Raw genomic sequence first — 44,804 nt, 5'->3', positions numbered from 1 at the left:
GTGCTCTCGTACGCGCCGTTCGGCTACGACGCGGCGTGGGCCGCCATCAAGGCGATGCAGGCCGCCAATTCGACGAAGCCCTCCGACTATCGCGCAAAGCTGCAAGCCAGCAGCTTTGACGGCATCACCGGCGATATCGGGTTCAACACGAATGGCTCGCTGAAGAACGGTTCCTCCACGGTCTATCAGGTGAAGAACGGCCAGTGGGTGACGGTCAAGACGGTCAGCGGTCTTTGATCGCTCACGCGGGCCAGCATGCGCTTTGGCCGCCCTGACCTCTTCAGCTGCTGGCTCGCGGCTCCATGAACGTACGCCGGAAATACTCGCGCACGGCGTGCATCGCGGGGCTCGGCTCCTTGTTCTTGCGCCACGCGAGACCTACGCTCATCGCGGGAACGGCGTCCAGCAGCGTGATCGTTTCGATGCGCCGGCCTTCGAGCGACCACGGCCGGTAGACCATGTCGGACAGAATGGCGACGCCCGAGCCGTTCGCGACCATGCTGCGCACCGCTTCCACAGACGAGGTGCGCAGAATCACGTTCGGCCGCCAGGGCGTCTCGTTCCAGTAGCGCATTGCCGTTTGCGCGGCTTCGTCTACGGTCAGCATGACGAAGGGCTCATGTGCGACCTCGGCAAAGGTCACGCTCTCGCGCTTGAGCAACGGGTGATGCGCGCCCACCCACAGCCGCCGCACGGAATGGATCACGGGCTCCAGCGCGAGTTCCGGGTTCGAGACGTTCGACGTGAGCAGAACGGCCATGTCGTACTGACCGGTGATCAATCCTTCCTCGATCGCGTCGCGGTTCAACTCGTGCAGTTGAATGGTGAGGCGCGGATACAGCGCATTGAGCCGCTGGATGTGATGCGGCAGGAAATAGCCCAGCACCGTGTAGCTCGCCGCAATGGCGAGCGTGCCGGTAAGCGTGCTTTCCAGGTTGGGAATGCGCATGGCCTCGTCCACCGAGGCGAGAATGGTGTAGGCGTGATTGAGGAAGCGCCGCCCCGTGTCGGTCAGCGTCACGCCTGAAGCAGTGCGCACGAAAAGCTGCGTGCCGAGGCTGTCTTCCAGTTCCTTGATGGCACTCGTCACCGCCGACTGCGATATGGTCAGATGAATGGCCGCTTGCGAGAGTTGCCCGAGCTCGGCCGTCGCGACGAAGTACTTGAGCTGCCTGAGGGTAAGCGCCATCTTCAACGGGAAGTGAATGCGTCAGCCTGAAGACTAGCCCGCCTTATCGAAAAAATCGATACGCAAGCATATAAAAATAAAACTTTTTTGGCCACCACCCTCCGTATAACCTCAGTTCGACAGTCGGCTGTGCGTGTTTCGAAACACCCGGCCGAGCGAACGAGGAGGGGAACCGTATGAAGAAGCAGTCCGTCGACCTGAACTCCGACATGGGGGAAGGCTTCGGCCCTTGGCGTATTGGCGATGGCGTGGACGAAGCCATCATGCCGCTCATCAGCTCGGCGAATATCGCCACCGGCTTTCATGCCGGCGATCCGAACATCATGGCGCGCACCGTTCAACTGGCGAGGGAATCCGGCGTCGGGATCGGTGCGCATCCCGGTTTTCGGGATCTGGTCGGCTTCGGCCGCCGCAATATCGCCGAAGCGCCTCAGGCGCTCGTCAACGACATCCTCTATCAACTCGGCGCGCTGCGCGAGTTCGCGCGGCTGCACGGTCTCAGGCTCCAGCACGTGAAGCCGCATGGCGCGCTTTATATGCACGCCGCGCGCGACGAGGCATTCTCGCGGCTCCTCGTCGAAACGCTGCAACAGATCGATCCGAATCTGCTGCTCTTTTGCATGGAGTCGTCGGCGACTTATCGTATTGCGCGTGAAATCGGCCAGCCGGTCGTGCGCGAGTTTTACGCCGACCGCGATTACGACCGCAGCGGTTCGATCGTCTTCACGCGCCGCGTTGGCCGCCTCGACGCCGGCCAGGTCGCGGGGAAGGTCCTGCGTGCGTGCATCGAAGGCAAGGTGCGCACGCTCGACGGCGACGACATCGACATCGACTTCGATTCCATCTGCATCCACAGCGACACGCCCGGCGCGCTGGAACTCGTGCAAACCACTCGCGAACACCTCGTTCGCGAAGGGATTCGAATCACCGGGCCGCTCGCGCCGACGACCAGGTTCTAAATCCATTCAAGGAGAGACATGATGGCATTGCACGATATCGTGAGCCCCCTGCCGGGCACGTTCTACCGGCGTCCCTCGCCCGAGGCGGAGTTTTACGTCGCCATCGACACCGCCGTTCAGGCCGGCGCGGTCATCGGCCTCGTCGAAGTGATGAAGCAGTTCACCGAAGTCGAGACCGAGGTGTCGGGCCGCGTGGCGGAGCTTCTCGTCGAGGACGGCGAGCCCGTGGATGCGGGACAGGTGCTGATGCGCATCGAGGAGTGAAGCGATGAACGTGGACAATTCGACGGCGGTGTTCTACCGCCCCTCGCGCATTCGCACCGTGCTGGTTGCCAATCGCGGCGAGATCGCGGTGCGCGTGATACGCGCGGCGCAGGAGCTTGGCATGCGCGCGGCAGTCGTGGTGAGCGACGCGGACCGCGACAGCCTCGCCGCGCGCATGGCCGATGAAGCCGTGCATATCGGCTCTTCGCATGCGGCCAAAAGCTATCTGAATCCCGCTGCGGTACTCGCCGCGGCCCGGCAATGCGGCGCGGACGCCATTCATCCGGGCTATGGCTTTCTCTCCGAGAACGCGGATTTCGCGGCGCAGGTGGAGGCGGCAGGCCTCATCTTCGTCGGTCCAGCTTCGCAGGTCATCGCGACGATGGGCGACAAGGCCCGCGCCCGCGAAACCGCGCAGCGCGCCGACGTGCCCACGGTGCCCGGCAGCGCAGGCATCGTGAACTCGCTCGAAGAAGCGCGCGAGGTTGCCGCGCGCATCGGCTACCCGATCATGATCAAGGCGGCGGCGGGCGGCGGCGGACGCGGCATCCGCGTGGCGCACGACGCGGCGCAGCTCGACGCCGAACTGCCGCTTGCCCAGCGCGAAGCCCAGGCCGCGTTCGGCGACGGCGGCGTCTATCTGGAGCGCTTCATCGCACGCGCCCGGCATATCGAGGTCCAGGTGCTGGGCGACGGCAATGACGCAATCCATCTGTTCGAGCGCGAGTGTTCGCTGCAACGGCGGCGCCAAAAGATTCTCGAAGAAGCCCCTTCGCCTTCGCTCACGCCCAGGCTGCGCGCGGAGCTTTGCGCATCGGCGGTGCGCCTCGCCAGACAGGTGGGCTATCGCAGCGCAGGGACGCTGGAATATCTCTTCGACGAAACGCGCGGCGAATTCTATTTCATCGAAATGAATACGCGCATCCAGGTCGAGCATCCGGTGACGGAGGCCATTACGGGCGTCGATCTCGTGCGCGAAATGCTGCGCATTGCCGATGGCGAGCCATTGCGCTTCAGGCAGAGCGACATCGTGCTGCGCGGCGCGGCGCTCGAATGCCGCATCAACGCCGAAGATCCGCTCCACGATTTCCGCCCGAATCCGGGGCGTGTGGAAGAACTGGTCTGGCCGACGGGCCCAGGCGTGCGAGTCGATTCGCTGCTCTACCCCGGCTATGTCGTGCCGCCCTTCTACGACTCGCTGCTCGCCAAGCTGATCGTGCACGACGAAAGTCGCGCGGCGGCCATCGAACGCCTCGCACGCGCGCTGCGCGAGTTGCAGATCGGCGGCCTGAAAACCACCGCCGTGCTGCACCGCGCGCTCATGGCCGACGACGACGTGCGCGCGGCCCGTTATCACACCAACTATCTGGAAACCTGGATGGCGGCGTGGCGCGCAGGCAGCGAGGCCACCTCGAACGCGGCGTGCGAGCACGCCGTGGCGGGATCGACGAGCGCAAGGGAGACGTCATGACCATACGCTACACATTTGGCGGCGACGAATTCGTGTTCGCCGAGATCAGCGAAGCGATGTCTCTCGACGCGTTTTTCAAGGGCACGGCAATCACGCGCGAACTCCAGCGCCGCAACGTGGCGGGCGTGACCGAGATCTGCCCCGCGAATGCCTCCTACCAGGTGCGCTATGACCCGGATGTGATCGCCCCCGATGCGCTCGTTGCGCTGCTGCGCGACATCGAGGCCGAAGTGGGCGAAGCGGCGCTCGACATCGACACGCGCATTGTCGAAGTCCCGGTGCTCTACAACGATCCCTGGACGCACGAGACGCTCATGCGCTTTCGCGAGCGTCACCAGGACCCGTCTTCGACGGACCTCGAATACGCGGCACGCATCAACGGCAAACGCGACGTCGACGAGTTCATCGCGGCGCATGCGGGATCGCCGTGGTTCGTTTCGATGGTCGGATTCGTAGCGGGGCTGCCGTTCATGTACCAGATGGTGGAGCGCGAGCGCCAGCTACAGGTGCCCAAATACCTGCGGCCGCGCACCGACACGCCGAAACTGACGGTCGGCCATGGCGGCTGCTTCGGCTGCATCTATTCGGTGCGCGGCGCGGGCGGATACCAGATGTTCGGCGTGACGCCCGCGCCGATCTTCGACCCCGCACAGCGGCTCGACTACCTGCGCGAGTTCATGGTGTTTTTCCGGCCCGGCGACATCGTGAAGTTCAAACCCATCGACCGCGCGGCTTACGACGAGGCCGCCGCCGCCGTCGAAGCAGGCACGTTTGCGCTGCGCGTGAAGCCCGTGAAATTCTCGCTCGCCGATTTCCTTCGCGATCCTGACGAATACAACCGTTCCCTCGTGGAGGTTCTGTATGCCAACTGATACGCCCAATGTGATCGAGGTGCTCAAGCCCGGACTGGCCACTTCGGTGCAGGACACGGGACGCCAGGGCTACTACCACGTCGGCATTCCGCCCTCCGGCTCGCTCGACCAGTACTCGTCCCGCGCGGCGAACCTCCTCGTGGGCAATGCCGAAGACGCGGCGGTGCTCGAACTGACGCTGCTCGGCCCCGATCTCCTGTTCCACTCGGACACACTCGTCGCGCTAACGGGCGCGCAGATGACCCCGAAGATCGACGGCGTGGCCTATACCGGCAATACCGCGCTGCGCATTCGCGCGGGAAGCAAGCTCACGTTCGACTACGTGAAACGTGGCGCACGCGCGTATCTGGCAGTCTCCGGCGGCATCGACGTGCCGTCCGTGCTCGGCAGCCGCTCGACCTACACGCTGGGCGCAATCGGCGGACTCGCGGGCCGCCGCCTGCAAAAAGGCGACCGCCTCACGACAGGCGCGAGCCGCCCGAACGCGGGTGAGGGGGCGGAACTGCCGTCCGCCTTGCGTGCGAAGCTCGACACCACGGTCGAACTGCGCGTGCTCACGGGGCTTTATCACTACCGCCTCACCGCCGAATCGGCGCAAACGTTCTTCGAAGACGAATGGACCGTCGCGCCTGAAGCGGACCGCATTGGCTATCGCTACAAGAACGGACGCCCGCTCCACTTCATGGAACGCGAGCAGCCGTTCGGCGCGGGGGCCGACCCGTCGAATATCGTCGACGCCTGTTATCCCATTGGCTCGATCCAGGTGCCGGCCGGGCTGGAGCCGATCATCCTGCATCGCGATGCGGTGTCGGGCGGCGGATACGCCACCATCGGCACGGTCATCAGCGCGGATATGGATCTGATCGGCCAGATGCAGCCCAACTACCGCGCGCGCTTCGTGAGCGTCACCATGAATCAGGCGCTGGCGGCCCGGGGCGAATATCAACATCGCCTCGCCCTGCTGCGTGAAGCGCTAGTGCGCTAGCCCTGCCGAGGCCAGGGAGCGGTTGGCAGCAGCGCCGCTCCCCTGCTTTTTCCTTTCGCAATCCGCGCTCCGTGCGGCCCCGGGCCACACGGCGGGAACGCTCGCGCTTTTTTCGCAGCATCGGCTGCCCGCCCGGCGTCAAGGCAGCCCCGCGGCCATCTCGCACCGCGGTTCGGACGCCGTTCGCAAAACTCAGACTCGAGGAGCAGGATCATGGCCAATCTGGCGCAGGAAAGCACGGAGGCGGACGTCGATCTTTCGACAGTCGCCATCCCCGACAGCGCAAGAATGCCCCCCTTTGCGCTGACGATGGCGTGGTGGGCGGTATGCAGCGCGGTGTTCTATATCGTGGTGGGCGCGACGCTCGCGCTGAACTATGGCGCGCGTAACGCCTTGATCGGCATGGCGCTATCGGTCGTCTCTTATGGCGCCGTGAACACGATCATCAGCCGCTATGCCATTCGTACGGGTTTGTCGGTCGCGCTCTTTTCAAGGGTGCTGTTCGGCAGCGCGGGCGCCGCGCTCGCGACGCTGATCTTCTTCGCGACCGCCATTTACTACGCGGTATTCGAAGGCTCGGTCATCGCCGTCGCGGTCAACCATCTTTTTCCCGCGCTCGCCTACAAATGGGCCGCGCTGATCGTGGTCTGCTACAGCGTGCCGCTCGTATTCGGCAGCGTGCAACACTGGCTCGACAAATTCAACGGCGTGCTGCTGCCGTTCTATCTGCTCGGACTGCTCGCGGCCGTGGGACTCGCGACCTGGGAATTCGGTTACAGCCCTGCGTGGCTGGACTTCGGCCCCAAAGGCGCGGCGCCGGCCGACGGCTGGTGGCACTGTTTCGTCTATTACATGGGCGTGTGGGTGCTCATGATGTTCACGTTCGACTACGCCCGCTTCGGGCGCAAGGAAGATGCGCAATATCACGGTCGCTGGAATTTCGGCATGCCGTTCTATCTTGTCACCTTTCTCGTCAACGGCGCGGCAGGCATTTATCTGGTCAGCACGATTCCGGGCCTTGGCACGCTTTCCGAAGTGTCGGTCGTGCTGGCCTTGCTCAAGCTGATGGGCATCTGGGGACTGTTGTTCGTGTGGGTCACCCAGTCGCGCATCAACACCGCGAACTACTATCTCGCCACCATCAACATGCAGGCGTTCTTCCAGAAAGTCGCGGGCCTGCGGGCGCCGAAGTTCCTCTGGGCGCTCGTGGTCGGCGTGGTGGTCTATGTGCTGATGATGGCCGATATTTTCTCGAAGATCCTTCTGGCGCTCGCCTGGCAGGGCATTTTCGTTGTCGCGTGGGTAGGTGTCGCGCTCGCGCATATTACGTCCGCGCGCTATGCCCGGCTCATCGGCGAGGACATCGAATGCAGGGATTCCCACGTACCGCAGTTCAATCCTGGGGGTTTGATTGCGTGGTTCGCGGGGGCGTTCGTGGGGTTCGCATTGAACACCTCGTCGGGTTTTCTCGCGTCGTTTTCCGCGCCGGCCACCCTCGCCGTTTCGTGGGTCGTGTATAGCGGGCTGCTGGCAACCGCGAAGCGCACGTGGTTCGTGCGCAATACCTGAGGCTTCCGGCTCAATCGAAGCGAAGGCAACGATCTCGGGGCCGCACCTGGAGCAGGTCGCCTCGCTCGTCTTGCCCGGTGAGGTTTCTCAGCTCCGTCAATCAGCTTGCCTTCACGCCGAGCGCGGCGATCTCGTGTGCCATCGTGTCCTCGACCAGTTGAAGAAACGTCTCGACAACGGGATTGGCTTGCCGGGACTGGGGATACAGAATAAAGCCACGGAAAAAAATCGCCGGCTCGAATGGCCGGAACACAATGCGCCGCGCGTCCGCTTCCAGCGCGGCCAACGGATTGACGATGCCTATGCCTAATCCGCGCGAGACCAGCGCGCAGATCGTTGCGCCGTACGGCGTTTCAATGGTCGGCACCTGGTCCACGCCGGCAGGCCGCAACGCACGGTCCAACGGCGTACGCGTATCGTCCGCGTAAGAGGGCAAGATCAGCCGCTCACCGCACAAATCGGCAGCCTGGATGCGCTTGCGCGCCGAGAGCGGATGGCGTGCCGGTAGCGCGCACAAACCCGGCAGCCTGTACAGCTCGGCGCTCGTCACGCCGAACGCATCGGGCGTTGTCGTCCCGAAGCCCACGTCGCAGTGACCCGACGACACCCAACGCTGGATCGTGCTCTCGCTGCGCATTTCGAGCGACACCGGCACGCGCGGATAAACATCGACGAAGCGTTCGATCACAGCGGGCAGAAATGACAGCGCGAGGACAGGCGCCGCGACAATCCGCAAACGCCCGCTACCAAGCTGTCGAATCTCGTTCGCTGAGTGCTCGAGCTTTTCGAGTCCGACGAAACTGCGGTCCACCTCGCGATAGAACGCACTGCCCGCATCCGTAGCGTGTATCCGGCCGCCATTGCGCACGAATAGCGTCAACCCCGTTGACGCTTCCAGTTCCGCGATCAGCCGGCTGACGCTGGGCTGCGAAGAGCTGAGCTCCTCCGCGGCGGCCGTCATCGATCCGCGCAGCATCACGAGCCGAAACGCTTCAATTTGCCTGAGATTCATGCGCTCTCCGATGCAATGCAACATGACCGATACGATAGCTTGCCATATCAGAAATGAATGGAAGACTTTTTTGGCGCTATTTGACCGCATGATTTCCCGCGGCCTAGACTGGCCTCACGTCGAGCTTACAGGTCCTGATTCATGCGCCCTGATGCCCTGCTGTTTCATCAAGCCTTCCGCTGCGTGCCGTACTGGTGGGACGCCGCACCGCCCGAGGCGTCGCATGCGCCATTGCCCGCGAGCGTAGATGTCGCGATTGTCGGCAGCGGTTATTGCGGGCTGTCGGCAGCGGCCGAAGCCGCGTGTCGTGGCGCAAGCGTCGCCGTCCTGGATGCGGCGGAGATTGGCGCGGGAGGCAGCACGCGCAGTGGCGGCATGGTGTCGAGCGGACAGAAGCTGGCGTTGACCAACGCCATTCGCGGCGTGCCCGCCGACCGCCTGAAGCGGCTGATGTGCGAGTCGGCGGCCAGCTTCGACTATCTCAAACGGCTCATCGCGGAAGAAGCGCTCGACGCCGATCTGACGATCACCGGTCGCTTTTTCGGCGCCTATACGCCTGCCCATTTCGACGTGCTACGTGATCAGGGACAGGTGCTGCGCGACAAGACGGGTGTGACGGTTCATGTGATTGAGCGGGACGCGCAACGCGCGATCATTGGCTCCGATTACTACTACGGCGGCATTCTCGTCGACGAATATGGTGGCTTGCACACCGCGAAATATCATCGTGCGCTGCGCGAGCTCGCACGCAGGCGCGGCGCAACCATGCACTCGCATGCGGCGGTGCAGCGCATCGAACGCGAGGGTCCGCAGTTTCGCCTGCACACGGCGCGCGGGACGCTCAATGCGCGTCGCGTGCTCGTCGCGACCAATGGCTATACCGGGCCGCTGCTGCCGTTCTTCTCGCGGCGGGTATTGCCGATCGCAAGCTACCAGATAGCCACCGAAGCCTTGCCTGATGGCCTGATGGACGCGCTCAATCCAGGCCGCCGCATGATTAGCGATTCGAAGCGCAACCTGTTCTATACACGCCCATCGCCAGACGGCACGCGGATGATCTTTGGCTCACGGCCTGCGATACGCGAACTGAGCGAACGCGAAGCCGCGCGAAGGCTTTACTCGAAGCTGGTTCAGCTCTGGCCGGCATTGCGCGACGTTCGCATCACGCATGCCTGGAAAGGCTATGTCGCGATGACAAGAGACAAGCTCGCACACATCGGCACTCACGAGGGTGTCCACTACGCGCTCGGCTGCAATGGTAACGGCGTCGCACTGATGAGCTACCTTGGACATCGAATCGCAAAGCACATGCTCGGCGTCGAATGCGATATGGGTGCTTTCGGCGAAGGCACGTTTGCGCTGAGCCGCGCAGGCATGGTGCGCCGAATCGCCGTGCCGCTCGGCACCGCACTCTACAAGGCCGACGACCTCGTGCGTGGGCGTACGCGCAGCGCGCTGTCTTAGGCGCTCGCGGTATATCGTTGCGTTAGCAACTTTGCATCGAGAGGGATGCCAATGATCGAAATGCACAAGGTTTCGAAGTGGTACGGCAAAAGCCGTGTGTTGTCCGACTGCTCGATGAGCATCGCGAGCGGCGAGGTCGTGGTGATCTGCGGACCATCGGGTTCCGGCAAGTCCACACTGGTTAAATCCGTCAACGGGCTCGAACCCGTGCAAAGCGGACAGATCGTCGTGAACGGCGTGGACGTCACCGCCGGATCCGCCAGCCTCACCCGGCTGCGCGCGAAAGTCGGCATGGTGTTCCAGCACTTCGAGCTGTTTCCGCATCTCACTGTGCGGCGCAACCTGATGCTCGCGCAAATGAACGTGCTCGGCCGCGGCCGCGACGAAGCCGCCGACAGATCCCGCGCACTGCTGCGGCGAGTCGGGCTCGGCGAGCACGAGGACAAGTATCCGGCGCAGCTCTCGGGTGGACAGCAACAGCGCGTTGCGATTGCGCGCGCCCTCTCGATGGATCCGGTAGCGATGCTGTTCGACGAACCGACATCGGCGCTCGACCCCGAAATGGTCAGCGAGGTGCTCGATGTAATGAGCACGCTCGCGCGGGAGGGCATGACAATGATGTGTGTCACCCACGAAATGGGCTTTGCCAGGCGTGTGGCCGACCGCATCGTGTTCATGGACCGCGGCGAGATCGTCGAGGACGGCGCCCGCGACGCATTTTTTGAAAGACCGCGCTCGGAGCGCGCCAGGGAATTCCTGTCGCGCATTCTCCACTAACCCGCGCTATCTCTGCAAGTTTCGTTGACCGCCGTTTCCACATGGGGAGTTTCAGATGCGATTCCTTCAGTTTGCACGCAACCTCGCCATTGCAACGTCGCTCTGCGTCGTCGCGGCAACGGCCGCCCGCGCCGAAGACGTCGGCACGCTAACGCAGGGCAAGATCGTCGCGGGCGTCGACGCTAACAATAAACCGTATTCATACATCGACAACGGCAAGATGACGGGCTTCGACGTCGAACTGATCCGCGCGATCGCTGCGAAGCTCGGGCTGTCCGCCGACTTTCGTGCACAGGATTTCGCGGGCCTGCTGCCGAGCGTCGCAAACCGGCAGATCGATCTCGCGGCAGGCTCCATCTCGATCACAAACGAGCGTCTCAAGATGGTCGACTTCTCCGAGGGCTATTTGACGGGCCTGCTCAGTGTCGCCACGCTGCCCGGCGGCACGATCACCAGCGACGTCACGTCCGTGAAGGACAAGCGCATTGGCGTTGTCCAGGGCACGATCGAAGACACCTACTCGGCCAGCTATCTCCCCGGCGCGCAAATTGTGCGCTTTCCCAATCTGAACGCGGGCTTTCTCGCGCTACGCAACAAATATATCGACGGCTACTTTGTCGACAAGACGCTCGTCGAAGGTCTGCAAGGCAAATATCCACAAGCCAATATTGCCGACAAGCTCGACATTTCGGCCGTCAATCTGCCCGCGGGATTTCCCGTGCGCAAGGGCAACACGAAACTGGAGGCCGCGCTCAACAAGACGCTCGGCGAACTCGTCGCGGACGGTACGTGGATGAAGCTGTACCTGGAGTTCCATCCGGGTTACCCGAAGCCGACCCAATTGCCCCCGTACGCGATGAAGTCCGGCACATAAGGCTCGATTTGCACAACGGGCGCACGTTTGCGCCGAGTGCGGCCGCCTTTCCTCCCCGGACACTGTTGAGGCAGACTCAAATGGATGCGTTCTTGCAGAACTTCTTCGACTGGCCGCTTCTTCTGGACTCGCTGCCCGCACTGCTGGGCACGGGCCTCGTGAATACGCTGATACTGTCGTTGTTCTCAACGGCGCTCGGCATTGTCGCGGGCATGGCGCTTGCGCTGCTGGCCGTATCCAGCACGCGTTGGCTGACGTGGCCCGCACAGGTCTTTATCGACGTGTTTCGCGGCCTGCCCGCCGCACTCGTGATTCTCGTGGTGGGCCAGGGGCTCGCGCCGGTTGGTCTTTCGCTGTTCGGGCCGAATCCGTATCCGCTCGCGATCGTCGCGCTCGCGCTGATCTCGTCGGCCTATATTGCGGAGATTTTCCGCTCCGGCATCCAGAGCGTCGGACGCGGGCAGATGAACGCGTGCCAGGCGTTAGGCATGACGTACTGGAGCGGCATGCGCCACGTGATCGTACCGCAAGGCGTACGGCGCATTCTGCCTGCGCTCGCGAACCAGTTCATCGCCATCGTCAAGGACTCCAGCCTGGTTTATTTCCTTGGATTACTAACGTCGCAGCGCGATCTGTTCACGATCGGCCAGAACGCCGCTGTCAACACCGCCAACCTCTCGCCGCTGGTCGCGGCCGGCATCGTGTATCTGCTGATCACCGTGCCGCTCACGCACGCAATCAATCATATCGACCGCTGGACCAATCGCTTCAGCAATCCCGGCGCCCGCCGCGACAAGGCGTCGACACGCACGCTGCGCGCCACTCGCCGTGAGGAGGCCTTGCAGCCGCAAACGCACGCGTCAGCCGCCGAGCAGCGCTCCTGAAACCTCACACAGACCAATCAAAACATGGGACCGAAAGTCGACATCGTAGCCGACGACATCAAGCTGCCGGAGCGCGCCGACGTCGTCGTGGTAGGCGGCGGCATCATTGGCGTGTCCACCGCGCTTGCGTTGAGTGAAAAAGGGCTCAGCGTGGCGCTGTGCGAGAAAGGCCATATCGCCGGCGAGCAGTCCAGCCGCAACTGGGGCTGGGTGCGCGTGACGCGGCGCGATCCCCGCGAACTCCTGCTGAGCATTGAAAGCCTCAAGGTATGGCGTACGCTCGACAAGAAGCTCGGCATCGAAACGGGATTCAACCAGTGCGGCATTCTTTACGTATCGAACGACGACGCGACACTCGAACGTCATCGCGACTGGCTACGACGCGCGCGAGACATTGCCGGTGATGCATTCGATACACGCGAAATGGATTCACGCGAGATCTCCGCGTTGTTGCCTGGTGCGACGCGCACCTATAAAGGCGGCATTTTCACGCCAGGCGACGCGCGCGCGGAACCGCAAAAGGCCGCGCCCGCAATCGCGAACGCGCTGCGCGAGCGCGGCGTCAGCATACTGACGCCGTGCGCGGTACGCGGCGTCGAAACGAGCGGTGGCCGCGTGAGCGCTGTCGTCACGGAGCACGGTACGATTCGCTGCGATGCAGCCGTGATCGCGGGCGGCGCGTGGACGCGCTATTTCTGCGGCAATCTCGGCGTCGATCTGCCCCAACTGCTGACGCGCGCATCGGTGTTGCGTACCGAACCGATTGAAGGCGGCCCGACGTGCAGTGCCAACAACGAGGAGTTCGCCTTTCGCAAACGTCTGGACGGCGGCTATACCGTCGCCTACGGGCTGCGCACGCATGCCGACCTCACGCCCGATTCGTTCCGCTTGTTCTTTAAATACATCGAAGCACTGAAGAGCCAGCTGGGTGCGTTGCAGATCAGCGTTGGCAGGCGGTTTTTCGACGAGCTGAAACGGCCGCGCCGCTGGCCGCTGGATCGGCCGACCGTGTTCGAATCCGTGCGTACGCTTGACCCCGACCCCATCGTTCCTTATGTCGACAAGGGCCTGCAGGAATTCGTCGCAGCCTTTCCGCGGTTGTCGGCCGCGCGCATCGCGCAGCGCTGGGCTGGCTATATCGACGTTACGCCGGATGCCATCCCGATCATCTCGAACGTTGCGCGGGTGCCGGGACTGTTTATCGGCACGGGCTTCTCCGGCCATGGCTTCGGCATCGGACCTGGCGCGGGCAAGCTGATGGCCGATATCGTCCATAACGACGAGCCGCTGGTCGATACCCATGTGTTTCGCCTGAGCCGCTTTAGCGACGGCTCGAAGATCACGATCGATGCAGGGTTTTGACGCGTTCATGGTCCGATGCCGCGCTTGCGCCGCGCGCTACACTGGAGTTTTTCGCTCCGGGATCAAGCAGTGCCCAAAGTCTCCACGATCCGCGACGTCGCCGAATACGCAAAGGTGTCGAAAGCCACCGTGTCCCGCTATCTGAACGGCAGCCTCGCGCTTCCGCCCGAAACCTCCGAACGGATCGACGCGGCAATCGCCGCCCTCAACTACCGGCAGAACAGCCTCGCACGGCGCTTGAGCCTCGGCAGCAGCGAAACCATCGGACTCGCTATGCCCGACGTCGCCAACCCGTTTTTTGCCGAAATCGCGGACGAAGTCGAGCTGGCCGCTTCCGAGCACGGTTACGGGCTGTCGCTTTGCATTACGCGAAACCAGTTCGATCGCGAGTCGCTGTATATCGGCTGGCTCGACACCCAGCATCTCGATGGCTTGATCCTCGTCTCCAACCGTCCCGACGACGGTTCGCTGCGCAACCTGATCGGCACGCGCGGCAACATCGTGCTCATCGACGAGGACATCCCCGGCGCCGATGTGCCCAAGGTCTTCGTCGACAACGTGCAGGGCGGCTATCTCGCGACCCGGCATCTGCTCGCCGCCGGTCACCGGCGCATCGCCCACGTCAGCGGGCCGCGCGGGCTCTTCACCGTGCAGGAGCGCTGCGAGGGCTACCGTCGCGCGCTGGCGGAGGCCGGCATTGCGTTCGACGAATCGCTCGTGCGCTTCGGCTCCTACGAACGGCACTTCGGCGCGACGGCGCTTACCGGATTGCTCGAGCTGCCCTCGCCGCCCACTGCGGTCTTCGCAGCAAGCGACTACCTGGCCGTCGGCATGCTCGAACTCCTGCGCGATCGCGCAATCAACGTCCCCGCCGACATGTCCATCGTCGGCTTCGACGACATGGAGTTCGCGAGTCTGCTGATGCCCCCCATCTCGACGCTGCGCCAGTCCGCACGCGAACTCGGGCGCAAGGGCGTCGACCTGCTGCTCGCACGCCTCACTGGCGACGTGCCCGCTGTCGTCGAGCGCCTGCCGGTGCGCTTGATCGAACGCGCGTCCGTGGCGCCGCCCCCCAGGTAAACCCTTATCGCGAATTTATTTTGATGCCGTTGACAGTGCTCATCCAATGGCGGTACTTTTATGTAAACCGGTTTACAAGCGAGTGGATTCGCAGGCATTTGCAATGCGTCAGGCGCGACGGTCCGTTGCGTCTCCTGAAGTGTCACCAACAGAAGCCGGGATAGCCGCGTGGGCGGCCGCCCCGTGCCTTCGTCCTTTCTTGAAGGGGAAGTTGATGAACGCAGCCAAGCTGTTCCGCCGGACCCTCCCTGCCGTCGCGCTCGCCGCTGCCGTCTCGCTGCTGGGCATGACGCTCGCGCACGCGGCCGGGAAGAAAAAGATCGCTCTCGTCCAGATCAATCAGGAAGCCCTGTTCTTCACACAGATGGACGACGGCGCACAAAAAGCGGCGAAGGCAGCCGGCGTCGATCTCGCGATCTTCAATTCGAACAACGACCCGAACGCGCAGAACAACGCGATCGAAACCTATATCCAGCAGAAGGTGGACGCGATTCTCGTCGCCGCGATCGACGTGAACGGCATCAAGCCCGCGATCACCGAGGCGAAGAAGGCAGGCATACCGGTGGTTGCGATCGACGCCGTCGTCAATGGCGACAACGACGTGCAGGTGGGCGTCGACAACCACAAGGTCGGCGTCGACATCGGCACCTATACCGGCAACTACATCGCGAAGTCGATGGGCGGCAAGGCACAGGTAGGTGTGGTGGGCGCGCTCAATTCGTACATCCAGAACGTGCGTCTCGACGGCTTCAAGTCCGGCCTCGCCGCCACCCCGGGCGCGAAGATCGGCTCGACGGTCGATGGCCAGAACGTACAGGACCAGGCGCAGACGGCTGCCGAGAACCTGATCTCCGGCAACCCGGACATGTCGGTCGTCTACGCCACGGGCGAGCCCGCGCTGATCGGGCTCGTTGCAGCAGCGTCGGCGCAAGGCGTGACCAATCGCGTGAAAATCGTCGGCTGGGACCTGAGCGCGCAGGCCATCAAGGGCATCGACCAGGGTTATGTTCTCGCCGTCGTGCAGCAGGACCCCGAAGGCGAAGGCAAGGCAGCGGTGGCCGCGGCGTTGAAGCTCATCGCGAAGCAGCCGGTGGAGAAGAACATCTCCGTGCCGGTGACGATCGTCACGAAGGCCAACGTCGACAAGTACCGCAGCGTGTTCAAGTAACCGCAGCCCGCCCCGCGCGGGGCGCGGAAATGGAGGAATCCAGATGAACAGTGCAGCCACGGCGGCGCCGCTGCGCGTACGCATGCGCGACATCGCCAAGCAGTACGGAGCGATCCAGTCGCTGCGCGGCGTCAATCTCGAAGTCGCTCCCGGCGAGGTGCTGGGCCTGGTGGGCGACAACGGCGCGGGCAAGTCCACGCTCTCGAAGGTGCTCTCGGGCGCCGTGGTTCCCGACAGCGGAACGATCGAGATCGACGGCGCGGCCGTCCATTTCGAGGATCCGGGCGACGCGCGCGCCCATCGCATCGAGATGGTCTATCAGGACCTCTCGCTGTGCGACACCGTCGACGTCGCCGGCAACCTGTTTCTCGGCCGCGAGCCCATGCGCCGTATCTGCGGCGTCCCCATGCTCGATCACGCGAAGATGCATCACGATGCGCGCGAGATGCTCGACGGCCTCGGCATCCGCATTCCCGACACGCGGCTCGACGTGGAGAATCTCTCGGGCGGTCAGCGCCAGGCCATTGCGATCTCGCGCGCCGTCTCGTTCGACCCGAAAGTGCTCATCATGGACGAGCCGACGGCTGCGCTCGCCGTGGCCGAAGTGGAGGCCGTGCTCGAACTCGTGCGCACGGTCAGCGCGCGCGGCGTCAGCGTGATCCTGATCAGCCACCGGCTGCAGGACCTGTTTCTCGTATGCGACCGCATCACGGTCATGTACGAGGGCCGCACCGTCGCGGACCGGCCGATCGCCGAGACGAACCTGCAGGAAATCGTCGACCTGATCGTCGGCCACAAGTTCAACGCGCGCTCCGCGCGCCCACTCGCGGGGAACTGATCATGGGTATCACCGTGTCCCAAACCACTCCCGCACCGGGCGCACCGCGCCTGTCGCACCGGCTCGGCCGTCATGCGGGCGTTGCCAGCATCGCGGGCTTCTTCCTCATCTGCGTGATCGCGTTCGCCTTCGCCACCGACACGTTCCTTACGTCCGGCAACCTGCTGAACGTGTTGCGTCAGAGCGCGCCGCTCCTGATCGTCGCGACCACGATGACGCTCGTCATCACGACGGCCGGCATCGACCTTTCGGTCGGCTCGACGCTCGCATTCGTCGGCGCGCTCGCGGCGGTCGCGCTGCATGCGGGCGTGCCCGACACCCTCGTGGTGATCGGCGGCCTCGCGCTTGGCGGCCTGATCGGCCTCGTCAACGGCTACTTCATCGCCATTGCCGGCATGCCCGCGTTCATCGTGACGCTCGGCACGCTGTCGATCGTGCGCGGCGCGGCGCTCCTTATCACGCAGGGCTACTCGGTGCCCGTGGACAGCAACGGCTGGTTCGTCGATCTCGGCCGCGAGTGGTTCCTCGGCCTGCCGCTGCCAGCCGTCATCGCCGTCGCGGTCATGGCGGCCGGCTGGGTCGTGCTGCGCCATACGCGCTTCGGACGCTATATCGTCGGGATCGGCACCAATGCGGAAGGGGTGCGACGCGCGGGCGTAGACGTGCGGCGCGTGATCGTCAAGGTGTACATACTGAGCGGCGCCGCCGCGGGGCTCGCGGGCCTCATCACGACGGCGCGCCTTGGCAGCGGCTCGTCGAACCAGGGCGTCGGCTTCGAACTGGCGGTGATCGCCGCCGTCGTCCTCGGCAGCACCAACCTGTTCGGCGGCCGCGGCACGATCCTCGGCACCCTGCTCGGCGCGCTGACCATCGCCGTGCTCGGCAACGGGCTGATTCTCATCCACGTCTCGCCGTTCTACACGCAGATCATCCAGGGGGCGATCATGCTGTTCGCAATCTGGATGAACACGCGGATCTTCTCGCCGCAACGCCGGCGCAAGGGCTGAGGGCCGAGCGATGACGCGATCGAAACCTGCGTTCGGCCACGCCTTGCCCCTGCCCGTCGGAGTCGACAGCGGCCATGTGATGACGGTGCTCGGGCCGCTTCCCGTCGAGGCGATGGGGATCACCCTGATGCACGAGCACATCCTGATCGACGCCTCCGGCAAATGGGTCGCACCGGCCTGCTGCAGCCAGCGGCACGTCGGCGAGCAGAAAGTGCACATCGGCATTCTCGGCGCGTTGCGCATGAACCCGCTGATGAACCGCGACAACTGCCAGCTCTTCGATGCCGATCTCGCGGTCGAGGAACTGATGAAGTTTCGAGAACTGGGCGGCCAGACGGTGGTCGATCCGACCAATCTCGGCATTGGCCGCGACCCGCTCGCGCTGCAGCGCATTGCGCGGCGCACGGGCCTGAACATCGTGATGTCGACTGGCTTCTATCTGGAGCCTTCGCACCCCGCTTACGTGCGCGAGCGCTCCGTCGGCGAACTGGCGGAGCAGCTGGTCTACGAGGTCGGCGGAGCCGACCGCAAGCCCGAGGTGGTTGCGGGACTGATCGGCGAGATCGGCGTTTCGGCCGCATTCACGCCCGAGGAGGAGAAGTCGCTGCGCGCGGCGGCACGCGCCAGCGCGGCAACGCGGGTGCCGCTGTCGGTGCATCTGCCGGGCTGGGTGCGGCACGGTCATCGCGTGCTCGACATCGTCGAGCAGGAAGGCGCCGACCTCGCGCACACGGTGCTGTGCCACATGAACCCGAGCCATGCCGACGTCGAATATCAGCACGCGCTCGCGCGCCGCGGCGCATGGCTCGAGTACGACATGATCGGCATGGACTACTACTACGCGGACGAGGACGCGCAGTCGCCTTCCGACGAAGAGAACGCCCGGGCGATCCGCGCGCTCATCGACGCCGGCTTCATCGGACGCCTGCTGCTTTCCCAGGACGTGTTTCTCAAGATGATGCTCACGCGCTACGGGGGCCACGGCTATGGCTACATCCTCGAGCACTTCGTTCCGCGCTTGCGGCGCCACGGCGTGACGGACGCGCAGATCGAGACGCTGCTCGTGACGAATCCCGTCCGGGTGTTCTCGCGCGCTCACACAGGCTGACGCGGCGCGTGCCCGGCACGCGCCATCCATCGAGATGCAAACACGCAGGTGCCCGGCGGCAACCGCGCTGCGGGCCTGCGCCCCAAGGAGATGCGAATGAAGAAGTCCGTTCTGCTCGCCGGCGAGTCCTGGACCAGCACGGCCACCCACGTCAAGGGTTTCGACCTGTTCGCTTCGGTGACCTATCACACCGGCTCGCAGCAGTTCATGGCGCTGTTCGAGGATTCCGCCTATGCGCTCACGCACATGCCGAGCCACGACGCGCAGACCCGGTTCCCGTCCACGCTCGAAGGCTTGCAGGCCTACGATGCGATCATTCTGTCCGACATCGGTGCGAACACGCTGCTGCTGCATCCCGACACCTGGGCGCAAAGCCGGCGCACGCCCAACCGCCTGAAGCTGCTGCGCGACTATGTCGAAGCCGGCGGCGGATTGATGATGATCGGCGGCTATCTGAGCTTCCAGGGCATCAACGGCAGCGCGCGCTTTCGCAATACGCCAGTCGAGGCGGTGCTGCCCGTGCGGTGCCTGCCTTGGGACGACCGCGTCGAAGTGCCCGAGGGCTTTACGCCGGAAATTGTCGCGCACCACCCGGTCGTCGCCGGGCTCGGCGCCAGTTGGCCCCATCTGCTCGGCTACAACGAAGTCGAACTCAAATCCGATGCGACGATCATCGCATCTGTGCCGGAAACCGGTCATCCGCTGCTCGCCGCGGGCCAGTACGGCGCGGGACGCACACTTGCATGGACGAGCGACATGTCCGTGCACTGGCTGCCGCCCGAGTTTTCCGCCTGGGAGGGCTATGGCCGCCTGTGGCGCAACTGTCTCGACTGGCTCACGCACGACACAGCGGCGCGGTGAGCCGTACGAGGCAAGCGAGATCCGCTCATGACCCACGTTGATCCCATTGCGCTCGCGCGCAAGCTCGTTGCGTTTGCAACCGTCAACCCGCCGGGCGACGAGCAATCCTGCGCACGCTACGTCGCCGGCGTGCTCGATGAACTCGGCTTCGACACGACACTGCACGCATTTGGCGAGCGCCGCTTCAATCTGGTGGCGACGCTCGCGGGCGCGGGCGGCGGCGCGCCGCTCGGCTTCACCGGGCACCTCGACGTCGTGCCGCTCGGCACGGCGGCATGGGAACACGATCCGTTCGCGGGCGAGATCCACGACGGGCGCCTATACGGGCGCGGCACGTCCGACATGAAGGCGGGCATCGCGGCGTTCATTGCCGCGTGCGCGGCAGCGCCCGACGCGCTCAGGCGCGGCAGCGGCGTGCATCTGATCCTGACTGGCGGCGAGGAAACCGGCTGTGACGGCGCAAAAGCGCTCCTTGCCGCGCAGCCCAAACTCCTGCAGCCGCTTGGCGCATTGATCGTCGGCGAGCCGACCGCCAACCGCGTCCTGCTCGGTCACAAGGGCGCGCTGTGGCTGAGGGGCATGGCACATGGCGTTACCGCCCACGGCGCGATGCCGGACAAGGGTGTCAACGCGATCCGCGTCGCCACCCATGCGCTCGCGAAGCTCTGGGATTTCAGCGCCGGCTCCGCGCACGAGGTGATGGGAGCGCCCACGCTCAATGTAGGCACGATACACGGCGGGCTCAACGTGAATTCCGTTCCCGACCGCACCGAGTTCACGATCGACATGCGGACCGTGCCCGGTATCGAGCACGCCTGCGTGACGCAACGGCTGCACCAGTGCCTCGCGCCGGTCGAACTCTCCCCGATCGTCGACCTGCCGCCGGTCTACTCGGAGCCGTTCGACAACTGGATCGCCCACGTGCTCGAACTCGCGCGCCCGTTCGACGAGCTACCGGCTGGTCCGCGTACGGCCCGGTATTTCACCGACGCGGCCGTGCTGAAACCCGCCACCGGCTGGCCGCCGACGATCCTGCTCGGCCCCGGCGAGCCCGAACTTGCGCACAAGACCGACGAGTACTGCCGCGTGGATCGCATTCACGCCGCAGTCGAACTGTACCGGGCCATTCTCCACGACTGGGTAACGCGCTCATGACTGACGACGCCTCGGCGCGCGGCGGCGCGCAGGTCTGCGTGGTCGGCAACGCTGCGATCGACATGACGTTGCGCGTCGCCGCGCTTCCGCAGCCCGGCGAGACGTCACGCGCGCTCGAAACCGCCTGCGATTTCGGCGGCAAGGGGGCGAACCAGGCCGTAATCGCGGCGCGCGCCGGTGCGGCCGTCACGCTGCTTGCCGCGCTCGGGCGCGACGCGGACGGCGAGCGGATCGTCGCCATGCTCCAGCGCGAGGGCGTGGACACGCGACACGTCGTGCAGCTTGACTGTGCAACCGATCTCTCGATCGTCACGATCGATGCGGCTGGCGAAAACACCATCGTGACCCGCAGCGAAGCCGCCGACCGTTACGCACCCGACGCCGCCGCGCTCGATGCCGCGAGCCGCGCGGGCGACTGGGTCGCACTGCAGGGCAATCTCTCGCAAACCGTCACGGCTGCACTGCTGCGCCATGCCCGGCAGACTGGCCGCAAGACTTTCCTGAACCCCGGCCCAGTGCACTTTGACTGCCGCGCGTTGCTGCCTGATGTCGATGTGCTCGTCGTCAATCGCGTGGAGGCCGCCGCGCTTTCGGGACAGGAAGACCCGCATCGCGCGGCGCACGCGCTGCGACACGCCGGAGCGGCCGACGTTCTCGTCACGCTCGGCGCTGGCGGCGTCGTCTGGTGCGGTGGCGAGCGCGCCAGCGTCGATCTGCCTGCCGTTGCGGTGACGGCGGTCGACACGGTTGGCGCCGGCGACGCGCTTTGCGGCACGCTCGTCGCGGCACTGGCTCACGGCCTCACCATCGGCGACGCCTTGCCCGACGCGATGGCGGTCGCCGCCTGGGTGGTAAGCCGTCGCGGCACGCAGGCCAGCTTTCCCGAACATGCACGCATGCGCGAGCTGGCCGCCTTTCTCCGAACAGATCACAAGGTATCCGAATGAATACACAGAACGTGGTTGGACGCGGGAGCACCGATTGCCTCGAACAAATCTTTGGGCGGGCGCGCGGCGTGGTCATCGGCGTCATTCATTGCCCCGCGTTTCCAGGCGCACCGCGCTATGACGGCCGCACGAGCGATGCGCTCTACGAAACCGCGCTCGCGGACGCGCGCGCCTACGCGCAAGGCGGCGTCGACGGGCTGATCGTCGAGAACCACGGCGACGTGCCGTTCTCGAAACCCGGCGACATCGGCCACGAAACGTCCGCGTTCATGGCCGTGACGGCCGACCGCATCGCCCGCGAGACCGGGCTGCCGATCGGCATCAACGTGCTCGCGAATGCGTCGATACCGGCGCTGGCCATTGCCGCGGCGAGCAACGCCGCGTTCGTGCGCGTCAATCAGTGGGCCAACGCGTACATTGCCAACGAAGGTTTCATTGAAGGCGAAGCGGCGCGCGCGCTGCGCTACCGCGCGCAGCTCCGCGTGGACGGCATACGCGTGTTTGCCGATGCGCACGTCAAGCACGGCGCCCACGCGATCGTGGCGGACCGCGCGCTGGAAGAACTCGTGCGCGACGTCGAGTTCTTCGACGCCGACGCGATCATCGCCACTGGCCAGCGGACCGGCGACGCCGCCAGCGTCGACTACCTGCGGCAGATCCGCGCGGCGACGCATCTGCCGCTGCTGGTCGGCAGCGGGTGCACGCAACACAACGTCGCGGAAATCCTGTCTGTGGTCGATGCGGTGATCGTCGCGAGCTCGTTGAAAGTGGGCGGCGTATGGTGGAACCCCGTCGACGAAGCCAAAGTGCGCGAGTTCATGCGGGCGGCGCGCGGCGGCACGCCATGAGTCGCAGGCGGAGGATGCGGCGGCGTCCATGGCGCGACAGCGGGGTGACAGCGCAGTGACGGCGCTCAGTCGAGCGACATGCCCAGTTCGGCGGCCATGCGCGCGACGAGCGTTTGCAGACGCGCGACTTCTTCGGTGAGCCGTTGCTGCCCGGCGCGCACCGCCTCGAAGTCCGCGAGCGAAACGCTTTCGCCGGCATCCTCGCGAGCCCCGGGCGCGATGGTCCCCGCGGCGACGAAACTCGCCGTATTCACTTCGCCGCACAGCAGATGCATCCAGCGGCTTTCGCGCTCGCCCGGCGCACGCGGCAGCTTCACGACGAGCGGCGGCTCGCGTTCGGCCAGCTCTTCGAGGAAGCCTTCGACCGACGACACATCGGCGAACCCGTGCAGGCGCGACGAGTTCAGGCGCAATTCTGCCGCCGTCTGCGCGCCGCGCAGCAGCAGCACGGTCAGCAGCGCCACGGCCTGGCTCGGCACGCCGAGCACGCGGTTCAGGTTGTGCTCGAAGCGCGGCACGCGGCTGCTGCTGCCTTCGAACACGAGGCTCAGCAGCTTGAGGTCTTCGATGGCGGCCAGGACTTCCGCTTCGCTCACGTTCATGACCGGGGTGCGCGCGGTCTTCTGGTTGCAGCCGAGCGTAAGCGCGTTGAGCGAGAGCGGATAGGTGTCGGGCACCGTGTGCTGCTTTTCGACCAGCACGCCGACGATACGCGCCTCGATCGGCGAAAGCGCGCGCAAGGCACGCGGCGAGGAAGCATCGGCAGGAGAATTCATGGGCAGATCAGTCCGCTGTGGTTCGGTTGGAATCAGGCGTTCGATCATACGCGCGCCGGGCTTCCTGCAGAAGCCGGGTGCGGGTCGGACGGGAATCAGCCCGCGATCAGCTTCAACCCCGCAGGCAGCGCCTCGCCGAATACCCGGCCCGTGTCCGCCGTATCGAGCGCAACGACTTCGCGCACCATCGTCACCCACGCAGGCGGCGCGTTGGCCGACTCCATGCGGCGCACCACGGTCTCGCGCAACTCGGAGGGCAGGTCGCGCGAACGGTCTCCCGTCATGCGCGCGATTTGCGCGGCTGCGAACATCGCCGGTTCGATCTTCTTCCAGTCGAGTGCGAGAATCGCGTCGAGCCAAAGCGCGGCGGTTTGCGGCGGCACCACGCCGTGCGCGCTGCCGTAGAACGGCTGGCGCGCGCCGATGCGGCCCACGGCCCACCACGTCTGATGATTCTCGGAAGGCTTCTGGAGCCGTTGCAACAGCCGCTCGCCGATCTCGATCTTGCGCTCGGCAGCAATCTGTTCGAGCGACGCATAGAGCCGGATCATGTCCGGCACGCCCAGCTTCGCGGGGTCGAAGGGCAGCTTGTGGCGCTTCGAGCCGGCCGCCTCTTCGAGGTACGTCATCGCCTCGAGCACCTCGTGCTGCTGCGCCTCGTTCAGGCCGCCCGCCGCGCGGCGCCAGAGCGTCCACCACTCCGACCACACCTGGCCTTCGCCCACGAACTGGATACCGTCGTCGAAGAGCGTCCAGAGCTGCTCGACGCGCCATTCGTCCAGCGGATAGCCGAAGCCCGGACGCAGGCAGAAGCCGGCGAGGTTCAGCCACAGGCGTTCGTGATCGGCGGAGCGCCGGCGCTTGCCCGCGCGCTCCCAGAGCGCGCCGAACAACTCGCGCAGGAGCGGGCCGTCCCAGCTCTGGCGCGGCCCGAGCCGCTCTTCGAGATGCGCGCGCAAGCGCTTCACTGCCTTCGCGTCGACCTTGGCGGAGCGCGCGCCGAACACACGCCCGATCGCCTCGATGGCTTCGTCGAGGCCCGCGTGGCGCGACCCGCCGTTCGCCACACCTGCCCCAACCTCGTGCTCCGCGCGGCGCAGCGCGAATTCGAGCAGCCAGCGCTGCGAGGCGTCGTCGGTGGCGATGCAGTGCATCTCCAGCGTGCCGACTTCCGTGAGTGCGGTCGTGAGCTTGACGGGGCGCTCGCGCGCTGTCTTTGCATCGCCCCCTGCGGGCACCACGGTCGCGAGCGGCGGCAGGCGCACGAAGTCACCCGCCGCGAGGTCGGCCAGTTCGCCCGGTTGCCACGCGGTGTCGGCCACCGTCGATGCAAGATGGAACTGCACCGGCTGGCCCAGCTGCAATGCGAACGTGCGGTCGTCCAGATGCAGTTCGTGGCCTTCCTCCGTGCCGCGCGGCAGGACGCACACGCCACGCGGTGCGGCATCGGCTCCCGCGCCTTCATCGAGCACGAGAAAGTAGCTGCGCGGCGAGCCGCCGCCAATACGCGGCGCGTTGCCCGAGCGCGCAAGCGCGTAGGCGACCGCGCCGCGCGCGACGGCCACGTCGGGCTGATCGTTCTGCAGCACGTTGAGCGGCTCGCCGCTCCACGTGCCGAGCGTATCGGCCAGACGCTGCGCGAGCGAGCGAGCGCGGAACACGCCGCCGTTGAGCAGCAGCGCGTCGGGCATGGGCAGCGCGGTTTGCGCTTCGCCGGCAGCGCCGGAAGCACCCAGCGCCTCGCGCGACTGCGCGGCGAAGCGCTGCAGGAACGCCGCGATATGGCGCGTGATGGCCGGATCGGCGGCATAGGGCAAGCCGAATTCGACGATCGCCGCGCGCGAGCGGCGCGGCAGATCGCTGGCAGTGCCCATGGGGAAGAAGCCGTCCACCACGATCTGCGCGACTTCCTCGCGGCCGAGCTGCGTGGTGCGCGCGCCGCCCACGAGACGCGCGCCCGCGCCGAGCAGCGTGATCGGCACGGACTCGGGCGCGCTCGCGTCGAGCAGTTGCTCCTTCGCGACGCGGCAGCGCTCGACAAGCTGCGAAAGGCTCGCCGCGCTCAAGCGCGTTTGCGCGTTCGCGAGCCGGCTTTCGGCCAGATGGGCGAGCGCGAGATCCATGTTGTCGCCGCCGAGCATCAGATGATTGCCCACGCCAATGCGCGTGAGCCGCGGCTCGCCGCCCTCGAACTGCACCTTGATGAGCGTGAGATCGGTCGTGCCGCCGCCCACGTCGCACACGAGCACGAGGCGCGACGCGCCTAGCTGCGCATCGAGTGTCGCGCGATGGTGATACAGCCAGTCATAGAACGCGGCCTGCGGTTCTTCGAGCAGGCGCAGCGCGGGCAGCGACGCCTGCCGCGCCGCTTCGAGCGTGAGTGCGCGCGCGCCGTCGTCGAACGAGGCGGGCACGGTGAGCACCACGTCCTGATCTTCGAGCGGCGCGTGCGGGAAACGATGGTTCCATGCGGCGCGCACGTGCGCGAGATAACTCGCGCTCGCGGTCACCGGCGAAACCTTGGCGACGTCGTCGGGCGCGCCCCACGGCAGGATCGGCGCGAGGCGGTCCACCGCGGCGTGCGAGAGCCAGCTTTTCGCGCTCGCGACGAGGCGACCAGGCACCTGCGCGCCGAGCGTGCGCGCGAGACGGCCGATGACGGCGTCGTCGCCCGGTGCAGGCGCGCGCCACGGCAAGCGCAGATCGCCCGCCGCAAGCTCGCCTGCCGCCGGGTGATAACGCGCGGAAGGCAGCATCTTCTCCGCGCCCACTTCCCCGAGGCCGGTGAGCTGCTCGACGTCGAACACGCGAATGGCATCACCGCCTGCCTCCACGTACGCCACGACGGTATTGCTCGTCCCGAGGTCGATGCCGACGACGTATGGCTTCATCGGGCTCAGTCGCCTGCTCCGCCGCGCACGTCGAACTCGACCTTCCAGCGCTCGTTCGTGCCGCTCGGCATGGCTTCGAGTTCCAGCGTGCCCGCCTCCGTCACGCGCGCATGCAGCTTCACGGGCACCACTTCGCCGGGCGTGCGGCCTTCGGTCGGCAGCGTGGCCTGGATTGCCTCCAGCTCCTGCAACTCTTCGGGCGACCAGTAGTCGAGCATCGTGCCGACCTGATCCTGGCGCCGCACCGAAGAACCGAAGAAGCGGAAGTGCACCGGCTCGCCCACCACGAGGCCGAATTCCTGCGGCGGCAGCGCCGCCTGAGTGCCCTCTTCCATGCCGAACGGCGCGACGCACAGCGCCGACACGGGCGGCTCGAGCCCCGGCACCGCCGGCATGGCCGATTCGACGGCCACGTAATACGCACGCGCCGTGCCGCCGCGGATGCGCACGCCCTTGCCGCGCTTCACGTAGCCGTAATAGGCCGCGCCGCGCGCCACCGCGAGGTCGAGATCCGCGCCGCCGAGCAGACGCGCGCTCGCAGCACCCTCGGCCGCGAGCCAGCCGTTGAGGATGTCGAGCACGCGTTGCGAGAGCAGCGCCGACTTGAACACGCCGCCGTTGAAGAGGACCGCGGTGGGATGCAGGAACCTCGCGCCTGCCGCGCCAGGATGCTGCGCGCCAAAGCCTTCGAGCTGTGCGAGCGCCTGCACCTGGCGGCCGAGGAAGGCCGCGAGATGGCGCGTGACGCCTGCGTCCTGTGCATACGGCAGGCCAAGCTGCGTGAGACCCACGCGCGTGCGCACGGCGGGGCGCGCGGCGGCGTCCACCTGCGGGAAAAAGCCTTCGAGAATGATCTGCGTGAGTTCGGCGCGCGTGAGTTCGGTGCGGATCGAACCGCCGATCAGCTTCGAGCCGCGGCTCGGCACGACGAGCGGCACCGTATCGACCGTGGCGTCGCTCAGCAGCGTTTCCTTGGCCGACCGGCACGCATAGGTCAGCGCGCGCAGCTGCCACGGATCGGCCTGCGTGCCCTGGGCCGCGAGCTTGCGCGCCACCACGTGCGCCAGCGCGAGGTCCATGTTGTCGCCGCCGAGCAGAATGTGCTCGCCCACGGCCACGCGATGCAGTTCGAGATTGCCTTCGCGCTCGACCACGGCGATCAGCGAAAGGTCGGTCGTGCCGCCGCCCACGTCCACAACGAGGATGATGTCGCCGACCTTCACTTCCTTGCGCCACGCGCCGCCGCTTTTCTGGATCCAGCTGTAGAGCGCCGCTTGCGGCTCTTCCAGCAGCGTCATGTTGGCGTAGCCCGCCGCCTGCGCGGCCTCGGCCGTCAGCTCGCGCGCGGCAGGGTCGAACGAGGCTGGAATCGTGACGGTGATCTCCTGCTCGCCGAACGGCGCCTCGGGGTGCGCGTGGTCCCAGGCCTCGCGCAGGTGCGTGAGATAGCGCACCGAGCTTTCGAGTGGCGACACGCGCGTGACTTCGGGCGGCGCGTCGTTGGGCAAAATGGCCGCGCGGCGATCCACGCCGGGGTGGCACAGCCAGCTCTTCGCGCTCGACACGAGACGGATCGGCGTGCCCGCGCCGCGGCTGCGCGCAAGCTCGCCCACGGCGTACTCGCGCGTGGTGGTCCACGGCAGCGTGAGGTCGCCCGGCGTCAGCTCGCCCGCATGCGGCAAGTACAGGAACGAAGGCAGCAGATCGGGCGATTCCAGCGTGCCCGGCGCCGTCAGCTGGGTCACGCTCAGCACGCCCTGCTGGGTCTTTTCGCCATCGCTGGCGCTGAGGTCGACGTAGGACAGCGCACAGTGCGTCGTGCCGAGGTCGACGCCAATCGAATATCGCGGATCGCTCACAGCTCCACCTCCGCCGGCGCGATGATGCGCGCGTCGTGCGTCTTGACGAGTTGCGGCAGCTTGACTTCCTCGACGCGCCAGCCGCGATGCGTGAGGCTGCCGCTGAACGGCGCTTCGCCTACCACGTTGCCGGTCACGCGCACGGCGGCGGCGTCGAAACCGGCCGGCAGCGTCACGCGCGAACCTTCGGACTCGCTGCGCACCGGGCGGATCGCGAAGTGGTCGCGCAGTGTGGCGCGGCAGCCTTCGTGAACGATGCGGGCGGCGGCGCCGATGTCCGCATCGGCATAGCCCGCAATGTCTTCCTCGACGAAATCGACGAAGCGCGCGTTGCGCTGGAGCAGGCCGAGCAACTGGAGCGCGGCGTCGGGCGTGGCTTCCTTGATGACGGCGGGCGCGGGTGCCGGCTGCGCGGCCGGAGCCGCGGCGGGCGCAGGCGCGGCGGCGGCGGGTGCAAGCCCGCCTTCACGCAGACGGCGCACGTTGGCGGCCAGCTCACCGTCGCCGAGGATCGCGAAGAACGATCCCAGCGCGACCGAAAGACGGCCGAAGAAAGACAGATTCGATTCGGGCATGTAGACGACTCCAATAGCGCTTGAGGGCTCGCAGGCAAGGCGAGCCGACCTGCCGGGCTCGCAACGAGGCCCGATCGATGCCTGGAAAGAGGCGGCCGGCAGGGGAAACTCGAGCCCGGTACGGGCTCAAAACCCGTATTTTGCCTTGTCGCGGGCGCAAGCCGGTCAAAATGCGGATCTGGCGGGGGGAATGGCGTGCCCGGCAGGGGCGCGAAGCTTCGATGGCGGGCGGGGCGCCGGGCAATACGCGTGGGGCAGCGCGCTGACCTTCGGCTGTTACCGGTTGAGCGCTGCGGCCCTGAAAAGGGGCGGCACGGCAGATGAAATGGGGGGCGCGACTGGCAGCACGCGCAAACGCTCACGCCCGCGCCGCAGCCGCGATTCGCCTTGCGGCCTCGGCGCTTTCAGGGAAAGATGGGGGTCGTCGCTTCTGCGCCTTCCACGTCGGCGCGCGGAACATGCTGCGCGATGTTCGCCTCGATTTCCGCTTCGCGCGAACCGGGCACATCGGCCATGACCAGCAACTGGCCGTCCCCGATCGGCCCGTTAAAGCGCGAGAGCCGCGTGTTCGGTTCGTCCACGCCGATCATGCCGGCCACCCACGCGCCGAATATCGCGCCCGCAAGGGTCAGCGCCACGACCACGCCGCCTGTGATATCGAAGTTCTCGGGCGGAAACATCAGCGCCACGAGACCGGCGATTGCGCCGGTCGCGGCGCCGAACATCACGCCGCGCTCCAGCGCGTGCACGACGTCGCTGCGCTGCAGCAGCGACGCCTCGGGCAAGCGTTCGAGCCCCACGCTGTGATTCGCGAGCACGTGAATATGACGCCACGTGATGCGCGCGCGCAGCAGATCGTCGACGATCGCCTGCGCCGTGGTGGTGTCGGGAGCGAGGAAATAGAGGCGTCTCATGATGGCCCTCCTTCGGTCATGCAGCGAGCCGCCTGCAACCGGCTCGCTGCCACATGACCACGATGCGATTCCGTTCATCCTACGCCTGAGTTCCGGGCAGCGCGACATCCCGGGCGTATGCCACAACCCACGCGCGCCGAGCCGCCTAGATCTCGACGCGCGCCCCGACCTCGATCACGCGATTGGCCGGCAGCTTGAAGAATGCGGCGATATTCCCGACGTTGTGCAGCATCACTGCGAAAAGACGCTCGCGCCAGAGCGACATGCCGTGGCCGCGCGTCGGCACCACCACGGCGCGGCTGAGGAACCACGACGTCTCGTCGAGATCGAACGTCAAGTCCGCGGACTTGTAGGCGGCGAGCGTGCGTGGCAAGTCCACCTCGTCCTTGAATCCGTAGTTGACCGCGACGCAGTAGCAGCCCGGGCATAGCAGTTCGACCATCACGCGCTCGCTTTCGGCCACCCATGGCACGTCCTTCGTCTTCACGCTCAGGAATACTACGCGTTCGTGCAACACCCGGTTGTGCCGCAAGTTGTTCACGAGCGCGTGCGGTACGGCGTCGGCGTTCGGCGTGAGGAAGATCGCCGTGCCGCCCACGCGCACCGGCGAACTCTCGAGCAGCGTCGCGAGATAGGGTCTCAGGGGCTTCTTGCCGGCGCGCACGCGTGCCTCGGCCGCCATCATTTCCCAGCCCTTGCCCCAGGTCGCCATGACCGTGAACATCAGTGCGCCAATCACGAGCGGGAACCAGCCGCCGTCCACGATCTTGAGCAGGTTGGCCGAGAAGAACATGGCGTCGATCACGAAGAAAAACGCCGTCGCGAACACGCACAGCAGCCAGTTGTAGTGCCACGCGTAACGCACGACGAAGAACGTGAGGAACGTCGTGATGAGCATCGTGCCGGTCACGGCGATGCCATAAGCGGAGCCGAGCGCCGTCGACGAACGGAAGCCCACCACCGCTGCGACCACGGCGACAAGCAGTATCCAGTTGATGCCGGGCACGTAGATCTGCCCGATTTCACGCTCCGAGGTGTGCACGATATTCATGCGCGGCAAGAAGGAGAGTTGCATGGCCTGCATCGCCATGGAGTAGGTGCCCGAAATCACGGCCTGCGATGCGATGACGGTGGCGACGGTCGCAAGCACGATCATCGGCACGATGGTCCATTGCGGAAAGAGCCGATAGAACGGGTTTTGCACGGCGCCGGGGTTGGCCAGCAGCAGTGCGCCCTGCCCGAGATAATTGAGCGCGAGCGCGGGAAATACCATGCCGAACCACGTCAGCCGAATAGGCTGCTTGCCGAAATGGCCCATGTCGGCATAGAGCGCTTCGGCGCCCGTGAGCGAGAGCACGACCGCGCCCAGCGCGACGAAGGCGAGCCAGCGATGATGCAGGCAAAACGCGATGCCCTCGCGCGGATCGAGCGCGAACAGCACGGCCGGCGCAGAGGCGATGTTGGCCACCCCCGCCGCGGCGATCACGACGAACCACAGCACCATCACCGGACCAAACACTGCGCCGATGCCACCGGTGCCGTGCTTTTGCGTCACGAACAGCACGATGAGCGCCGTCAGCGTCACCGGAATCACATAGGTCTTGAGGGCTGGCTCGGCCACTTCGAGACCTTCCACGGCGCTCAGCACCGAGATGGCCGGCGTGATCACGCTGTCGCCGAAGAAGAGCGCCGCGCCCATCACGCCGATCACGAGCAGTGCGGTACGCAGGTGCGGCCGCGACGCAACCGAAGAAGCCGCGAGCGCGAGCAGCGCCATGATGCCGCCCTCGCCGTGATTGTTCGCGCGCAGGATGAGCGCGACATACTTGAGCGAGACGACGATCATGAGCGACCAGAAGATCAGCGAGACGATACCTACGATATTGAAAGCATTGACCGCAAGGCCGTTGCCGGGATCGAACACGGTGGCGAGCGTGTAGAGCGGGCTCGTGCCGATGTCACCGTAGACCACGCCGAGTGCGGCCAGCGAGAGCGCTGGAAGCGCCGGGCGATGCGGGCCGGAGTCGCCAAGGCGCCCATGCGCGGGCGCCGCGGATGCGGATGCGGATGCGGATGCGGATGCGGATTGTCCCATGTCTCCCTCCTGGTGCTGCCGCGTGCGGACCGGGGGCCGCGCGGCCTTGTCGTTTCGTATTGGCGAGGCTGCCTCGTCGGGCGCACTACGAAGTATAGGAACTTGGCGCGAAAATGCGCTTCGCGTGGCACCCGACGGCGGCATCAACAGTGCGGTACGAGCTGCCGTGCGTTCGCAAAACTGTCATAGTCGAGCGTATTTTCCTCAATATTCTCCCGATCAATCGGGCCGCGTGTCAGGCGTATAAAGAAAAGGAGTTGCACAATGCGAACCCGCCTCACGTCTCTCAGCGCCGCGCTGGCGCTTGCTGCCTGCGCGACGCAGCCCCCTTCAGCGCAACAGGACATCGCAACGCTTTCTGCACAACCCGCGGCCTTTGCGCAAGCGGGCGCCGCCGCTCACGAACGTCCGGTGAAAGTCATGATCGTGACGATGTTCGCGCCCGAAGCGAGGACATGGCTCGATCGCCTCGGTCCCTGGGAGTCCGTGACAATCGCGGGCCTCTCTCCAGACTATCCCGATGTGCACTGCAATGCCGACGACGTCTGCGTGATGACGACCGGCATGGGCCATGCGAATGCCGCCGCTTCGACGATGGCCCTTGCCTTCGCGCCGCAGTTAGACCTGCGCAAGACCTACTTTCTCATCGCGGGCATTGCGGGTGTGAACCCCGAGCAGGGCACGACCGGCTCGGCGGCCTGGTCGGACTGGCTCGTCGATTTCGGCCTGCAGTGGGAGATCGACGGCGATGGCCGACCGCACGGCTGGCACACCGGCTACCTCGGCATCAATACGAAAGGCCCCAGCGACAAGCCTGCGCTCGACTACCGCACCGAAGTGTTCCGCCTGAATCCGGGGCTCACCTCGGCGGCCTGGGCGATCTCGCGCGGCGTGACGCTCGCGGATAACGCGCAGGCGCAGGCCGCGCGCGCGAAATATGCTTACGCTCCTGCCAACCGGCCGCCCACGGTGATCCGTTGCGACTCGGTCACCGACGATACGTGGTGGTCGGGCACGGCGCTCGGCGCGAGGGCGAGCGAGTTCACGCGCCAGCTGACCGGCGGACAAGGCGTGTACTGCATGACGCAGCAGGAGGACAACGCCACGTTCGAAGCACTCAGCCGCGCGGCGCGCGCGCGACGCGTAGACCTCGATCGCGTGGCCGTCCTGCGCGCGGGCTCGGACTTCGATCGTCCGTATGCGGGAGAATCGAACGCGGCGAATCTGCTGAACTATGCGAGCCAGGGCGGCTTCGCAACTGCGTTGGAAAACCTTTTTCGCGCGGGCCACCCGCTCGTGCAGACCATCGTCACGCACTGGAGCGAATGGCAGGATGGCATTCCTGCAAATGCCTCTGCGGCGTCGCCTCGCTAGCCCAATCACGCCCTGTCCCCGCTTTGCCTCGTTGCATCGAAGCATCCTTGTGAGGAATACAGACGAACGATGCGTGCCGTTACCCGCCATGCATCGCCAATTCGCAAAGCAACTACAGCGCACGATCGTTCATACGCATTGCGCATCGAAATACGGGATTTCCGCTACTGAAATTCTCCTTTGACCGGATAGCTTTATCGCGGCATCTATGCCAGATTAGGTTTCACCCATTCAAGCGCAGCGCAGGGGTCGCGAAGCGATGCGCCATGATTTCACGGGGACAGCATGCACGGTTACTTCCCTCCCCTTCATGCCGTCACGCTCATCATGTTCGCGAGCGTGCACGCGTGTGCGCATTCGCGAGCGCACGCGTCATGAATGCCGCCAGCATCGTCGTGCTCGGCGCGGGGCCAGCGGGCGCAGCCGTTGCGCGCGCGCTCGCGGAACTCGAATATCGCGTGCAGGTGGTGAGCGACTGGCGCCGCTTCGACGCCGCCGAAGCCTTATCGGCACGCGCGATTGAAGCGCTGCGCCGTGCGGGCCTGCATCGTGCAGCCAGTTGCGGCGAAGGGCCATGCGTGCGCACCACGCTCTGGAACGGCGCGCTGCAAACGCTCAACGCGGAATTCCTCGTGGACCGGCGCGTATTCGATGCGGCCCTGCGCGAGGATCTGTGCAGTGCGGACGTGAACGTGATCGAGGCGAACTTGCGCTCGCTGCATTCCTCTTGCGCGGGTCACGATCTCATGATCGAAACCGCCGACGGACCGCTCACGCTGCGCGCGGACTTTCTGGTCGAAGCGCGCGGGCGCCTCGCGCCGCTGTTGCGCGATGCCACGCGCGGCCCGCAAACTGTGAGCCTGCTGAACGTATGGAAGGGCCGCGCGGGCGCAGCCGCCACCGCGGTGGAAAGCCTGCCTGCCGGATGGGCATGGATGGCGCGTCTGGGCGACGGCCGCTGCTACTGGCAATTGACGCTGGACGTCACAAATCCCGAACTGCCGCAGCGCGATGAACTGCTGGCGTTTTGCGAGCGCATGCGCCACTCGCCGCTTGCCAGCGACTTCTTCGCGGGCGACGGCGCGAACGATGCACGCCTCTATGCGCGCAGCAGCACCGCGACGCTGTGCGGCCGTACCGGCGGCCACAACTGGCTGCGCGTGGGCGATGCCGCCATGGCCGTCGATCCGCTCGCGGGCAATGGCGTGTTCCAGTCGCTCACCTCCGCGTTGCAGGCGCCCGCGGTGATCCACACGCTGCTCGCGAGGCCCGAGCGTGCGCCGCTCGCGCTGCGCTTTCACCAGCAGCGCATCGAGCAGTTGTTCATGCGCTTCGCGCGCACTGGACGCGATGTCTATGCGCTCGAGCAGCGCTGGACGACGCAGCCATTCTGGCAAACACGTGGTGCATGGCCCGACGACCGCCCCGCTCACGTGAGCGCCGATTTCAACGAACTGAACGTGGGACGCGCGCCCGTGATCGATGGCGGCATGATTGCCGAAGCGGACGTGGTCGCGAGCCCGGACCAGCCGCTTGGCATCTGGCATCTTTGCGATGCTGCTGTGGTCGAGGCGCTGCGCAGGGAGCCTGCTGAGCAGGTGCTCAAGTCGCTCGATGCGGATCAGGCGCGGATGGTAAGGCACTGGCTTGCCATGCAGGATTATCCTTAGGCGGGCGCTTTTGCCATTTCTTGAAATCAGGGAAGAGCGAACGCGCCCCGAACACCAAACTGCGGGAATTCCATCGCACTACTGATCGCCCACCCGCACCGGCGCAGCCATCTTGCCCAGCGCATCGAACATTCGGAGCCGCGCGCCCGACCCGTCCGGGCTCGATACAAAACGCGTAGAGGCGTGGCGCGACGCATGACGCCGCTGCGGCACGCTGCAGGCACGCGGCGGACAATCAGGGAACGTGCCTCGCGGCATCAAGTTTCGGCGTAAAATGCGCGTTCGCCGCGATGTACCGGCGTAGAAGCCTCACGCCAGCGATGCACGTCGATCTACTTACCATCTACCTCCTCCTGATCGGGACCCTGCTCGCCAGTTCCCTGATAACGCTCTGGGAGCATCGTACGCATCCCGCGCGCAGCAAGGCATTGCGGATACTGGCCGGGGGCTACGCCACCCTCGCAACCGGCTGCGCCGCGGTGCTCGTACGCGCCGATCTGCCCGGCGTTTGGGGCTACGCCCTGAGCAACCTCGTCATGATGGCCGGCTATCTGCTGGTTCTGCATGGCGTCGCGACGCTGAACGGGCGGCAATACCGGGCGGCGTCGATCGCCCTGCTCGCGTTGATCGCGCTGACCTGGGCCACATGGGGCGCACGGCATCCGCAGGCCATGTGGTATTACGCGAGCGCGTTTCCCATTGCGCTGGTGAGCGCCATGACGTCGCGCGAACTGCTGCGCGGCGACGGCATGAAAGGGATGCAATCGCGCCACGTCGCGACGTTCGTCACGGGATTTCACGCACTCTTCTACGTGTTCAGGACATTTGTCCTTCCGTTGCTGGGCAGCCGCTATGGGGACGGCTTCGTCGCGCTCGTCAGCAAGATCACGATGTATGAAGGCGTGCTGTATTCGATCATTCTGCCCATGGCCCTGCTCAAGCTGGTACGCGAGGAAACGCATGGGCAGCTGTTGCGCGAGTCCCAGACGGACTACCTGACCCGCCTTGGCAACCGCCGCTGGTTCTTCGAAGAAGGCGAGCGCGTGATGCGCGAGATCGGCACGCGGCAGCCGGTTTCGCTGCTTGCCTTCGATCTCGATCACTTCAAGACCATCAACGATCGCTACGGCCACAAGACCGGCGACGAGGTCCTCGAGACGTTCGCGGACATTGCCCGCAGCGCCATGGGGCCCGAGGCGATCCTCGCGCGCATAGGCGGTGAAGAATTTGCCGCCCTGCTGCCGGGCCATGACCGCGTGCACGCCAAAGCGGTGGGCGAGGCGATCGCAAGGCGCTTCGCTCAAACAGCCATGATCAAGGTCGATGGCGTCGCCATATGCGCCACGGTGAGCGTCGGCCTCGCGCAGCATGGCCACGAAGCGTCCACGCTCTCCGACCTGCTGGCCGCCGCCGACGCCGCGCTCTACAGTGCGAAAGCGCTGGGCGGCAACCGGCTCGAAATGCTGGTTCTCTAACGCTTCACGCCACGTCCGTCATTCTTGTCAGCTATTTGTAGGCGGTGCGCATTCTTTTTGCTAGCCCTCTTGAGCCCGCCCTATCCGGTCGCGGGTGCAATCGCGTCAAGCGGTAAGGGGGCACAATGGCAACGATCGATTCCCGGATTCGGGTGGCAATTTCCGCTGGACTGCTTTTCCTGCTTGCGGCTTGCGGCGGCGGCGGAAGCGGCAGCGGCGGCGGCGGCGGCTCGGGCAGCGGCACAAGCACGCCGGCGGGCGGCGTCAAGCTGCAAGTCGTCTCGTTCGGCGACAGCCTTTCCGACGTCGGGACCTATGCGCCGCTTGCGAGCGCCGTGGACGGCGGCCGGTTCACGACCAACCCCGGTCAGGTCTGGTCCCAGGATGTCGCGCAGTATTATGGGGACACCCTGAACGCCGCGTACACGGTCGGTCTCGATCACAAGCTGAGCGCGCGAGGCGGCTTCGGCTACGCAGAGGGCGGCGCCACGGTCGCCACGCCGGCCAACCAGTACGACTTCCTCTCGGACGTGATCGGCAACATCGAAATGCCGGTCAATCAGCAGGTTTCGAGCTATCTCTCCGCGCACGGCAGCTTCAACTCCGGCCAGCTCGTGCTGGTCTGGGCCGGCGCGAACGACGTGCTGCGCGCCGGCAACCCGCCTGGTGCCAACACGGTCGTGCAAACCGCCGCCACGACGCTCGCACAAATCGTCGGGCAGATCGTGCAGGCGGGTGCCACACACGTCGTGGTGATCAACGTGCCGAACGTCGGTCTCTCGCCCAAGGGCATCACCTCGCCCGACGGCGGCGCGAACCTGACCCAGCTCTCGCAGCTCTTCAATTCGGCATTGAACGGCGCGTTGCAGGCGAACGGCCTGCAAGGCAAGGTAACCGAAGTCGATTCCTACACCTGGATCACGCAACTCGTTGCGAACTTCCAGGCGAGCGGATTTACCGTGTCCAACACGGCCCAGGCGTGCGACCCGTCGAAAACGCCGGATAACACCTCGCTGCTCTGCTCGCCAGCCACCTACGTCTCGGCCAATGCCGACCAGACCTATATGTTCGCCGACGACCTCCACCCGACCACGCACACGCATACGCTGTTCGCGCAGTATGTCGAGCAGCAGATCGCGGCGAGCGGTCTGGGTCATTGAGTGCTGGATTCAAGCGGCCGCGCCTGGCATGGGTGCGTCCGCTTGCGTAGTCATCAAGACTCCTGATGATTCCCGCCACTCCGGGGCGGCTCCAGTGCCAACAGGTCCGATATCGTTGGCCCGCGGCCGCAGCGGCCGCCTGAGGTGGCGTGATCCTCGCTGGGCCTGGCACAAATTGATCTCCCTCGACGTGCTCGCAACGGCGATGACGGGTCCGCGGGAGAAGTACGGAGCGGGACTTGACCATGCGCCCTCCCATGTGTATGTTTTCGTTAACGAATTTTGTACAGGAGAGGTTTATGTCTATTCGCGCCCAAGACGTCGTCCCGATTAGCGAAGCACGCGCGCGGCTCACCGAACTGGCGGACGACGTAGTCGCCGGTGCCGAAAAGGTGCTGACGAAGAATGGCGCAGCCTTTGTTGCACTCGTCGATGCGAGAAAGCTCGACTTCTATCACGCCCTCGAAGCCGAGTACGGCCGGCTGATCATGATCGAAGACGCTGAGAAGGGGCTAAAAGACGCGCTCGCCGGACGTACAAAGTCCCTGGAGGACATTCGGGAGTCGATGCGACGTCGTTCTGAGTCGCACAAATGATCCCGGTCGATTTTGCAGAAACGTTCGAAGAGCGCCTCGAAACGATCAGCGAATTCATGTTGGAGCAGGACTCGTCGTCAGCACCGCAGCGAATGGATGACCTTTGGGAGCAAATTTTTCGCTTCCGCGATCTCGTGATGATTCATCCGCAACTCGGCCGCCCCGCCGGGTTCCTTGCGGCGCAGACCATTGAGGGACAGATGCGGCTCGACAAGCTAAAGCGTCTGGCGATCGAAGCTGATGTTCCCGATTTCCGCGAATATGTGCTGGGATCGCACGTGATCCTGTATGCCCATTCAGAAACGCGCGCAATCGTGCTCTCGATTCGACACCAGCGCGAGCTCGGCTACGCACCGCTGACCGATTGATGGCTGCGGCCTCTCTGCGGGGCAAGTACAACCCGATTGTCGTCCCCAGTTGAACGCAGCATCGCGTTCCAGCCACTTTATCCACGCCCTCGCCGACCGCATACTTCGTGACGTAGCCCTACCGCCCGTCAACGCCATGCTAAACAGAGACGCCATTCGCTCCGGTGCGTTTCTCGAGAGTTTCAGCCATCTCCCCCCTGAAATTCTCTGGACGCAAGCCCAGATCGCCCAGTCGCTCGCCGAAACGATGGCGAAGCGCCCCGCCGGCGAGGAAGTCTGGGTGTTCGGCTACGGTTCGCTCATGTGGAATCCGCTCTCACACTTCGACCGGCGCGCGAGCGCCACGCTGCATGGCTGGCGCCGGAGCTTTTGCATTCGCCTGTTCGGCGGGCGCGGCACGCCGCAGCGCCCCGGGCGCATGCTCGCGCTGGAGCGCGGCGGCCATACGCAAGGCGTGGTGCTGCGGCTCGATGCCGCCACGCTCGACGAAGAGCTTCACATTCTCTGGACCCGCGAGATGCTGACGGGCGCTTATACGCCGGCCTGGACCGCCGTCACGCTCACTACGGGAGAGACGCGGCACGCGCTCGCGTTCGTGGCGAGCACCTGCCCGCGACAATACGAGGCTGATTCGAGCCCAGCGACTGTCGCGCGCGCAATTGCCCAGGCGCATGGGCCGCTCGGCAGCAACGCGGAATATGTGTTCCAGCTCAGACAGGCGCTTGCGGACTGCGCGATGACCGACGCCTACATCGAGGAAGTGGCGCAAGCCCTCGAACGTTTCGAAACGACGTATTAAGCGAGTCGCGCAAGACCGGTCACCATCTGAACGACGCCAAATGCGGCAATCGCTACGGCGGAAAAAATGGAGATGCCGCGCGTGAGCGCGAGTGGCAGCCTGGTACGCAACGCGGAGGTCACGCCGCTCAGGAACAACCACCACACGGCCGAACCCGCGAACACGCCCGTCACCATGGTCACCATCGGCGCCACCGAAAGCCATCCCGGCGCGCCCTGTTCGCCCGGCATGGCCGGCAGGGGCCCGAGCGCCGCAAAAGCGGCGATGAACGAAAAAATGGTCAGTGGGTTCGAGAGCGTCAGTGCAAAGGTCGTGAGGAAGTCACGCGTGACAGTGGTGCGCAAGTTCTCCTGCACGGCGGCCGGCGCGCGCGGCGACTCGCGCGCGATGGTCCACGCCATCCACATCAGAAATGCCCCGCCCGCTGCCTTCAACACCACCGTCAGCATTGGCAGCGCCGTCACGATGCCCGCCACGCCGAGCACGCCGAGCAAGCCATAAAACGCGTCCGCGCAGGCAGCGCCAATGCCCGTCGCAAGGCCCGCGCAAAAACCTCGGCTCATGCTGCGCTGGATGCACAGCATGCCGATGGCCCCGACCGGTGCGGCGATGCAAAACCCCATCGCCACGGCTTTGACGAACAGCATGTCCCCTCTCCCTGCAGTGTGTGTTCCATAGGGGACTATCGTAGACCGCGCACATTGTCCGCAGAAGTCGGGATTTAAGGGAAAATCGGCATTTCACCTTAAACATTTCGCCATGATGGACGATCTGGACTGGAAAGTACTGGCGCTGCTGCAAGACAACGGCCGCATGACCTACACCGAGCTTGCGAGACAGGTGCATCTCTCCGTGCCGGCGGTCACGGAACGCGTGAAACGTCTCGAAGAAGCCGGCGTGATCGAAGGCTACACGGCGCGCGTGAACCCGGCCGCCGCCGGCTATCCGATCTCGGCCCTGATCGGCATTACGGTGCCCCAGTCCGCGAAGGCGAGGTTTATCAAGTTGCTCAGCACGATTGCCGAAGTGCTCGAATGCCATCACGTCACGGGCGCGGACTCTTACGTCATTCGCCTCGTCGCAACGAGCGTGGCCGATCTGGAGCGCCTGATCCAGCGGATCAACCTTTACGGCGAAACGCGCACGTCCATCGTCATGTCCACGCCGCTCGCCGCGCGTGCACTCGCGCGGCCTCAGGTGGGCCCGGTCGGGTCGCGCGGCAAGACATAGCCGAGACGACCCGGGTCCTCAGAGCGAACGCTCGATCGCCTGCCCCAGCAGTTGCACGCCGAGATCGATCTCCTGCTCGCTCACGGTCAGCGGCGGCGCGATGCGGAACACGCCGCCCATGCCCGGCAACTGCACGATGTTCATACTGAGTCCGAGCTTCATGCATTCGCGCGTGATCTTCGCGCCGAGCCCGTCGGCGGGCTCCTTCGTGCTGCGGTCCTTGACGACCTCCAGACCCAGCAGCAGGCCGCGCCCCCGAATGTCGCCGATGCATTCGAAGCGCTCCATCAGGTCCAGCAGCCCGCGCCTCAATCGATCGCCCATGATGTTCGCGCGCGCAACGAGTCCGTCGCGTTGCACCACGTCCAGCACGCGCAGGCCGACCGCGGCGGGAAGCGGATCGGACACATGTGTCGTGTAGAACAGGAAGCCGCGTTCGTGCGCCGCTTCCTCGATCTGCGCGGACGTCACCACGGCCGCGAGCGGCAAGCCCGCGCCCAGCGTCTTGGAGAGCGTGAGAATGTCGGGCGTCACGCCGTCGTGCTCGCACGCGAACATCATCCCAGTACGCCCAACGCCCGTTTGCGCCTCGTCGAGAATCAGCAGCATGCTGCGCTCTTCGCATTTGCGCTTGAGCGCCGCCATATAGCCGGGCGGCAGTTCGATGATGCCGCCCGAACTCAGGATCGGCTCCGCGATGAAGGCCGCGAGATTGCCGCTGGACTGGCGGTCGATGAGATCGAATGCGTAGTCTAGTTCCGCGAGGTAATCATATTGCCCGTTGCGCTCGAAGCGCGGCCGGTACGTGAACGGCGCGGGAATCGCATACGAGCCCACCGCTGCAGGACCCACGCCCTTGCGCCCTGCGCTATAGGTTGCCGAAGCCGCGCCGCCCGTCATGCCGTGCCACGACTGCGCAAAGCCCACGATTTCGAATTTGCCCGTGACGAGCTTCGCCATGCGGATGGCAGCCTCGTTCGACTCCGCGCCGGTGCTCAACAACAGCGCCCGGTCGAGCCCGGCGGGCGTGACATCGGCCAGACGCGTTGCCAGCTCGACCACGGGCCGCGAGAGCATGCCGCTAAACAGGTGGTCCAGCTTGCCCGCGTATTCGTTGATGACCGAGACGATTTCGGGGTGGCTATGGCCCAGCACGGCGCTCATCTGCCCCGAGGTGAAGTCGAGAATCGGGCGGTCGTCGGCGTCATAGACGAAGCTGCCCTGGGCGCGCTCGATGATCATCGGCTCGAACGTGCCGCCATAGCGGATCAGGTGCTGCCGCGCGTTGCGCCAAAACTGTTCGTCGTCGTTCCTGGACACGGGCTTCTCCTTTTCGGGTGGCGGATTTTCCTTGCAGTCTAGCCGGCGCTCTGGTTTTATAGAATCGAATAGTTCTTATGCAAGCTAGAAGAGAGACTAATATCGTGAGCCGTCCGCTGGAAATCGATCTGCTGCGTTCGTTCGCGGTCATTGCCGAGGTGCGCTCGCTCAGCCGTGCGGCCGAACGCGTGGGCCGCACCCAGTCGGCGCTGAGCCAGCAGATCAAGCGGCTCGAGGAGATCGTCGATCAGCCGCTGTTTCAGCGCACCGGCCGCGGTGTTGCGCTGACCCACCCTGGCGAGCGCCTGCTGGTCCACGCCCAGCGCATTTTGCGCCTGCACGACGAAGCGATGGCCGACCTGTGCGGCACGGGCCTGTCGGGAACCATCCGCTTCGGCTGCCCGGACGACTATGCGGCCGTGTTCCTCCCCTCTTTGCTGCGGCAGTTTTCGAGCCAGCATCCCCATGCGCTCGTGGAAGTCGTATGCGTGCCCACGCCGCGCCTTGTCGAACAACTCGACAAGCGCGCGGTCGACCTCGCCATGGTGTCGCTGCCTTTGACCGCCCGCGGCACGGACGACGAAATCATCCGACGCGAGCAACTGGTCTGGATCGGCTCGCCCGAACTCGACGCCGCTCATTTCGATCCGCTGCCGCTCGCGCTCTCCGATCCCGATACGCTCGATCACATCGCGGCCTGCGAAGCATTGGAGCGCACGGGCAGGGCCTATCGCGTCGCGTATGCGAGCAGCAGCCTCGCCGGGCTCACCGCGCTCGTGCGTTCGGGCCAGGCGTTCGCCGTCATGACGCAAACGGCCGTTCCGCAGGATCTGGCCATTCTCAATGGCGACCCCGCGCTGCCGCCCCTGCCCGCCGTCGGGATCACGATAAAGTTCGGGCGCAAGCGGCCCTCGCTCCTCACGGCGGCCTTTGCCGAGCACATCCGGCTCACGCTGCCGCTGTTGTGAACGCGTAGCACGCGCCTCGAGGCGCTCAATCCAATACGGCACATCTTCCAATTCATAACATCGGAAAAGAGGTATCCAGGCCGGAAATGAATAAACCGCTTCGGTGCTATCGTGAAAGTGCTGGAAGGATACGCACCGTGCTTTTCAACCCTGCTCACCTCGCCACAGGAGAGGCCCTTGAACTTGCCGACTTCGCCGATCTCATCCGCCCATCACGCGCAGGCGATCGAACCGCAATCGATCGATACTCCCATCTCGGCAGCCGCTGCTTTCCTTGTGCTCGTGGTCAAGGACGACGCGTCTTCCATTGCCGTCGCCCAATCGGTCGTCGCAAGCACCGATGATCTTGTCAAGGACGTGCGGATTCGAGCCAAGGGCGGTCTCTTCATCTGTAACGTGGGGATCTCGCATCGCGCATGGAGGCCGCTTACCGGAAAGCCGCTGCCGAAGGAACTCAAACCGTTCCAGGAAGTGCGTGGCACGACACACACTGCAGTCGCGACTGCGGGGGATCTCCTTTATCACATCCGCGCGGCATCGATGGATGTCATTATCGAATTTGAAAGAATTCTCCTTGAGGCCTTTGGCACCGCGGTCGACGTCATCGACGACGTGGCGGGATTCCGCTATTTCGACGGACGCGATCTGCTGGAATTCGTCGATGGCACCGCGAATCCCGATGGCCTCGATCTGGCCGCCGCGACGATAGTCGCAGAGGAGGACCCGGATTACGCTGGCGGCAGCTACGTCGTGACCCAGAAATATCTGCATGATATGGCCGCCTGGCGCTCGCAAAGCTTGCAAACGCAAGAAGCCATCATAGGTCGAAGAAAATTCGACAACGTTGAATTGCCGGACGCGACGGCGGGCCAGAAGTCGCATAAGACGCTCTGCACGATCGAAGACGCGGATGGAGAGCACGACATCCTGCGCGACAACATGCCATTCGCCGCCCCGGGGCGTGGCGAGTACGGCACCTATTTCATCGGCTATTCACGCCATCTGTGGGTGATAGAGAAAATGCTCGAGCGCATGTTCATCGGCGATCCGCCGCCGCTCCACGACCGGATTCTGGACTTCTCGAAGGCCGTAACTGGCGTGACGTTCTTTGCACCGGCCCGAAAATTTTTAGGCAGCATTGCAGGGTGATCCCGGGTATTTCGCCTTCACGTTGTGGAGTACGTGAAGCGACACGGCGAGCCAGGGCCTGGTGGAGCAGACCTTTGAATATCGCCGTCAAACTCGCGGCCATCATTTCCACCGCGATGGCGGCAAGTATCATACCCATCAGACGCTTCGTGATCGCCGTCACCCTGGCGGACAGAAAGCGCCCGAGGTACGGTGCAACCCTCCCGCGAGACGAAAATCATCGATGCTGACCCCAAAGACGTTGAGAATCGCCTCGCCGAGCGTGACGGAAATGACACAGCCAATCGTCACGCCGATAAAGGTTGTGGCTGCAACAGCCCGCTTCTTTCCATCGGATAGTCCCTCGGTCAACGAAATGAAAACGGGGATGTTCGCGATCGGATTCATGATCGCAAAGAGCGACGAGAAGACCTTCATTGAAAACGTGAAGTCGATGACCATGAGCTACCTCGCGATCGCAATCCACCCGACGATTCTCAACGCGTCCCGATCGATGAATGCAGTAGACGCTTCACTTCGCACGTCATTCGCATCCGTCTCGTCGTGGTGAGCACAGTCTATGCCAGGTCTGCAATAAAATCGTCCCCCGTATCTTCCGATACCTGGAATCGCCCGTTTGATGGGGAAATGCATATTGAACGCGCGTGTGCCGGTGCCATAATGAACGCTTTGACGATCAACGGGAGTCAATCGTGACGCGCGAGCCAAGGAACCGGCGGCATCGTTTTCTAAACGACCTGAAGTGGATCGCCGTTCTCTGGTGCGTCGGATTCGGTGCGACCGTTCTGCTCACGCTGCCCTTCCACTTTCTCGTGATGGCCATGATGAAGAAGTGAGAGATGCTACGGCCTTGATTGCCGGTCCATTAGAGGCGCCCCCCTCTCTCCTGGC

The 44,804-nt window shown here is 65.1% G+C and carries 43 protein-coding genes and 1 pseudogene (1 of these 44 cut by a window edge); 32 read left to right on the top strand and 12 right to left on the bottom strand.

What is annotated here, in order from left to right:
* Window positions 1-237 (top strand): annotated as a pseudogene (locus C7411_RS27130) (branched-chain amino acid ABC transporter substrate-binding protein); the annotation flags it as partial.
* Window positions 238-280: 43 nt separating this feature from the next.
* Here the strand turns inward: C7411_RS27130 and C7411_RS27125 are convergent.
* Entirely contained in the window at window positions 281-1,189 is a 909-nt protein-coding gene (locus C7411_RS27125; protein WP_110387110.1) for a LysR family transcriptional regulator, read from the bottom strand.
* 176 nt (window positions 1,190-1,365) lie between these two features.
* Between C7411_RS27125 and C7411_RS27120 the strand changes: the two genes are divergently transcribed.
* From C7411_RS27120 to C7411_RS27095, 6 genes are all read left to right on the top strand, one after another.
* Window positions 1,366-2,148 carry a 5-oxoprolinase subunit PxpA gene (locus C7411_RS27120; RefSeq protein WP_110387092.1) on the top strand — a complete coding sequence of 261 codons (783 nt, stop codon included), beginning with the start codon at window positions 1,366-1,368 and terminating at the stop codon, window positions 2,146-2,148.
* A 21-nt stretch (window positions 2,149-2,169) separates the two neighbouring features.
* Complete coding sequence (locus tag C7411_RS27115; protein ID WP_110387091.1) at window positions 2,170-2,412, top strand: acetyl-CoA carboxylase; 243 nt, start codon at window positions 2,170-2,172, stop codon at window positions 2,410-2,412.
* Between the two features lie 4 nt (window positions 2,413-2,416).
* Entirely contained in the window at window positions 2,417-3,883 is a 1,467-nt protein-coding gene (locus C7411_RS27110) for an acetyl-CoA carboxylase biotin carboxylase subunit (protein WP_110387090.1), read from the top strand.
* The gene (locus C7411_RS27105; RefSeq protein WP_110387089.1) at window positions 3,880-4,755 is read left to right on the top strand and encodes a 5-oxoprolinase subunit B family protein; all 876 of its coding nucleotides are present in this window, start codon (window positions 3,880-3,882) and stop codon (window positions 4,753-4,755) included. Before C7411_RS27110 ends, C7411_RS27105 begins: the two co-directional genes overlap by 4 nt.
* Window positions 4,745-5,740 (top strand): 5-oxoprolinase subunit C family protein, encoded by a 996-nt coding sequence (locus C7411_RS27100; RefSeq protein ID WP_110387088.1) that lies wholly within the window; start codon window positions 4,745-4,747, stop codon window positions 5,738-5,740. Before C7411_RS27105 ends, C7411_RS27100 begins: the two co-directional genes overlap by 11 nt.
* A 213-nt stretch (window positions 5,741-5,953) precedes the next feature.
* On the top strand, window positions 5,954-7,309 hold the full coding sequence (locus C7411_RS27095) for a purine-cytosine permease family protein (RefSeq protein ID WP_110387087.1): 1,356 nt from the start codon (window positions 5,954-5,956) through the stop codon (window positions 7,307-7,309).
* A gap of 100 nt (window positions 7,310-7,409) precedes the next feature.
* On the opposite strand, the gene C7411_RS27090 is transcribed toward C7411_RS27095, so the two are convergent.
* The gene (locus C7411_RS27090; RefSeq protein WP_110387109.1) at window positions 7,410-8,321 is read right to left on the bottom strand and encodes a LysR substrate-binding domain-containing protein; all 912 of its coding nucleotides are present in this window, start codon (window positions 8,319-8,321) and stop codon (window positions 7,410-7,412) included.
* Window positions 8,322-8,462: 141 nt separating this feature from the next.
* Here C7411_RS27090 and C7411_RS27085 point away from each other — a divergent pair, with 141 nt between their 5' ends.
* From C7411_RS27085 to C7411_RS27020, 14 genes are all read left to right on the top strand, one after another.
* The gene (locus C7411_RS27085; protein ID WP_110387086.1) at window positions 8,463-9,785 is read left to right on the top strand and encodes an NAD(P)/FAD-dependent oxidoreductase; all 1,323 of its coding nucleotides are present in this window, start codon (window positions 8,463-8,465) and stop codon (window positions 9,783-9,785) included.
* A gap of 51 nt (window positions 9,786-9,836) precedes the next feature.
* Entirely contained in the window at window positions 9,837-10,562 is a 726-nt protein-coding gene (locus C7411_RS27080) for an amino acid ABC transporter ATP-binding protein (RefSeq protein WP_110387085.1), read from the top strand.
* 55 nt (window positions 10,563-10,617) lie between these two features.
* Window positions 10,618-11,436, top strand: a complete 819-nt coding sequence (locus C7411_RS27075; protein WP_110387084.1) for a substrate-binding periplasmic protein — start codon at window positions 10,618-10,620, stop codon at window positions 11,434-11,436.
* Between the two features lie 80 nt (window positions 11,437-11,516).
* Complete coding sequence (locus tag C7411_RS27070; RefSeq protein ID WP_110387083.1) at window positions 11,517-12,320, top strand: amino acid ABC transporter permease; 804 nt, start codon at window positions 11,517-11,519, stop codon at window positions 12,318-12,320.
* Window positions 12,321-12,344: 24 nt separating this feature from the next.
* Complete coding sequence (locus tag C7411_RS27065) at window positions 12,345-13,682, top strand: NAD(P)/FAD-dependent oxidoreductase (RefSeq protein ID WP_110387082.1); 1,338 nt, start codon at window positions 12,345-12,347, stop codon at window positions 13,680-13,682.
* A 69-nt stretch (window positions 13,683-13,751) separates the two neighbouring features.
* Window positions 13,752-14,762, top strand: a complete 1,011-nt coding sequence (locus C7411_RS27060; RefSeq protein WP_165822900.1) for a LacI family DNA-binding transcriptional regulator — start codon at window positions 13,752-13,754, stop codon at window positions 14,760-14,762.
* Between the two features lie 214 nt (window positions 14,763-14,976).
* Window positions 14,977-15,930, top strand: a complete 954-nt coding sequence (locus C7411_RS27055; protein ID WP_110387080.1) for a substrate-binding domain-containing protein — start codon at window positions 14,977-14,979, stop codon at window positions 15,928-15,930.
* A 43-nt stretch (window positions 15,931-15,973) separates the two neighbouring features.
* A complete protein-coding gene (locus C7411_RS27050) occupies window positions 15,974-16,768 on the top strand; it encodes an ATP-binding cassette domain-containing protein (protein WP_243413365.1) in 795 nt (264 codons plus the stop codon).
* Window positions 16,769-16,770: 2 nt separating this feature from the next.
* Complete coding sequence (locus C7411_RS27045) at window positions 16,771-17,775, top strand: ABC transporter permease (RefSeq protein WP_110387079.1); 1,005 nt, start codon at window positions 16,771-16,773, stop codon at window positions 17,773-17,775.
* Between the two features lie 10 nt (window positions 17,776-17,785).
* Window positions 17,786-18,883, top strand: a complete 1,098-nt coding sequence (locus C7411_RS27040) for a phosphotriesterase family protein (protein ID WP_110387078.1) — start codon at window positions 17,786-17,788, stop codon at window positions 18,881-18,883.
* A 96-nt stretch (window positions 18,884-18,979) separates the two neighbouring features.
* Window positions 18,980-19,744: a glutamine amidotransferase gene (locus C7411_RS27035; RefSeq protein ID WP_110387077.1), complete on the top strand. Its 765-nt coding sequence runs from the start codon at window positions 18,980-18,982 to the stop codon at window positions 19,742-19,744.
* 27 nt (window positions 19,745-19,771) lie between these two features.
* Complete coding sequence (locus tag C7411_RS27030; RefSeq protein WP_110387076.1) at window positions 19,772-20,899, top strand: M20 family metallopeptidase; 1,128 nt, start codon at window positions 19,772-19,774, stop codon at window positions 20,897-20,899.
* On the top strand, window positions 20,896-21,846 hold the full coding sequence (locus C7411_RS27025) for a ribokinase (RefSeq protein ID WP_110387075.1): 951 nt from the start codon (window positions 20,896-20,898) through the stop codon (window positions 21,844-21,846). Before C7411_RS27030 ends, C7411_RS27025 begins: the two co-directional genes overlap by 4 nt.
* Window positions 21,843-22,694 (top strand): BtpA/SgcQ family protein, encoded by an 852-nt coding sequence (locus C7411_RS27020; RefSeq protein WP_110387074.1) that lies wholly within the window; start codon window positions 21,843-21,845, stop codon window positions 22,692-22,694. The genes C7411_RS27025 and C7411_RS27020 overlap by 4 nt, the downstream gene beginning before the upstream one ends.
* A 65-nt stretch (window positions 22,695-22,759) precedes the next feature.
* Here the strand turns inward: C7411_RS27020 and C7411_RS27015 are convergent, their stop codons facing one another.
* The 6 genes from C7411_RS27015 to C7411_RS26990 all read right to left on the bottom strand — a co-directional run bounded on the left by C7411_RS27015 (window position 22,760) and on the right by C7411_RS26990 (window position 31,804).
* Window positions 22,760-23,470: a YceH family protein gene (locus C7411_RS27015; protein WP_110387107.1), complete on the bottom strand. Its 711-nt coding sequence runs from the start codon at window positions 23,468-23,470 to the stop codon at window positions 22,760-22,762.
* A gap of 95 nt (window positions 23,471-23,565) precedes the next feature.
* Window positions 23,566-26,361 carry an Hsp70 family protein gene (locus C7411_RS27010; RefSeq protein WP_110387073.1) on the bottom strand — a complete coding sequence of 932 codons (2,796 nt, stop codon included), beginning with the start codon at window positions 26,359-26,361 and terminating at the stop codon, window positions 23,566-23,568.
* Between the two features lie 5 nt (window positions 26,362-26,366).
* Window positions 26,367-28,220, bottom strand: a complete 1,854-nt coding sequence (locus C7411_RS27005; protein ID WP_110387072.1) for an Hsp70 family protein — start codon at window positions 28,218-28,220, stop codon at window positions 26,367-26,369.
* The gene (locus tag C7411_RS27000; protein ID WP_110387071.1) at window positions 28,217-28,795 is read right to left on the bottom strand and encodes a DUF2760 domain-containing protein; all 579 of its coding nucleotides are present in this window, start codon (window positions 28,793-28,795) and stop codon (window positions 28,217-28,219) included. The genes C7411_RS27005 and C7411_RS27000 overlap by 4 nt, the downstream gene beginning before the upstream one ends.
* A gap of 404 nt (window positions 28,796-29,199) precedes the next feature.
* The gene (locus C7411_RS26995; RefSeq protein ID WP_110387070.1) at window positions 29,200-29,709 is read right to left on the bottom strand and encodes a DUF1269 domain-containing protein; all 510 of its coding nucleotides are present in this window, start codon (window positions 29,707-29,709) and stop codon (window positions 29,200-29,202) included.
* 145 nt (window positions 29,710-29,854) lie between these two features.
* Window positions 29,855-31,804, bottom strand: a complete 1,950-nt coding sequence (locus C7411_RS26990) for a potassium transporter Kup (RefSeq protein ID WP_110387069.1) — start codon at window positions 31,802-31,804, stop codon at window positions 29,855-29,857.
* Between the two features lie 264 nt (window positions 31,805-32,068).
* Between C7411_RS26990 and C7411_RS26985 the strand changes: the two genes are divergently transcribed.
* From C7411_RS26985 to C7411_RS26955, 7 genes are all read left to right on the top strand, one after another.
* Entirely contained in the window at window positions 32,069-33,178 is a 1,110-nt protein-coding gene (locus tag C7411_RS26985; protein WP_110387068.1) for a purine-nucleoside phosphorylase, read from the top strand.
* 374 nt (window positions 33,179-33,552) lie between these two features.
* The gene (qhpG, locus tag C7411_RS26980; RefSeq protein ID WP_110387106.1) at window positions 33,553-34,848 is read left to right on the top strand and encodes a flavin-dependent monooxygenase QhpG; all 1,296 of its coding nucleotides are present in this window, start codon (window positions 33,553-33,555) and stop codon (window positions 34,846-34,848) included.
* A 320-nt stretch (window positions 34,849-35,168) separates the two neighbouring features.
* Window positions 35,169-36,323, top strand: coding sequence for a GGDEF domain-containing protein (locus C7411_RS26975; protein WP_110387067.1), 1,155 nt, complete (start codon window positions 35,169-35,171; stop codon window positions 36,321-36,323).
* Between the two features lie 125 nt (window positions 36,324-36,448).
* Window positions 36,449-37,483, top strand: a complete 1,035-nt coding sequence (locus C7411_RS26970; protein ID WP_110387066.1) for an SGNH/GDSL hydrolase family protein — start codon at window positions 36,449-36,451, stop codon at window positions 37,481-37,483.
* A gap of 299 nt (window positions 37,484-37,782) precedes the next feature.
* Window positions 37,783-38,079, top strand: a complete 297-nt coding sequence (locus tag C7411_RS26965) for a type II toxin-antitoxin system prevent-host-death family antitoxin (RefSeq protein ID WP_110387105.1) — start codon at window positions 37,783-37,785, stop codon at window positions 38,077-38,079.
* Window positions 38,076-38,447, top strand: coding sequence for a type II toxin-antitoxin system RelE/ParE family toxin (locus C7411_RS26960; protein ID WP_110387065.1), 372 nt, complete (start codon window positions 38,076-38,078; stop codon window positions 38,445-38,447). The genes C7411_RS26965 and C7411_RS26960 overlap by 4 nt, the downstream gene beginning before the upstream one ends.
* Window positions 38,448-38,583: 136 nt before the next feature.
* Complete coding sequence (locus C7411_RS26955; RefSeq protein WP_110387064.1) at window positions 38,584-39,246, top strand: gamma-glutamylcyclotransferase; 663 nt, start codon at window positions 38,584-38,586, stop codon at window positions 39,244-39,246.
* On the opposite strand, the gene C7411_RS26950 is transcribed toward C7411_RS26955, so the two are convergent.
* The gene (locus C7411_RS26950) at window positions 39,243-39,893 is read right to left on the bottom strand and encodes a LysE family translocator (protein WP_110387063.1); all 651 of its coding nucleotides are present in this window, start codon (window positions 39,891-39,893) and stop codon (window positions 39,243-39,245) included. The genes C7411_RS26955 and C7411_RS26950 overlap by 4 nt on opposite strands.
* A 115-nt stretch (window positions 39,894-40,008) precedes the next feature.
* Between C7411_RS26950 and C7411_RS26945 the strand changes: the two genes are divergently transcribed.
* Entirely contained in the window at window positions 40,009-40,476 is a 468-nt protein-coding gene (locus tag C7411_RS26945; protein WP_110387062.1) for an Lrp/AsnC family transcriptional regulator, read from the top strand.
* A gap of 18 nt (window positions 40,477-40,494) precedes the next feature.
* On the opposite strand, the gene C7411_RS26940 is transcribed toward C7411_RS26945, so the two are convergent.
* On the bottom strand, window positions 40,495-41,796 hold the full coding sequence (locus C7411_RS26940) for an aspartate aminotransferase family protein (protein ID WP_110387061.1): 1,302 nt from the start codon (window positions 41,794-41,796) through the stop codon (window positions 40,495-40,497).
* 104 nt (window positions 41,797-41,900) lie between these two features.
* Between C7411_RS26940 and C7411_RS26935 the strand changes: the two genes are divergently transcribed.
* The gene (locus C7411_RS26935) at window positions 41,901-42,764 is read left to right on the top strand and encodes a LysR family transcriptional regulator (protein WP_110387060.1); all 864 of its coding nucleotides are present in this window, start codon (window positions 41,901-41,903) and stop codon (window positions 42,762-42,764) included.
* Between the two features lie 177 nt (window positions 42,765-42,941).
* Window positions 42,942-43,913, top strand: a complete 972-nt coding sequence (locus tag C7411_RS26930) for a Dyp-type peroxidase (protein ID WP_110387059.1) — start codon at window positions 42,942-42,944, stop codon at window positions 43,911-43,913.
* A 159-nt stretch (window positions 43,914-44,072) separates the two neighbouring features.
* On the opposite strand, the gene C7411_RS38455 is transcribed toward C7411_RS26930, so the two are convergent.
* The gene (locus C7411_RS38455) at window positions 44,073-44,354 is read right to left on the bottom strand and encodes a MarC family protein (RefSeq protein WP_243413364.1); all 282 of its coding nucleotides are present in this window, start codon (window positions 44,352-44,354) and stop codon (window positions 44,073-44,075) included.
* A gap of 251 nt (window positions 44,355-44,605) precedes the next feature.
* Between C7411_RS38455 and C7411_RS37645 the strand changes: the two genes are divergently transcribed.
* Window positions 44,606-44,749, top strand: coding sequence for a hypothetical protein (locus tag C7411_RS37645; RefSeq protein ID WP_165822899.1), 144 nt, complete (start codon window positions 44,606-44,608; stop codon window positions 44,747-44,749).
* Window positions 44,750-44,778: 29 nt separating this feature from the next.
* On the opposite strand, the gene C7411_RS26920 is transcribed toward C7411_RS37645, so the two are convergent.
* Window positions 44,779-44,804: the final stretch of an aminotransferase-like domain-containing protein gene (locus C7411_RS26920; RefSeq protein WP_110387058.1), read on the bottom strand. Its footprint extends 1,420 nt past the window's final position; only the last 26 of its 1,446 coding nucleotides appear in the window; its start codon lies off the right edge, out of view; its stop codon occupies window positions 44,779-44,781.

Origin of the sequence: Paraburkholderia silvatlantica, from assembly GCF_003096715.1 — a bacterium.
In the GTDB taxonomy this organism is placed as follows: Bacteria; Pseudomonadota; Gammaproteobacteria; order Burkholderiales; family Burkholderiaceae; genus Paraburkholderia; species Paraburkholderia silvatlantica.
This window is presented reverse-complemented; position numbering and strand designations above follow the sequence as displayed.

Bases quoted from the DNA above. Each gene is read 5' to 3' on its own strand.
- C7411_RS27125 (WP_110387110.1), bottom strand. From the start codon at position 1,189: ATGGCGCTTACCCTCAGGCAGCTCAAGTACTTCGTCGCGACGGCCGAG.
- C7411_RS27120 (WP_110387092.1), top strand. From the start codon at position 1,366: ATGAAGAAGCAGTCCGTCGACCTGAACTCCGACATGGGGGAAGGCTTC.
- C7411_RS27115 (WP_110387091.1), top strand. From the start codon at position 2,170: ATGGCATTGCACGATATCGTGAGCCCCCTGCCGGGCACGTTCTACCGG.
- C7411_RS27110 (WP_110387090.1), top strand. From the start codon at position 2,417: ATGAACGTGGACAATTCGACGGCGGTGTTCTACCGCCCCTCGCGCATT.
- C7411_RS27105 (WP_110387089.1), top strand. From the start codon at position 3,880: ATGACCATACGCTACACATTTGGCGGCGACGAATTCGTGTTCGCCGAG.
- C7411_RS27100 (WP_110387088.1), top strand. From the start codon at position 4,745: ATGCCAACTGATACGCCCAATGTGATCGAGGTGCTCAAGCCCGGACTG.
- C7411_RS27095 (WP_110387087.1), top strand. From the start codon at position 5,954: ATGGCCAATCTGGCGCAGGAAAGCACGGAGGCGGACGTCGATCTTTCG.
- C7411_RS27090 (WP_110387109.1), bottom strand. From the start codon at position 8,321: ATGAATCTCAGGCAAATTGAAGCGTTTCGGCTCGTGATGCTGCGCGGA.
- C7411_RS27085 (WP_110387086.1), top strand. From the start codon at position 8,463: ATGCGCCCTGATGCCCTGCTGTTTCATCAAGCCTTCCGCTGCGTGCCG.
- C7411_RS27080 (WP_110387085.1), top strand. From the start codon at position 9,837: ATGATCGAAATGCACAAGGTTTCGAAGTGGTACGGCAAAAGCCGTGTG.
- C7411_RS27075 (WP_110387084.1), top strand. From the start codon at position 10,618: ATGCGATTCCTTCAGTTTGCACGCAACCTCGCCATTGCAACGTCGCTC.
- C7411_RS27070 (WP_110387083.1), top strand. From the start codon at position 11,517: ATGGATGCGTTCTTGCAGAACTTCTTCGACTGGCCGCTTCTTCTGGAC.
- C7411_RS27065 (WP_110387082.1), top strand. From the start codon at position 12,345: ATGGGACCGAAAGTCGACATCGTAGCCGACGACATCAAGCTGCCGGAG.
- C7411_RS27055 (WP_110387080.1), top strand. From the start codon at position 14,977: ATGAACGCAGCCAAGCTGTTCCGCCGGACCCTCCCTGCCGTCGCGCTC.
- C7411_RS27050 (WP_243413365.1), top strand. From the start codon at position 15,974: ATGAACAGTGCAGCCACGGCGGCGCCGCTGCGCGTACGCATGCGCGAC.
- C7411_RS27045 (WP_110387079.1), top strand. From the start codon at position 16,771: ATGGGTATCACCGTGTCCCAAACCACTCCCGCACCGGGCGCACCGCGC.
- C7411_RS27040 (WP_110387078.1), top strand. From the start codon at position 17,786: ATGACGCGATCGAAACCTGCGTTCGGCCACGCCTTGCCCCTGCCCGTC.
- C7411_RS27035 (WP_110387077.1), top strand. From the start codon at position 18,980: ATGAAGAAGTCCGTTCTGCTCGCCGGCGAGTCCTGGACCAGCACGGCC.
- C7411_RS27030 (WP_110387076.1), top strand. From the start codon at position 19,772: ATGACCCACGTTGATCCCATTGCGCTCGCGCGCAAGCTCGTTGCGTTT.
- C7411_RS27025 (WP_110387075.1), top strand. From the start codon at position 20,896: ATGACTGACGACGCCTCGGCGCGCGGCGGCGCGCAGGTCTGCGTGGTC.
- C7411_RS27020 (WP_110387074.1), top strand. From the start codon at position 21,843: ATGAATACACAGAACGTGGTTGGACGCGGGAGCACCGATTGCCTCGAA.
- C7411_RS27015 (WP_110387107.1), bottom strand. From the start codon at position 23,470: ATGAATTCTCCTGCCGATGCTTCCTCGCCGCGTGCCTTGCGCGCGCTT.
- C7411_RS27010 (WP_110387073.1), bottom strand. From the start codon at position 26,361: ATGAAGCCATACGTCGTCGGCATCGACCTCGGGACGAGCAATACCGTC.
- C7411_RS27000 (WP_110387071.1), bottom strand. From the start codon at position 28,795: ATGCCCGAATCGAATCTGTCTTTCTTCGGCCGTCTTTCGGTCGCGCTG.
- C7411_RS26995 (WP_110387070.1), bottom strand. From the start codon at position 29,709: ATGAGACGCCTCTATTTCCTCGCTCCCGACACCACCACGGCGCAGGCG.
- C7411_RS26990 (WP_110387069.1), bottom strand. From the start codon at position 31,804: ATGGGACAATCCGCATCCGCATCCGCATCCGCATCCGCATCCGCGGCG.
- C7411_RS26985 (WP_110387068.1), top strand. From the start codon at position 32,069: ATGCGAACCCGCCTCACGTCTCTCAGCGCCGCGCTGGCGCTTGCTGCC.
- qhpG (WP_110387106.1), top strand. From the start codon at position 33,553: ATGAATGCCGCCAGCATCGTCGTGCTCGGCGCGGGGCCAGCGGGCGCA.
- C7411_RS26975 (WP_110387067.1), top strand. From the start codon at position 35,169: ATGCACGTCGATCTACTTACCATCTACCTCCTCCTGATCGGGACCCTG.
- C7411_RS26970 (WP_110387066.1), top strand. From the start codon at position 36,449: ATGGCAACGATCGATTCCCGGATTCGGGTGGCAATTTCCGCTGGACTG.
- C7411_RS26965 (WP_110387105.1), top strand. From the start codon at position 37,783: ATGTCTATTCGCGCCCAAGACGTCGTCCCGATTAGCGAAGCACGCGCG.
- C7411_RS26960 (WP_110387065.1), top strand. From the start codon at position 38,076: ATGATCCCGGTCGATTTTGCAGAAACGTTCGAAGAGCGCCTCGAAACG.
- C7411_RS26955 (WP_110387064.1), top strand. From the start codon at position 38,584: ATGCTAAACAGAGACGCCATTCGCTCCGGTGCGTTTCTCGAGAGTTTC.
- C7411_RS26950 (WP_110387063.1), bottom strand. From the start codon at position 39,893: ATGCTGTTCGTCAAAGCCGTGGCGATGGGGTTTTGCATCGCCGCACCG.
- C7411_RS26945 (WP_110387062.1), top strand. From the start codon at position 40,009: ATGGACGATCTGGACTGGAAAGTACTGGCGCTGCTGCAAGACAACGGC.
- C7411_RS38455 (WP_243413364.1), bottom strand. From the start codon at position 44,354: ATGGTCATCGACTTCACGTTTTCAATGAAGGTCTTCTCGTCGCTCTTT.